At 46.9% G+C, this 57,671-nt stretch carries 42 protein-coding genes (2 of these 42 running past the window's edge); 31 read left to right on the forward strand and 11 right to left on the reverse strand.

Annotated features, from left to right (window positions below):
* The 5 genes from LZG94_RS00455 to LZG94_RS26500 all read left to right on the forward strand — a co-directional run.
* Nucleotides 1-365: the final stretch of an arylsulfatase gene (locus LZG94_RS00455; RefSeq protein ID WP_233789891.1), read on the forward strand. 1,078 nt of this gene lie to the left of the window's left edge; the window shows 365 of its 1,443 coding nt (coding positions 1,079-1,443); its start codon lies off the left edge, out of view; its stop codon occupies nt 363-365.
* Nucleotides 366-461: 96 nt separating this feature from the next.
* A complete protein-coding gene (locus LZG94_RS00460; protein WP_233789892.1) occupies nt 462-656 on the forward strand; it encodes a hypothetical protein in 195 nt (64 codons plus the stop codon).
* Nucleotides 657-660: 4 nt separating this feature from the next.
* Entirely contained in the window at nt 661-966 is a 306-nt protein-coding gene (locus tag LZG94_RS00465; protein WP_233789893.1) for a hypothetical protein, read from the forward strand.
* 164 nt (nt 967-1,130) lie between these two features.
* On the forward strand, nt 1,131-1,292 hold the full coding sequence (locus LZG94_RS00470; protein WP_233789894.1) for a hypothetical protein: 162 nt from the start codon (nt 1,131-1,133) through the stop codon (nt 1,290-1,292).
* A gap of 7 nt (nt 1,293-1,299) precedes the next feature.
* Nucleotides 1,300-1,833 carry a GNAT family N-acetyltransferase gene (locus LZG94_RS26500; RefSeq protein ID WP_409013231.1) on the forward strand — a complete coding sequence of 178 codons (534 nt, stop codon included), beginning with the start codon at nt 1,300-1,302 and terminating at the stop codon, nt 1,831-1,833.
* Nucleotides 1,834-1,846: 13 nt separating this feature from the next.
* Here LZG94_RS26500 and LZG94_RS00475 read toward each other — a convergent pair whose 3' ends face one another.
* Both LZG94_RS00475 and LZG94_RS00480 read right to left on the reverse strand, forming a co-directional pair.
* Nucleotides 1,847-2,464 carry a response regulator transcription factor gene (locus LZG94_RS00475; RefSeq protein WP_233789895.1) on the reverse strand — a complete coding sequence of 206 codons (618 nt, stop codon included), beginning with the start codon at nt 2,462-2,464 and terminating at the stop codon, nt 1,847-1,849.
* Between the two features lie 21 nt (nt 2,465-2,485).
* Nucleotides 2,486-4,414, reverse strand: coding sequence for a sensor histidine kinase (locus LZG94_RS00480; protein ID WP_233789897.1), 1,929 nt, complete (start codon nt 4,412-4,414; stop codon nt 2,486-2,488).
* Nucleotides 4,415-4,606: 192 nt separating this feature from the next.
* Here LZG94_RS00480 and LZG94_RS00485 point away from each other — a divergent pair, with 192 nt between their 5' ends.
* A complete protein-coding gene (locus tag LZG94_RS00485; RefSeq protein ID WP_233789898.1) occupies nt 4,607-5,020 on the forward strand; it encodes a hypothetical protein in 414 nt (137 codons plus the stop codon).
* Between the two features lie 3 nt (nt 5,021-5,023).
* On the opposite strand, the gene LZG94_RS00490 is transcribed toward LZG94_RS00485, so the two are convergent.
* On the reverse strand, nt 5,024-6,220 hold the full coding sequence (locus LZG94_RS00490) for a M23 family metallopeptidase (protein WP_233789899.1): 1,197 nt from the start codon (nt 6,218-6,220) through the stop codon (nt 5,024-5,026).
* Between the two features lie 110 nt (nt 6,221-6,330).
* On the opposite strand from LZG94_RS00490, the gene LZG94_RS00495 reads away from it, so the two are divergent.
* Complete coding sequence (locus tag LZG94_RS00495) at nt 6,331-7,458, forward strand: YhcG family protein (RefSeq protein WP_233789901.1); 1,128 nt, start codon at nt 6,331-6,333, stop codon at nt 7,456-7,458.
* A 77-nt stretch (nt 7,459-7,535) separates the two neighbouring features.
* Nucleotides 7,536-8,549, forward strand: coding sequence for a GlxA family transcriptional regulator (locus LZG94_RS00500; protein ID WP_233789903.1), 1,014 nt, complete (start codon nt 7,536-7,538; stop codon nt 8,547-8,549).
* Between the two features lie 33 nt (nt 8,550-8,582).
* On the opposite strand, the gene LZG94_RS00505 is transcribed toward LZG94_RS00500, so the two are convergent.
* Together LZG94_RS00505 and LZG94_RS00510 are read right to left on the reverse strand one after the other, a co-directional pair.
* Nucleotides 8,583-12,359 carry a carbohydrate-binding protein gene (locus LZG94_RS00505; protein WP_233789905.1) on the reverse strand — a complete coding sequence of 1,259 codons (3,777 nt, stop codon included), beginning with the start codon at nt 12,357-12,359 and terminating at the stop codon, nt 8,583-8,585.
* A gap of 250 nt (nt 12,360-12,609) precedes the next feature.
* Nucleotides 12,610-12,879: a filamentous hemagglutinin gene (locus tag LZG94_RS00510; protein ID WP_233789906.1), complete on the reverse strand. Its 270-nt coding sequence runs from the start codon at nt 12,877-12,879 to the stop codon at nt 12,610-12,612.
* Nucleotides 12,880-13,028: 149 nt separating this feature from the next.
* Between LZG94_RS00510 and LZG94_RS00515 the strand changes: the two genes are divergently transcribed.
* On the forward strand, nt 13,029-14,108 hold the full coding sequence (locus tag LZG94_RS00515; RefSeq protein ID WP_233789909.1) for a M48 family metallopeptidase: 1,080 nt from the start codon (nt 13,029-13,031) through the stop codon (nt 14,106-14,108).
* A 51-nt stretch (nt 14,109-14,159) separates the two neighbouring features.
* On the forward strand, nt 14,160-14,972 hold the full coding sequence (locus LZG94_RS00520; protein ID WP_233789911.1) for an SHOCT domain-containing protein: 813 nt from the start codon (nt 14,160-14,162) through the stop codon (nt 14,970-14,972).
* Nucleotides 14,973-15,134: 162 nt separating this feature from the next.
* Here the strand turns inward: LZG94_RS00520 and LZG94_RS00525 are convergent, their stop codons facing one another.
* From LZG94_RS00525 to LZG94_RS00535, 3 genes are all read right to left on the reverse strand, one after another.
* Nucleotides 15,135-19,166, reverse strand: a complete 4,032-nt coding sequence (locus tag LZG94_RS00525) for an FG-GAP-like repeat-containing protein (protein WP_233789913.1) — start codon at nt 19,164-19,166, stop codon at nt 15,135-15,137.
* Between the two features lie 190 nt (nt 19,167-19,356).
* A complete protein-coding gene (ahcY, locus tag LZG94_RS00530; protein WP_233789915.1) occupies nt 19,357-20,673 on the reverse strand; it encodes an adenosylhomocysteinase in 1,317 nt (438 codons plus the stop codon).
* 226 nt (nt 20,674-20,899) lie between these two features.
* The gene (locus LZG94_RS00535; RefSeq protein ID WP_233789917.1) at nt 20,900-21,850 is read right to left on the reverse strand and encodes a phytanoyl-CoA dioxygenase family protein; all 951 of its coding nucleotides are present in this window, start codon (nt 21,848-21,850) and stop codon (nt 20,900-20,902) included.
* Between the two features lie 271 nt (nt 21,851-22,121).
* Here LZG94_RS00535 and LZG94_RS00540 point away from each other — a divergent pair, with 271 nt between their 5' ends.
* From LZG94_RS00540 to LZG94_RS00570, 7 genes are all read left to right on the forward strand, one after another.
* Nucleotides 22,122-23,219 (forward strand): sensor histidine kinase, encoded by a 1,098-nt coding sequence (locus LZG94_RS00540; RefSeq protein ID WP_233789919.1) that lies wholly within the window; start codon nt 22,122-22,124, stop codon nt 23,217-23,219.
* A gap of 6 nt (nt 23,220-23,225) precedes the next feature.
* Nucleotides 23,226-23,948, forward strand: coding sequence for a LytTR family DNA-binding domain-containing protein (locus LZG94_RS00545; protein ID WP_233789920.1), 723 nt, complete (start codon nt 23,226-23,228; stop codon nt 23,946-23,948).
* 238 nt (nt 23,949-24,186) lie between these two features.
* Nucleotides 24,187-25,656 (forward strand): PKD domain-containing protein, encoded by a 1,470-nt coding sequence (locus LZG94_RS00550; protein ID WP_233789922.1) that lies wholly within the window; start codon nt 24,187-24,189, stop codon nt 25,654-25,656.
* A gap of 69 nt (nt 25,657-25,725) precedes the next feature.
* Nucleotides 25,726-26,043, forward strand: a complete 318-nt coding sequence (locus LZG94_RS00555; RefSeq protein WP_233789923.1) for a hypothetical protein — start codon at nt 25,726-25,728, stop codon at nt 26,041-26,043.
* Nucleotides 26,030-26,509, forward strand: coding sequence for a hypothetical protein (locus LZG94_RS00560; RefSeq protein ID WP_233789925.1), 480 nt, complete (start codon nt 26,030-26,032; stop codon nt 26,507-26,509). Before LZG94_RS00555 ends, LZG94_RS00560 begins: the two co-directional genes overlap by 14 nt.
* Before the next feature lie 66 nt (nt 26,510-26,575).
* Complete coding sequence (locus tag LZG94_RS00565) at nt 26,576-27,397, forward strand: hypothetical protein (RefSeq protein WP_233789927.1); 822 nt, start codon at nt 26,576-26,578, stop codon at nt 27,395-27,397.
* 13 nt (nt 27,398-27,410) lie between these two features.
* Nucleotides 27,411-28,166 (forward strand): carboxypeptidase-like regulatory domain-containing protein, encoded by a 756-nt coding sequence (locus tag LZG94_RS00570; protein ID WP_233789928.1) that lies wholly within the window; start codon nt 27,411-27,413, stop codon nt 28,164-28,166.
* Nucleotides 28,167-28,471: 305 nt separating this feature from the next.
* Here LZG94_RS00570 and LZG94_RS00575 read toward each other — a convergent pair whose 3' ends face one another.
* The 3 genes from LZG94_RS00575 to murF form a co-directional block, all read right to left on the reverse strand.
* Nucleotides 28,472-29,062 (reverse strand): carboxymuconolactone decarboxylase family protein, encoded by a 591-nt coding sequence (locus LZG94_RS00575; RefSeq protein WP_233789930.1) that lies wholly within the window; start codon nt 29,060-29,062, stop codon nt 28,472-28,474.
* 126 nt (nt 29,063-29,188) lie between these two features.
* Nucleotides 29,189-29,740: a peroxiredoxin gene (locus LZG94_RS00580; RefSeq protein ID WP_215234055.1), complete on the reverse strand. Its 552-nt coding sequence runs from the start codon at nt 29,738-29,740 to the stop codon at nt 29,189-29,191.
* Between the two features lie 218 nt (nt 29,741-29,958).
* The gene (gene murF / locus LZG94_RS00585; RefSeq protein WP_233789932.1) at nt 29,959-31,263 is read right to left on the reverse strand and encodes a UDP-N-acetylmuramoyl-tripeptide--D-alanyl-D-alanine ligase; all 1,305 of its coding nucleotides are present in this window, start codon (nt 31,261-31,263) and stop codon (nt 29,959-29,961) included.
* Between the two features lie 120 nt (nt 31,264-31,383).
* Between murF and LZG94_RS00590 the strand changes: the two genes are divergently transcribed.
* The 14 genes from LZG94_RS00590 to LZG94_RS00655 form a co-directional block, all read left to right on the forward strand.
* Nucleotides 31,384-33,630: an FG-GAP-like repeat-containing protein gene (locus tag LZG94_RS00590; protein WP_233789934.1), complete on the forward strand. Its 2,247-nt coding sequence runs from the start codon at nt 31,384-31,386 to the stop codon at nt 33,628-33,630.
* A 41-nt stretch (nt 33,631-33,671) separates the two neighbouring features.
* Complete coding sequence (rhaT, locus tag LZG94_RS00595) at nt 33,672-34,754, forward strand: L-rhamnose/proton symporter RhaT (protein WP_233789935.1); 1,083 nt, start codon at nt 33,672-33,674, stop codon at nt 34,752-34,754.
* A 2-nt stretch (nt 34,755-34,756) separates the two neighbouring features.
* Entirely contained in the window at nt 34,757-35,992 is a 1,236-nt protein-coding gene (locus tag LZG94_RS00600) for a DUF6786 family protein (RefSeq protein ID WP_233789937.1), read from the forward strand.
* 120 nt (nt 35,993-36,112) lie between these two features.
* Complete coding sequence (locus LZG94_RS00605) at nt 36,113-36,712, forward strand: RNA polymerase sigma factor (protein ID WP_233789939.1); 600 nt, start codon at nt 36,113-36,115, stop codon at nt 36,710-36,712.
* Between the two features lie 86 nt (nt 36,713-36,798).
* Nucleotides 36,799-37,881 (forward strand): FecR family protein, encoded by a 1,083-nt coding sequence (locus LZG94_RS00610; RefSeq protein ID WP_233789940.1) that lies wholly within the window; start codon nt 36,799-36,801, stop codon nt 37,879-37,881.
* 21 nt (nt 37,882-37,902) lie between these two features.
* A complete protein-coding gene (locus LZG94_RS00615; RefSeq protein WP_233789942.1) occupies nt 37,903-41,421 on the forward strand; it encodes a TonB-dependent receptor in 3,519 nt (1,172 codons plus the stop codon).
* Between the two features lie 13 nt (nt 41,422-41,434).
* Complete coding sequence (locus LZG94_RS00620; RefSeq protein ID WP_233789943.1) at nt 41,435-43,324, forward strand: RagB/SusD family nutrient uptake outer membrane protein; 1,890 nt, start codon at nt 41,435-41,437, stop codon at nt 43,322-43,324.
* Nucleotides 43,325-43,360: 36 nt separating this feature from the next.
* Nucleotides 43,361-46,474 (forward strand): SusC/RagA family TonB-linked outer membrane protein, encoded by a 3,114-nt coding sequence (locus tag LZG94_RS00625; RefSeq protein WP_233789944.1) that lies wholly within the window; start codon nt 43,361-43,363, stop codon nt 46,472-46,474.
* An 18-nt stretch (nt 46,475-46,492) separates the two neighbouring features.
* Complete coding sequence (locus LZG94_RS00630) at nt 46,493-48,262, forward strand: RagB/SusD family nutrient uptake outer membrane protein (RefSeq protein WP_233789946.1); 1,770 nt, start codon at nt 46,493-46,495, stop codon at nt 48,260-48,262.
* A gap of 62 nt (nt 48,263-48,324) precedes the next feature.
* Nucleotides 48,325-50,046, forward strand: coding sequence for a hypothetical protein (locus tag LZG94_RS00635; RefSeq protein ID WP_233789947.1), 1,722 nt, complete (start codon nt 48,325-48,327; stop codon nt 50,044-50,046).
* 297 nt (nt 50,047-50,343) lie between these two features.
* Nucleotides 50,344-52,119, forward strand: a complete 1,776-nt coding sequence (locus tag LZG94_RS00640; RefSeq protein WP_233789949.1) for a hypothetical protein — start codon at nt 50,344-50,346, stop codon at nt 52,117-52,119.
* Nucleotides 52,120-52,284: 165 nt separating this feature from the next.
* Nucleotides 52,285-55,869, forward strand: coding sequence for a PVC-type heme-binding CxxCH protein (locus LZG94_RS00645; RefSeq protein WP_233789951.1), 3,585 nt, complete (start codon nt 52,285-52,287; stop codon nt 55,867-55,869).
* Nucleotides 55,870-56,019: 150 nt separating this feature from the next.
* Nucleotides 56,020-57,216, forward strand: coding sequence for a VCBS repeat-containing protein (locus LZG94_RS00650; RefSeq protein WP_233789953.1), 1,197 nt, complete (start codon nt 56,020-56,022; stop codon nt 57,214-57,216).
* 6 nt (nt 57,217-57,222) lie between these two features.
* Nucleotides 57,223-57,671, forward strand: partial view of a sugar phosphate isomerase/epimerase gene (locus LZG94_RS00655; RefSeq protein WP_233789955.1) — the 5' portion only. Its footprint extends 397 nt past the window's final position; only the first 449 of its 846 coding nucleotides appear in the window; the start codon lies at nt 57,223-57,225; the stop codon falls past the right edge of the window.

The raw sequence follows: 57,671 nt of genomic DNA on the forward strand, positions 1-57,671 counted from the left end.
GGGATATACTACCCACTTTCGCTGAGCTTGCACAGGCCAGATCGCCGCAAGGTATCGACGGGATTTCATTTACCGATGCATTAAAAGGCAAACCGACCCAGAAGAAGCATGATTACCTATACTGGGAATTCCACGAACAAGGCGGGCGGCAGGCTGTGCGGCAGGGTAACTGGAAGGCTGTCAGGCTAAAAGCAGCTGGAAATCCCGACGCGTTGGTTGAGCTCTACGATCTTGCCAAGGACCCGGCAGAAACAACCAACCTCACCCCGCAATTCCCCGAAAAAGCCAAAGAACTCGGCCAGATCATGAACCGCGCCCACGTCACGTCGGCGATTTTTCCGTTTGGGAGTTTGGCGACGAATTGAAAAATTTAGCTACCGCAGGATAATTCGAGGAAGCCTATGTTATTTGATTTATGTAAATCGAATTTCGTAAATTTCATATAAGCATTCGAAAACCTGATGAAAGCTATCACACATATAAATTGGGCATCGGTAATTACCGCAGCGCTTTCAGGGATTGGAGGAGGAGCAATGCTGGGCGGCTCATTGTTCGGCTTTTCCGGAGCCGTAACCGGCGGCCTGGTCGGGGCGATCGTTTGTGGCCTGGCGGAGGTCAATAGCGAAAAGCGGATCCGTGGCGAGCAAAATATGTGATACGATGGAAGTAACTCCATTTTTCACTGCCTGCTGGACCGGTTTCGGCGGGATAGTGTATGTAGCGGTCCTGGTGGTTCAATGCCGAAGAGAGCAAATTAACTCCTTAGATTTCGGCGCTTCGTGCTTTCAATTCTTATCTCTTCTAAATGGTGCAAAGCAGATCATAGGTGTTTATCAATACTATTATTTCTATGCAAAAATCTTTGAGCTAGATCGGCTATATCTCGCCTATGGTGGTCTTTGTGTGATGTGGATTGCCTACATCGGTTTGAAGAAAAGATTTGCATTCGCGGCGGCTAGGCATTAAGGAAGTTACGATTTTCCCGTTTGGGAGTTTGGCGACGAATTGAGCCTTTTTACCGTTGATTGCAATTATCAACCTTAGAATAAAGCGCTAAGCAGAAAATGGTTACGCATACATATTTGGCTAAATTTGTAGGAGATATTTTATTTCCAATCAACAAAAAAGCAATGGCACGTCCTATAAAAGATACCCCGGTTTTGCGTGGAAAAGCTGCTGTAAAGTTTCATAACCAGCTTTACAGTAATAGGAATATAAAAGCGTCTGCTGCCGATTTCGCTAAAATCAAAAGTGACTTTGACTTCATTACTTTGTTGTCGGACAAAAAATAAGTCATAAATGATTCCTGGCCTTATCAGACTGACAGATGATTACAATTTTAAATACTTCAATTGTGAGGATAGCGATCTCAATGACTTTTTCCTGAATGAGGCAAAATCTTATCAAAAATCGCTTCTTGCTGTAACTTATATTCTTGAAACCAATGGAGAAATCGTTGGTTTTTTTTGTGTGTCCAATGACCGGATTTGCGCGGAAGACGCAAGTGTGAAAAGTAGATGGAGAAGAGTAAAGGACAGTTTGCCGTTTCCCAAACGGAGGTCAAGCTACCCTGCTGTCAAAATCGGTCGGTTTGCAATCAATAAAAAATTTCAGACGGGAGGGTTTGGCAGTAGGTTAATGAATACGATCAAATATTCGTTCGTGATAGGCAACAAAACGGGATGCAGATTTATTATTGTAGACGCTTACACCAGATCTATAAATTTTTATGAAAAGAACGGCTTCATTGAATTGCCGACAGATGGTTCCTCTCGAAACAGCAAAACGAAATTAATGTATTTTGATTTAGGAGTGTTTAGTCAAATGAATTAATACATTTACCTAGTCAAATCAACCCCAACCCAGCCGCCAGCTTGATCAGCGACGCGGTATTGGATACTTCGAACTTCATTAACAGGTTCTGGCGGTGGGTATTGACTGTGGTGACGCTGACGAAAAGCTGCTCGGCGATCTGGGGGTTAGTAAGTCCTTCTGCGATCAATATTAATACCTCCTTTTCGCGTCTGGTTAAAAATGGGACGGTTTTCGGAGGGGCGGAGGAAGTAGCCTGATCAAAATTGACATTCATAAAATATCCCCCGGCCTGCACCTGCCGGATCGCTTCCAGGATATCTTCTTTTCCCGAACTTTTGATCAAATACCCCGACGCGCCGTTCTGGATCATTCTCGACACATAAGCACGCTCGTTAAATGTGCTCAGCGCCAGCGTTTTTACATTTGGATATTGCTCTTTAATTTTTTTACAAAGGTCTATTCCGCTGATGTCGGGCAGGTTAATATCCAGAAAAGCAATATCTACTTCGTTGGTTTTGAGAAATGAAATAGCGTCGATCGCATTGGAAGCGGTTCCAACTACTTCAATACCTTCACAATCAGTCAGTAATGATTTCAAACCTTCCAGTACCAGCGGATGGTCGTCTACGATCAGGATCTTGATACTCATGATAAAAGTTTAATAATCATTTCAGACTTCAATTTCGACCAATACGGAAGTGCCCTCGTCCGGCGCGGACTGAATATCAAGCCGCCCGTTCAGATAATCTACCCTGGCCTGCACATTCCGGAAACCGGCTCCTTTATTCTGTTCCAGCGCAGCCACGTCAAATCCTTTGCCATTATCTTCAACAGTAAGGCTCACAATATGATCGACTTTGGTGAGCTGCACCTGCACTTCGGTGGCTTCCGCATATTTCAAAACATTGTTCAAAAGCTCCTGAACAATCCGGTAGAGGACAATCTCCACCGAAGAATCCAGACGTTTTTCCAACCCGAAATGCTGCATGGTCACTTTCAGTGTCCCCGAAGTACTGATACCGTCGCAAAAATCTGTGAGCGCGTCAATCAGTCCGAAGCGGACGAGCGTTTCGGGCATCATACTGTGTGCCACGCGGCGCATTTCACCAATCGCGCCGTCGAGCTGGTTGAGCGCCCGCGTAAACGTCAGCGCGCTTTCCTCGGGCAGAATTACATTTCCTTTCACAGAATTGAGCGTTAATTTAATACCTGACAATAACCCGCCCAGTCCGTCGTGCAGATCGCGGGCCACGCGCGTTCGTTCCTCTTCCTGACCTTTCAGAATAGAATTGGTAGCGACAAGCTGCTTTTCCTGCTGCAGCTGCGTGACCTCGTTTTCCGCAATCCGCTTCCTGATCACAATGTTCCTGTAAATGAGCATTGCGATTACGAGAATTACGATCAGACCGCCGATCAGACCATATATCAGCGTATTTCGCGTTTGCTTTTCATTTTCAAGAATGACGATCTGCTTTTCCTTCTGGGCCGTTTCGTATTTAGTATCCAGCTCCTGAAGTTGCTTTTGAACATCGGCTCCCTGTATGGAATCATTTAGCAGCACATATTTCAATAAATAATCATAAGCCGATCGATGCCTGTTTTGCCGGTAGAGGTCGGTCGCATAATCCTCATAAAGTTCGATCAGATGATCTGTCATACCATTTTCCTCGGCGATTTTCAGTGCCTGCTCGGTATATTCGGCGGATAAGTCAGTCTGGTTACTGTCCTCGGCTACAAACATCAATGCCCGTAAAGCTTCCATTTCCAGGAACACATTGCCTGATTTTCTGGCCAGTGTCAGCGCTTTTTCACCATAATTCCTGGCATCATCAAGCTTTTTTCGTGCGCGATTGGTTCGGCACAATCCTGTATATCCCTGAATCACAAACATATCCGCGCCAATTTTTTCTGCTATCACAAGTCCTTCCTTGAAGTTTGTTTCGGCTTCCTTATACCTTTTCAGATTGAAGTAAGTGTTGCCGATATTGGTGATCAGATCGGCAAGTTGCAGACTATCTTTCTGCTGCCTGGCAAGCGCAACTGCCTTTTGCTTGTAAGTCAGCGATTTCTCAAACAGGTTGGCGTGTTCAAAAGCCGAGCCGATATTCACATACAAGCGCGGGAGATATTGTTTTGATCCAAGCTTTTCGAGGATGCCGGCCGATTGCTGGTAGTATTTTATCGCCTCTGTGAAATTGCCGAGATAGGTATAGCTTGCCGCAATATTGGCCTGGCTTTTTGCCATATTGAGCTGGCTTTTCATTTCACGCGCGATCACCAGACTTTCCTTATTCAGTTTCAGTGCCTGCTCAAATTTCCCTTTCATGTTAAGAACGTAGGTGTAATAGGTAATGTACTTGAAGCTCCCCGCCGGATAGTCCAGCTTTTTGCTCAATTGCCCCGCGAGCAGGTAATATTTGGCTGCGCTGTCCAGATTTTCATTTTCCAGCAACTGACCGTAGTCAATATAAGCGAGGACACGGTTGGTATCCTGCCTGCTGGACTGAATACGTTTCAAAATAGCTTTTGCGTCACTGTTTTGCGCGGTTGCATCCAGGCATAGCAGGACGAAAAATGCTGCTTTCAAAACTGATTTCATAGATTATCGGAGGAGTTGAGCTGAAATTGACATTTGCAAAATTCCTAAATAAATCATTTCAATAATATCCTATAAAAGCATGATTTTTCAAATCTCCTGCTTTTATACGATTGATTGACAAAAAGATGCGGGGCTACCTTTGCATCATCGGATTGGGAACATTTGCATTCTTTATCCGAAATCTAGTTAGCCATGAAAAAGTTTTTTGCATTCGTACTCTCAGTCAACCTATTTTTTTCTTGCGTAAATGAAAAGAACAAAGACAAGCCGCCCGCTCCCGAGCCAGCCGCACAGATCGCCGGCAGCTACAGAGTGACTTTGTTGAAATTCAATGGCAAAAATGTGCCGCTGAATGATACCGACGTGTTATTTCAGCTGGACCGGCTTTCTGACAAAGTAGTAACGGGAAAAATGAAGGTGGTACTGGGAGGAAAATCGGTGCCGGACGAAGACCTGTGTAACCTGTATCTCACCCGTGCAGGTTATGCAGGTATTGATCTCTTCGACCAGACTGAAAAGATCGGCCATATTGATAAAACCAACCGGCTGCACATTTTGGTTATTTTTGAAGGCAGAAAGGTGGAAATAGTGGCTGTGAAAAAATAAGAGTTACCGGCTGCTACCCGAGATCGCCGCCGTACTTTCACTAATTTTTCTTTGATAGGTTTGCAACGGGACTGTCTGAATATAGCCTTTTGTACCATCTTCGAGCTGCACCCGATATCCTTTCGACATTTCACCAATAACCCGAAAAACAGTGTTTTGAGGCAGCGACCGGATCAATTCCGTTTTTTGAAATTGGGCGGATGTAAACAGGTTCGCCTTTCTTTTTAGCGTAACAGTATCTCCCAGCCATTTGGACATTTCGGGCAGGCCGGGCACTTTCTCAGGCCTGTCATTAATAAATGGCAGAGGGTTAACCGCGCCCTGGCCGCGCTGGTATATTCCGAAATGCAGGTGAGGTGCAGTAGTGATCGCATTGCCCGTATTTCCGACGAGCCCCAAAGTATCTCCCAACATGACCCGCTGGCCGGTTGATACCAGCTGACTATCCAGATGCGCATAATACAACGAATAGGGGCTGGAAAGAGACGAGAGGAAAACTACTTTTCCGCCTAGATTATTCGTGCCTGTCTGTGTGATAAAGCCGCTTTCAGAAGCCACGACGGGCGTACCTCTTTTGGCGCGGATATCGATTCCCTCATGGGAGCGTACTCCACCATCGCGGTCGGCGCCCCAGAAGCTCATCACGTCGCCCATGCCGCGGCTCGCGACGGGGAATGCGAGTGAGGGTAAGGTGGTGAGAGAGAGCGTCACCGTAATCTGCTCACTCAAACCTGTTTGCAGGCGCAATAGCAAAGTGTCCTTGTCGTAGTTCGTGTAAGTGAGGGACTGTCCATCCTGGCGCAGGTAGTCCATCCGCTGCGTTTTACCATTTTGTTTCACTTTATATAACTCCACAAAAAGGCGGCTGCTGGAATCGCTATCGGCGCGATTTGGTGTAATAATCAGTCTTCTTCCCTCGGGAATATGAAGGCGGATCGCCTGCGCCGGTACCGAATCACCCAGGAAAAAACGCTCCTGATACGGCGCGACCGAGAATATCGAATCACGCAATACCGTTTCACCGACGCGAAACCAGGTCTGTCCGGCCTGGGTTTTTTCCATCTTATCCTTCAACAAATCCCGCTCATAATGCTCCTGCGGCGTAACCGGAAACCAATGCGAAACCGGCACCGGCTTACAACCCGCCAGCACAGCCAACACCAACAAAATCAGGAAACTGCTATTTAATATCTTCATCATTTCAAGCTCACGTTTCAGCCGTCTGCTAACAAATCCATGCCATAGGGAAGGCGGATTCGAGGGAAGAAAACCATTTGAATACTTTGCGGAATTCATTCTGCAAATCTTTTATGATAGCGTATCCGGAATTGGTTAATATCATCCACGAGACACATCAGCTCATGCAGGATAGTACTGCGAAAGCGATCAATAAATACCTTACTATACGGAATTGGCTGATTGGTTTTTATATAGTAGAGTTTGAGCAGAATGGGCGGGACAGAGCAGCGTATGGTGAGGGGCTTCTTCAAAAGCTTGCAGAGTCTCTAAGTCAAAATTCACTTTCCTACCGGAATCTGAAACTATTCCGGCAGTTCTACTTTTCATATCCGGAAATAGCTCCGGTTGTTTTCTCTCAAATTGAAACGCTGAATTCAGGTATGATACCTGGGCAAATTAGAAATCTACCATTATCAAATCTGCGAGACTCAATTGGGCAATTGCCGATTGCCCAATTGAACCATACTTCTAAGATCAATCCCGAACTGCTAATTTCAAGATTGTCTTATACACATTTGGTGCAACTCTTTCCTATTGATAATCCGGTAAAACGGTCATTTTATGAAATTGAATGCATGAAGAGTAACTGGACCGTCAGTGAGTTGCGGAGGCAGATCAACACGCTTTATTTTGAGAGATCGGGAATGAGTTTAAGACCAGATAAAATGGAATTCGCTACAAAGGAATTGAAAGAGAAGCCACAGATTGCTGACCTCATCAAATCTCCTTTTACATTCGAATTTTTAGGATTTAAGTCAAAAGATGTGGTCTATGAAAATGATTTGGAGCAGGCGCTTGTCGATAATCTGGGAGAATTCTTGATCGAATTAGGGCATGGTTTCTGTTTTGAGGCTAAACAAAAGCGCATTATAATCGGGGATGAATATTTTTTCGTCGACCTTGTGTTTTATCACAGGATATTGAAGTGTCACGTCTTGATTGAATTGAAGACCAATGAATTAAAACATGAGCACATCGGCCAGCTGAAAACGTATATTAACTATTATAAAAAAGAAGTAATGGCCACGGATGATAATCCTCCTGTTGGCCTTTTGCTTGTTACTGATAGGAATAAGGCGCTGGTTGAATACGCGGTTGCAGATAGTGATTTGCCGCTATTTGTAAGTAAATATCTCGTTGAATTGCCTACGAAAGAGCAGCTGGCCATTTTTATTCAAAAGGAACTACTAAAATCATAAAAAGGGGTATTTAGGACAAAAAATTTCTATATTGGCAGACGCTTCAATTCTTTTCTTACCAAGAATATCTCGCAGCCATGGTACAACTAGGTCTTTTGATTACGAATAGGCACCGCTTGCTCAGCGTGGCGGCTATTCTGGATGTTTTTGAATCAGTTAACGGGTTTTGTGAAGAGGCGGGGCAGGAGCCGGCGTTTAACATTACGCTGCTTTCCCCCGACAAAGAACCGGTTCAATTTTATGGATCGTATTCCATGCAACCTATTGGTGGTGCTCCAAAGCAAGATCTGATACTGGTGCCTGCATTTGGCGCTGGTGATTTGAAAACGTCGATTTCAGCTAATCTGGCGTGCATTTCGTGGCTTAGCGAGCAGCATAAGAACGGCGCTGAACTTGCGAGCTTTTGTACCGGCGCATTCCTGTTAGCTGCGGGTGGTTTGCTGAATGGCCGCGAAGCCACAACGCATATCGATTCAGCCCAGGCGCTGGCGACGAATTTTCCGGATGTGATCATGAAAAGCGACGCCGTGGTGACCGACGACAGAGGTATATACACAAGCGGCGGGGCAACCAGCAGCTTTCATCTGATGCTTTATCTCATTCAGCATTACTGCGGGAAAGAACTCACTTTGCGGACTGCCAAAATGTTCGCGATCGATATGGATCGCGAGCAGCAGACATATTTCGGGACTTTCAGCCCGTCTCTCAACCACGGCGACGGATTGGTAAACCTTGCCCAGCAGAAAATTGAAAAGGAATACCAGGAAGGAAGTACCATCGAGACTCTTATCCAGGATATTCCAGCGAGCCGCCGCAATGTGGTGAGAAGATTCAAACAGGCGATTGGCGTAACTCCGATCGAATATTTGCAGCGTACGAGAATAGAGGCGGCTAAAAAGTTGCTCGCACAAACAGACCAAAGTGTATTGGAAGTAATGCTGAATTCGGGTTATAATGATCTGAAATCGTTCAGACAACTCTTCAAGAAAAGCACCGGCGTGACCCCCAAAGAATATCGTGATAAATTCAATATCGCCCGGCTTGAAAGCAGCGCGCGACTTGAAAGGCGCATTGCCGGAACAGCATATTAACAAAAATGGCCTGATTCGTCAGGCCATTTTTGTTTAGTTTAGTTTCGCCACTTTTCGGAACGCGTGTTCCTGTTCCTGGCTTACTTCTACAATGTACATGCTCGCCGGAAAGTGTGCGATATCGATCCGGTGTGAAAATTTGTTACCCGGCTTATTCACCTTCGAAGTGTGGTGCAGGCGGCCTGTCGCCGCTTCGAATATCTTGATCTCTACCTGTGTGTTCTTTTCGTTTGCCAGATCAATGCTAATAAAGTCAGTGGTAGGGTTGGGGAAGATAGTAACTTCGGCGTGCAGCACTTCTTCAAGCACAGGCGCTGCAATTTCGGTCGCTGCTACTCTTGCATTTGAATTGTCGGCTATTACAAAAATCGGCGTTTCGCCAGCTGTAACGGTAACTTGTCCATCAACGATCGGCAGTTGCTGTGAGCTCATATTGTTACTACCAACCTGCGGCGTGAAGACTTTCGCTACGCCCGCTTCATTCAGATTCAGGGTATACTCCGCTGTGCGGCCAATTTCATCCGGCACGGTCAGAACGTACATCGATTTTCCGTCCAACTCGTAACGATCAACGATAGGATCTGCGTTCAGCGTTTCCTTGTAGCGGTAGTTTCCAAATTGTTTATTGACCTGAAAAAGATAATCCGCAGCGGGGCGACGTGTCTGGTCGGAATTGAGCAGGCCGGAAGTCCCGAACATGCCTGAACCGTTGTTGTCGTCATACATTTGATAGTAAAATACTTTTTCAATCCCCGATCTTGCCGAAACAAGAGAAGTTCTCAATATCCAGTCAGCCTGGGTAACCAGTTCCGATTTGCTACCGATCGCGATCGCTTTCAAGGGACTTCCCTGATTGATATCATAACCCGTTTCGGTGATCCAAACCGGCATATCCTGAGAAAATTCGTGGGCTGTTTTTACATAATCATCAATAATTTTCTTTGCATTGATATTCTCTGGCGCGGTACCACGCGTGGAAGTACCGCTCTGGGTCATAGTCGAATTGTCGATATACAAATGGAAATTGACAATATCCCAGCACAGATTCACGCTTCCGTCGGACTTGTAACCGCGGAATTCCCTGCACCAATCCACCATTCCTTTGATATAATCTGACCCGGTTACCAGTCCCGCGATCACCACTTTCATATTCGGATCAGCATTTTTTACACCAACACCAGCTCCCATTGTGTTTTTATGACCATCATAAAATGCAGATAAATTAGCGGCATATTCCCGCGCAGTCTGGTACGCTTTGCGGCCCTTCCACCATTTGTCACGCTCGTTGTCACATTCAATGTATTTGACAAGATTCAAACCAATCTTAACCGAATTTGGAACGTCGTTATACCACCTCGGCGTACTGTGCGTACTCAGTAATGCAGGATCCACAGCTGTGTTACTTCCATACCTGGCCGCATATTGAAAGCCCATTTTTGCCTGCTCAATATAAGATGCAGGCGCAGCAAAGTCCATTCCGAAACGAACAGGCGTATTTTCATTGTCACGCTCGCCTGCCGGGTAGCTGTCCAGCATCCAGCCGGGAAGTGTTTTAAGGCAAGCCAATACTTCTATATTTTCAGCCTTACAACGCTCGTAGATCGCATCGTAATTCCAGCCGCCGGATATAGTCGGGTTGTAGGAATAAACGCCTTCCTGCGATTCCAGTTTTTCCCAGTCCATATAATGCCGGAAGCCGGAAAAGCTTTTTGCCGCATTCATCAACGGCTCGTTGATCACCTGTGGGTTGTTACCTACCTCGAAATTCCACTCATAACCATTTACACCAAAAGTATCCCCCAACCGAACCGATTTATGAGGAACCGGCGAAGCGCCTTGTGTCGGTGGCGTATACGTGCCGTAAAATTCTATTTCCGTAGGCATTACACCCTGGATCCTCAGTACCAGGTATTTGATATTGCCGACAACTGCATTGAGCTTAAACTTTTCTTCGTCCGAAAGCTGCGCATCCGGGTAAGGTCCAACCCAGCTATTGTATTCATATCCTTTAAAAGAAGCGATTTCAATGCGTTCCCAATTGCTGGTGATCACTGATAAAGTCATCGGGGCCTGTGCCGCCGAGCCTTCGTGATCGAAGAATTTAATGCTTTGCAAACTCATTTGCTCACCTTCCAGTAATGGGTAATAGGCTTCATAATCGTTCACTACTTTCCCCCAGCCGGTATTCACACTTACTTGTGTATTGCCGTCAAAAAGCGGTTCCAGTGAACTGGCCGCATTCGTAAGCTGGTACCACCTTTTGCCGTCGATCGTGATCTTGTTAGAAGGAGTAGAGGGTGAATCGGGATGAACCTCTTGCGTACGCGAAACGGGAGAGGCAGCGGAAAAGGAAGTACTCTCAGTTTGTGAAGCAGTAATAAGCGCGCTACCCTCGCCAACAACGCTGGCCTGCCAGTTTGATCCCGCATTTGAAACAGTGATCACAGCAGTATTGGAAGAAGAAAATGTGATCGGAACCTCGGTATTGGTACTTGTGGCTGTTAATGTAAATGGCCCGCTGGTAACGCTTTTGGCAGGCAGCGCTTCAAACGAAATCACGCCGGCTGGTTTCTGCACATTTACAGTTTGCACATCAAACCAATTAAAGTTAAAACCGCCCCTGTTTGCATATAAACGCAGCACCTGATGTCCCGCCGGCAGGTTCAGTGTGTCGCTGAACGTCGCATAACTTTGCCAGCCACCGGTCCAGGGTATATTAACCGCCCCCAGCACATTGCCCGACTCATTTTTAATCTCAAATAATCCATTACCCTGCGCACTTGCCACACGAAGATTAAATGCATACGGTCCGGCGGCAGGAACGTTTACGTGGTAATCCATCCAGTCACCATTATCAATACCGCTCACATTCATCGTACCGTCCGAATCATTAGAATTTTCGGTCTGTACATTATAAATGTTGTGAAATTCTTCCGCCTGTATTTTTCCTGGGATATTGTGGGTCAAAAGGGGCACGGTACCCGCTACTTCAAACCAGTCAAAATTGAATGCGCCTCTTGTAGCTTGCAGTCTGATAATGTTGCTTCCGGCTGTGAGCGTGGCGGTTGTGCTTACTGTAATATAGTTTTGCCAGCCGCCTGTCCTGGGTATGCTCACTTGTCCGAGCGAAGGCCCGCTGCCGTCTTTAACCTCGATCAGTCCGTCGCCCCACGCATTGGCCACCCGAAAGAAAAACGAGTACGTACCCGCAACGGTCACATTTACATTGTAATCCAGCCAGTCATTATCGTCAATATCAGTAACATTCGCTCCGCCACTGGCACCCTGCGCAGACTCATTTCTCACATTACTTGCCAGCTCAAAATTCTCACTTTCCACTTTACCAGGCAGGGATATAGCTGACGGAGTTGCCTCAAACCAGTTGAGTGCAAAAACGCCGCGCTCTGCATAAAAACGAATGGTTTGATCTCCGGCAGGCAGTAATGCGAACATATTCACAGTTGTCCAACCCTGCATGCCACCGGTCCGCGGAAGTATTCTCTGGCCTAAAACAGTACCGTTTGCTCCTTTGATCTGCAAAGACGCATTGTCACTGAAACCGTTGGCAATACGAACTTTGAAAGTATAAAATCCTGCGGAAGAAGTGTTTACGTGGTAATCCACATAGCTGCTGTCGTTCATCCAGCCCACATCCAGTCCGCCGCCAGCATCTTCTGTGGCTTCTGTTCCTACACCGGAAATCGCGTCATAATTTTCAGCTTCGATTTTCCCCGAGAGGGCACGGTAAGTTTGTGAGAAGCCATTGACGCCCGTCACAAGCATGACGATGATAAGTAAAAGATGTTTCATATGGAGGAGAGGTAAAACTTACTGTGAATATAGTATTTGTTCGTAATGATAGCTAGGTGAGATTTACAAATAAATGAACGATCGGTCTGAATAGGGTTGCAGATATTCCTTTGCGCTCAATAGTAAGCCTAATACCCAGTTTTAATTGTCGCAGGTATTACTGTATATGTAGAATTTTTTCTGGAGGTGATAATAGACCCTGTGTATTTTGTGAAGAAGTAAGGCCAAAAAAATGACCTTCGTTGGAAGGTCAGTTGAATGCTGGAATATCTGGTTCGCCGCCTGGCTCTCTAATAGGTTCCACTTCTGGTATCCCCGGCTCGACCGGCGGAATCCCAGGATTTGGTTCGATAGGCGGCGTTTCTGGCTCTCTCTCGAAAGGCGGGGTTTCTTCCGGAACGTCGGGAGAAGGCACCTCGGGTCTCGGGTCAAAAGGCGGGGTCTCTGGCAGGCCCGCAGGGTCACCGCCCCCGTTGCTCGGAGCGTCCCAATAGTTAGCTGCCATTTGATAAATATCCATGATCTTGTTGTTGAAGTGTAACTTGACGAAGAGGTTTTTAAAACAATTGTGCCTGATTTATTGATCCGCGAAAATTAAACAGACTTAATTCCGGATTTTTTGCGGATATACTCGATATTAGAATGGTACACTGACGAATCGACACAACTATGCAAAATTTCAATGTACGGTACCACGATGGAAAAACTGCGATTGTAAACGATGCGACACTCACATTGATGCCCGACCACTGGCTGATCCGGTTTACCGGGCCGAAAGGAGAGTCGCGGACAGTTCGATGGGAGGTAAATCGCATTGTTACTGAGCAGGGTTTTACCAATCTGTGTATTTTCAGGTACCACGATTTTTCTGAACAAACCGTTGAATGCAAGGAGGAAAAGCTTCCTCAGATTCTGAGGGAGGAATATCCGGGAACCACGTTTTTTAGAAAAAAGGTCTCCAATACGATCTTGAAAAGTCCGCTGACACTTGTCGGATTTTTTATTCTGCTGATTGGACTACTGGTCGGAATATACTTTATTATCCTGCCTTTTGCAGCGGAGAAAATCGCTGCACGTATTCCTCGGTCGATGGAAATCAAGCTGGGTGAAACGTTATATCAAAATGTCATTTCGGGCTATAAAAAGGATGAGCTGCTTTCAAAAAAGGTAAACGATTTTGCCAAAGCCATCGATTTTCAAACTACCTACCCGATCCGGATCTCGGTGGTTAATAAGAAAGAAATAAATGCATTTGCGCTTCCGGGAGGTCGTATTGTGGTTTTTGATGAGATTATTAAAAAAATGAAAACAAAAGAGGAACTGGCAGCACTGCTTGCCCACGAAGTTTCTCACGTCCACTATCAGCATTCACTTAAAAGTATATTCCGCAGTATGGGCGGCTATTTGTTCATATCACTCCTATTCAGCGACGTTTCGGCGATCGTTGCGATGGTGGCCGAAAACTCGAATATGCTGCTCAACCTTACTTACTCCCGCGCATTGGAAATCGAAGCTGATAGGAATGCCGGTAAAATTTTCAAGGCACAGGGTATTGGGATGAAAGGATTGGTCGATCTTTTTAAAGTGCTGCAAACCGGCGGGCAGGAGGAGACCAACCGCCTGCTCAGCACACACCCGCTCACCGACGAGCGGATACGAAATGCACTGGCACTGGCGCGGGAGCAAACCGATATTCGCGACCAGTCGGAACTGCAAAATCGCTGGATAGAACTGAAAGCCACCAAATAAACCGCCCAATGGCACTGTTTTTGTGGTTATCGTTAAAAGAAATGACTAACTATGAAAGCGTTAACCAAAGAAGGACAGCAACACATTTCGGAGATTGCTGAAAAATATAATTTAAAAACGGAGTCTGTGGAAAGCCTGCTGAAAGCAGTTATCAATGGCGGCGGGGCAATGGCGCAATTCGATATTGCCGAGCTCGGCGGACAGGGACAATGGATGCGGGGCGGCATGACGATGGTAGGGGATATGTTCAATACTTCGCTGCGTACTACCGTCGACAAGGTTTGCAACGAGGTTTCTAATCTGGTTACTTCCAAGGTTTTGTTCGAAGAATCAGCCGATCTATCTAACGGATCACATGCTTCGCGTGAAGGTTACCAATCACACGCAAGCGGCACGTGGCCGTCGGTTTTCGGGAACCCAACTTCCAGCGGATCGCAGAACAACTTCCGATATGCTTACTTCTCGCCGGTGCACAGACTGGTGATCGATGAGAATGGGAAAAGGACGATTTATGATACCAAGCATCATCTGATCACGGGCATATCCCAGCAGCAGGGTCCAGGCAATTCGCACAGATTCACAAGCCAGGACGGTCCCGTCGATTTGTCAAGTTTGCCTGTAATCTCAGATCGCGGGGACGAATCCTCACCTGGCAGTTCTTTGCAGGATAAACCATCACAACCGACCCCTGAAATCGCCTACGACGTTACTTCTACGGCCGATTTACGATCGGAACAATCGGCAGGCAGCCCGCAGGATATTATAATCGCTACGATCGAAAGGATCAATGTGTTGTTTGAAAGAGGGCAGATTACGGAAGAGGAATTCAAGGCGAAGAAGCAGGAATTGCTGGCGCGATTGTAAAAGGTTTTTCTTGTTCAAAAGGCAGTAGCGGCCGGGAGTTTTCCTGGCCGCTGTTGTTTTGGCTACTGCTAAACTAAGGGAGTGGACTGCTTTTGTCATCAAAATACTAATATTCAATGACAAACCTTTGGTTCAATCAAAGCAGGGATCTCTTTTATGAACCTAGCGGTTTACAATAACCTTTCGTGAGGTTTGTTGATCATTTTTATAAGTAATGACGAGAATATACATTCCTGGAGCAAGGTTGCTCACATCCACAATATTCTGGGTTGTTGTTAAAACTAACATCCCAACCGTTGTCAAAAGTCTAGCATTTTTCATCTCATTTTCATCATTGATGTCAATGATTAGTTTGTCGGACACTGGATTGGGATAAATACCAATCTCCTGTTCATCTGAGATCGAACTAAGCCGTTTTTCGGTCATTTGTAAATGACGAGCTGTTACATCCTCGGGCACAGGTGCAATGGAGGCCCCGGCAAGATAGGCTGGTATGTATCGCCAGGGGCCGAAAACTTGTCCAGTCAGCGCAGTTGTTGGATTGTACTTCACCCGCACCCTGACTTTGGTAGACGAGCCTTGCTTATTGATCAGGCTTTTAAGCTCTGTTCCCATTGTTCCAAGATCAGCAAATAATCCTTTTCCAGAGAACTGCGTGCTGGTAGTAATGGAATTGTCAGTACCCCTGGAAAATCCCTGATTTTTAGGTTTTGTCTCCCAGAAAAGGCAGCCTTTACTTCGTCCGATGAAAGATTTGATAAAAAGTCCAGCCCCAAAATTGTTTTTGGCGAGTTGGGCTTGGTTGATTGAGGTGGTTAGGTTGGTGTTATAGAGGCGGGGATTGTTGCGGAGGTTGGTACCGTTGCTATTTCCATAATGGATGTAAACCATCCCTTCATTGATTTGACCATTGTCATATTGGTGAGCTCCCATCATAATATCGCTAAATCCATCCCCATTGATATCTCCACCTCCTGATACTGAGTTGCCTAGAAACGCACTCTCCTGATTTCCCTCTTGTTTCGCAGAATAGCCTAAATTCAACCCAGATTCGGAGCCTTGATAAATAAATACCGCGCCTTCATTAGGCTGACCATTAGAATATCCTACTGCGCCAACCAAAATGTCTGAGTAACCATCGCCATTAATATCTCCTGCTGCTGACACGGATGAACCAAAATAGCTATTTTCGATATTGCTTTCAATTATAGTTGGAGTAGCATTAAGCCCTAATGTCGATCCATAGTATACATATAGTGCTCCTTCTACATACTGACCTGAGGCGAAATGACTGGCGCCTGCAATTAAATCCATATATCCGTCTCCGTTAATGTCACCTGCTTCTGAAACGCTGCTGCCAAGACGAACCTCAGTCTTATTTGCTTGAAGAATTAGGTCTGGATTAGCGCTAATTCCGGTCGATGAACCATAATGGATCATAATTGCACCTTCGTAAGCTTCTTCCTTCGAATAAAAAGGACTACCAATAGCGACGTCATCAAAGCTATCTCCATTTACATCACCGAGTCCAGTGACGACACCCATCAAAAAGCCGTCAGTGCTACCATCAATTTCAGTTATCATATTTGTGATTATGCCATTTGAAGAACCAAGATATACGAATGCCATTCCCTCTTCAAATTCCGGAGCTCCTACAACAACATCCCCATAGCCATCACCATTAACGTCACCAGCGCTCGCTACTGAATTTCCAAAGCGTCCGTCCTCGATCTGTTGTTGTTCTATTTTATATTCCACGTTACTAATTATGCCCTGAGACGAACCGTGGTAGATAAAAACAGCACCAGCGTTGTTTTCCCCGTAAAGCGGAACTCCAATAATTATATCTCCATAACCATCACCATTCACATCTCCAGCGGAAGCAATGCTTCCCATGCGCGCATATTTCTGATTGCCTTCGATAGTAGTAACCGGCATAGGATTGAGCCCGAGCTGCGATCCGTGATAGATAAAAACTGCTCCCTCGCTAGTTTGTCCATTATCATATCCGTCTGCCGCAATACCAACATCATCATAACCATCACCATTAACATCTCCAACGTGCGCAATCGACCAGCCCATTTGGGCAAACGGATTACTTCCTTCCAATTTAAAAGGAATTGATGAAATGCCACCAGCCTCCCCATACCAAATAAACGCTGCCCCTTCATCAACTTGCCCCTTGTCATATGCAATTGATCCCATCAGCACGTCGCTATATCCGTCTCCATTGATGTCTCCTGCACTGGCTACACTGTTTCCAAGTTGGGCATTGGCCTGCTCGCTTTCGAATTTGGAAACAGGAATGGTAGATAAACCGATTGCGGAACCTTGATAAACGAATGCGGCCCCTTCATTACTCTGTCCATTGTCATAAAACATGGCGCCCACAATTACGTCTGCATATCCATCACCGTTTGCGTCGCCTGCACTTGCCACCGAAGATCCTAATTGGGCCTCTGCCTGATTTTTCTCTAAAACGACGGCAGCCTGTGCACCAATACCTGCCGCCGAACCATAATGCACAAACGCAGCACCTTCGTTGAGCTGCCCTTTGTCATACATATTGGCGCCTGCGATGACATCGCTGTACCCGTCACCGTTCACATCTCCGGCCGTGTTGACTGTGTGGCCCAGATAAGCATTGGCCTGATTACTTTCCAATGTAGCCGCTGGTGAATTTGAATTGATACCTGCTGCCGAGCCGTGGTAAACAAACACAGCCCCTTCATCGGTTTCTCCTTTATCATAGAGCCGCGCCCCGACCACTATATCGCTATAACCATCCCCATTTACATCGCCCGCTCCGCTTGCAGCAAAGCCAAACATCGACTCGGATTGGTTTTGTTCGATGAGCACCGGATTTGCACTCAACCCGGCAGAAGATCCGTGATATAGGAAAACAATACCTTCATTGGTTTGTCCATTATCATAAGCTCGGGCGCAAACCAACACGTCACTATAACCGTCTCCATTCACATCTCCTGCCAGTCCGACGGTATTGCCCATATTAGCCTCTGCCTGGTTACTTTCTAGAATCTGCGAAGCCACTTTATTGATTCCCTGCGCTGAACCCAGGTAAATAAATGCCGCTCCTTCATTGCTTTGGCCCTTATCATACATGTGCGCACCAATGACAATGTCGCTGAAACCATCTTTATTAATATCCCCGGCGGAAGAAACAAATGCACCGAACCGGGCCTCTTTCTGATCACATTCCAGCATTACCGGCGTAGCGACATTTATGCCTGATGCGTTGCCATAATACAGAAAAACAATCCCTTCATCGACTTGACCATTATCAAATTTAGAGGCGGCCACCAGCACGTCGCTATAACCGTCGCCATTTACGTCGCCTGCACTTCCCCCCGAACTTCCCATCCATGCGCCAGCCTGGTCGCCCTCAAGTGTCGCTTTCGCATTGGAAGGATTGCCCTGTGTCACAAGTGGATCGATCGTTATCGGATAGGTCGCATCGTCTACAATCACGTTGATGACGATCAAGTCGTTTTCCAGACTCATCGAGGATTCAAGAATAGCTCCATTCGCATCCCAGCATTTAAGGTCTTTGTAGCTAAGTTCTTTTACAGTTTGCCCGTTTTCGTTTTTGGTGAAAAAGTTGAGTTCGTTATTTTCCAAATCTTTAACCTGCATACCCTGAGCCGATAGCTTTACAGTAAGCTCCTTGCTATCAGCTGGTGCATTTTCGATAATGAAATTTTGGCGGATACCTTCTTCATTATTGATGAATTCTTCCTGGAAACCTGAATGCTTTATCAAAAGCTTATTGTCCAGAGTTTCGGTTTCTGCGTTCATCTGGGCCTTGTACATCAATTTTCCATCCGCAAAAACACCTTCGTTTGCAAGTCTCAGTTCAAAATTTTGTCTGGCCGAATCAATGCGGTTCTTGATAGTCAATGTTCCAGGCTTATAATAAGCCCGCAGGTTATGCTGTCGGTTTGGACTTTGCAGTGACTTTTTCAGATCATCGAAAGAAATGTTGTATTCGCGCTGTGAAATGCTTTGCTGAATACTGGCAATAGTTTGCTGTGAGGGACCTTGCTTTTCCGCTTCATTATGGTGGCTTGGCTTTGTTTCCGGAAACTCAATATTAAAGTCCCATAAACATGTAAGCGCTATCATTGCGGCAAGTGAAAGTGCTGCAATAATGGGGTAGAGATAGTTTTTTTGCATCGGATTCTGATCTAAGATTTAAGCTAATAGCTAGCCGTATTCAAAATTTAAAATTCAGAGATGAGATGCAGCAATTAATGATTGAACGGTTGGTATAATTATCAGACGTAGAGAATATTAGGTATTTAAACAAAACAAAAGCCCCCGCTACAAATGCAGCGAGGGCTTTTAAATTGAACCTTAACTAATATTAATATCTGTAAGTCTCTGCTTTGTACGGACCTTCCAGAGAAACGCCGATGTAGGCAGCTTGTTCGTCTGAAAGCTTTTCCAGTTTCGCACCTACGTGGGCAAGGTGGAATGCAGCTACTTTTTCGTCCAATGCTTTTGGAAGTACGTATACTTTTTTCTCGTAAGCAGCTGTGTTCGTCCAAAGTTCGATCTGAGCCAAAGTCTGGTTAGAGAATGAGCAGGACATTACAAACGAAGGGTGTCCCATTGCGCAGCCCAGGTTAACCAAACGGCCTTCCGCAAGGATGATGATGTCTTTTCCTTCAACAGAATAGATATCAACCTGTGGTTTGATCTGAGATTTTGTATGACCGTAAGAGCTGTTCAACCAAGCCATATCGATTTCATTATCGAAGTGACCGATGTTACAAACTACGGCTTTGTCACGCATTGCAAGGAAGTGACGATCTGTAATGATCTTGTAGTTTCCGGTTGCAGTAACGAAAATGTTCGCACGGGTTGCAGCTTCGTCCATTGTTACCACTTCAAAACCGTCCATTGCAGCTTGCAGCGCACAAATTGGATCGATTTCAGTAACCAATACACGGCAGCCAGCGCCACGAAGCGACTCCGCAGAACCTTTACCTACATCACCGTAACCAGCTACAACAGCTACTTTACCAGCAAGCATCAGGTCAGTTGCGCGACGGATTGAATCTACCAATGATTCGCGGCAACCGTATTTGTTATCGAATTTTGATTTCGTAACTGAGTCATTTACATTGATTGCAGGCAAATGAAGCGTTCCGTTTTTCAGGCGGTCGTACAAACGAAGTACACCTGTTGTAGTTTCTTCTGAAAGTCCTTTGATACCGGCGATCAGCTCAGGATATTCGTCGAAAACCATATTGGTAAGGTCGCCACCGTCGTCCAGGATCATATTCAAAGGCTTACGATCTTCGCCGAAGAATAACGTTTGCTCAATACACCAGTTGAATTCTTCTTCGTTCATGCCTTTCCACGCGTAAACCGGGATACCTGCTGCTGCGATTGCCGCTGCTGCGTGATCCTGCGTAGAGAAGATGTTACATGAAGACCAGGTAACTTCTGCACCCAAAGCCGTCAAAGTTTCGATCAGAACCGCAGTCTGGATCGTCATGTGCAGACAGCCTGCCACGCGGGCACCTGCCAATGGTTGTGACGGGCCGTATTCTGCGCGGATCGACATTAAACCTGGCATTTCAGCTTCTGCCAATGTAATTTCTTTGCGTCCCCACTCAGCCAGTGAGATGTCTTTCACCTTGTAAGGAATGTACGTTTCTGTTGACGTTGCCATTATCTGGTTATGTTAATTGAAAATCTATTGGAAGCCACAAAATTAAATATAAATACCACCGGAATGAACTTTGGTAGATGATAATTGTCGTTTTGAGTCGGAATTTGGATTTTTTATCTGTTTGAAGCTCTTATAGTTGTGCATCGTGGAAATATCAGCCGCGTTGGGCAGGTCAGAAAGATATTTTGTCTTTCAAGTTTTCAGATCACTTGATTCGAAAAACAGATTATCTGAATAACAGCGATTTAACCCTTTTTCGCAGCGATTCTGGAACAACCGTGCGCAAAATGTGTGTAGGCAAATACACCTTGTAAGAATAGCCCGTATTTGAAATCGGCCTGTGATTGTAGCTGCTCTTCACCTTTTGGCCTGTTTGAATATCAGTAATCTCCCGGATATTAATGCGTTCGATCGCCATATCTGTGAGCAGGGGCGCATAGTACACGCAATCTTCGAAGTAATAATGGGTTACCTGGCTGTGCCGTGTCGCACCTGGTCTTTCAATCTTGTTCCCGCCATGCAACAAATTGGCCGACCAGATAATCGCCTGCCCTTTTTTAATATGCAGCGTCTCGGGCGTCAGTTTCTTTACTTTTACAAACTCCTCTATAAAATCTTCATAAGACTGGTAATTCCTGGAAAGTGAATCCTCCATCGACTTGCTGGCCGAGCCCATGATTCCCATATCCAAGAGATTATAAATAGGATATTTGTGGCTTCCGGGGTAATAATGCAGTGGCCCGTTATCCTGTTTGACATCTTCCAGAGCGACCCAAACCCCGCACATAAACCGCTGCGGAATGCAGTCGAAATGTATCGTGTCGCTGTGCGTGCGTTGCTGGGTACCTACATTGAAGTTGAGCGTTTGAAAAGGAATAGGCTTCTTCCTGTAAAGTACTTGCAGGAGGTCCAGGATCTTTGGAGCGATCGCAATCTGGCGGACTTTTTCATTTTCCTTCCAGATATCCTGAATGCGGGTCGATTTCCTATTACTGAATTCACTCAATAAGCCTTCCCGCGCCTCATCCAGCAGCGTTTCCGGAATTTCGGGGTCAATGATCAGGTAACCATTTTCTGAGTAAAAGCGAACTTTCTCTTTCATTTCGGGAGATAAGTCGGATTTCTCAAGTTCACTTTCAAAAAACGGGGATTCGGTCCATGGAGAGTTGTGATGCATAGCTGTAAGTTTGGTGGTAAATGTTTGAATGTTAAATCATTATATTATCTAATAATTGTAAAAATATAGAGACGAATTGTTATTATGTTGATCTCGTAAAAGAATTAACCATGTTTTTATTTAGCGCAGAAACTCTTTGGTTGTACTTATATTTTCGCACGGATTGTTGCTATTATGCATGAAATCAATGCCGTTTGTCGATAATTCCTCTATGTATGTCTACCCACGTTTTCGTGCAGATCTTCGGACGTTGAATTAATTATATTTGTACATGCGCCCAAACGTCCCGATACTTTCTGATCCGGTCAATAAAAGAATTCTTTTGCACGTAATGTTCTGGCTGGCTATTCTGATAGTCCTGACATTTATTTACGGGGCGGGAATGCCGGATTACTGGTTGACGATAGGTATCGTGGGGATGTTTCTGCCTATTCACATCCTATATTTTTACTGCATTGCCTACGTACTGATCCCCCGATTTTTTAACCGAAAGAAATACCTCGCTTTCAGTTTGTGTATGATTTTGTGCGTCATCGTTTCGACGCTCCTTTTCCGGCTCATGGAAATTCTCGTCGCCGACCCGATCATATTCGCGGTAGTGAAAAAGAATGACCCGACTTTCGACTGGATCAAATTGCACGGCACGTTTACCGAGCAGCTTTTCAAGCCGGTATATCTGATCAGCGCATTTGAGCAAACCAATATTTTCGTCTGGATAGCCTTATCCATTAAATTTTTCAAGATGTGGTTCGAAAGAAGGCAGGCTGCCATGGAAGCAGAGCTTAACTTTCTCAAAGGGCAATTGCACCCCCATTTTCTTTTTAATACCCTTAATAATCTTTACGCACTGACCCTTACCCAATCCCCTCAATCGCCTGCTGTGGTGATGGGGCTCGCGGAGATATTGCGTTATATGTTGTACGAGGCAAATACCGATGTGGTAGAACTGGAAAGGGATATTCGCATCGTGGAGAGTTACATCAAGCTTGAAAAGATCAGGTACGAGGAGCGCCTGGATATTAATTTCAGTATCAACGGACTTGTGCCCGGACAGAAAATAGCACCATTACTGATACTTCCGCTGGTCGAAAACGCATTCAAGCACGGAGCGAGTGAGCAGGTAGGGCAGGCGTGGATCAATATCGACCTGCGGATTAAAAACAATATCCTTAAATTTAAAATCTCGAACAGCAAACCGGAGGATACTATTAAGGAAGACAAAAAACACCACGTGAGCATCGGTCTGGCCAATGTGAGGAAACGAATGGATATTTTGTATCCATCTGCTTATCAGCTGCGTATCCTGGAAGAGGAAGATGTATTCGCCGTCATTCTCGAAATTGAACTCGACAAGCGTCTTGAACTCTGAACCGCCATGAAGATAACCACAATCCTGGTAGACGATGAGCCGCACGCGATTGAAGTGCTGGATAATTATCTGGCTAATTTCAATGAAATAGATGTTGTTGCGCGCTGCCAGGATGCTATTCAGGCTTTCCAGGTTTTGCAGCAGCAGAAAATCGATCTGATGTTTCTGGATGTAAAAATGCCGGGGCTGAAAGGTACCGATTTGCTAAGAAGTCTTAAAAACCCACCCAAAGTCATTTTTACCACTGCCTATCAGGATTACGCGGTGGAAGGTTTTGACCTGAATGCGGTCGATTACCTGCTCAAACCTATTCCTTTCGAGCGGTTCCTGCGCGCGATCGATAAGGTTTTTACGGGCATGAATATAAGTAACCAATCTGTGTCAGTTGCGGAGAAAAATCTCGTCAGCAATAAGGATATTTACCTCTACCTGAAAGTCGACCGGAAAATGGTGAAGGTGAATGTGAACGACATTTACTGGATCGAAAGTCTGCGCGATTATATTAAGGTTGTTTTAAAAGATAAAGTGCTGATCTCCAAGCAAAAGATCAGTTTGCTGGAAGAGCTGCTTCCCGAAGATAGCTTCATTCGCATCCACCGTTCCTTCATTGTTTCGGTGGAAAAAGTAGAAAGCTATCATTCCCACAAGATCGAGATCGAAGGCAAAGAACTCCCCATCGGCCGCAATTTCAGAAATGACTGCCAGCGCCGCTTCAAATTAATTTTCTAATTATTATCTATTTTTCTATATCTATTTATCTATATCTATTTATCCCCGGGCTGAAGCCCAGGGCAATTGATTTTTCTTTCTTCTTCCTCCCTTCTCCCTTACAAACGCCATTCGTCGATAAACGAAGTCGTTGATCGACAGTCACTAGCTAACCCTCTTTTTCGCCGCTTTTTCAACTTAAAATTGCAGCGCCATTAGAAAATGGTTGAAACAATTTCAAGTTAATAGCCAGTTAGCCATGTTAAAAAGTAAAAGAATCCTGCTCGCAGTCCTTTCTGTGGGACTGCTGATTGCGGGATGTAAAGACAAGGAAGATGTGAAGCCTGCCGCATCCCTCACCGCCCGCGCAGGTGCCGATCAGAATGTGAAAGTCGGAGATGTAGTGACACTCGACGGAAGCGGTTCTACGGATTCGGAAAACAAGACGTTTACGTACAGCTGGACATTTTCCAAAAAGCCGGCAGGAAGTACGGTAGCGCTGGCCAAACCAGCCGAAAGCAAAACAACCTTCACGGCCGACTTGCCCGGGGACTACGAGGTTGAAATCAAGATCAGCAACGAGCATGGACAAAGTACCGACAAGGTGCTTGTGACCGCTACCATGATCGAACCGATCGTTCTCGAAGTGAATATCAAGGACAAAAAAGTGCTGGAAGACCGGGTCGCCAATCCGGACATACCAGATTATATTGTCAATGCAAACGTTCAGGTGAATTCTGAACTGACGATCAAACCAGGGGTGGTAATCGCTTTTGCCCGGGATACAAGGCTAGAAGTGAATGATACGGGAGGTGTCCTGCTGGCAAAAGGCGATTCGACCAAACCGATCAGGCTGATTGGTAAAGAAACAAGCAAGGGATTCTGGGGTGGAGTTGTTTTCAGGTCTGCCAACGGGGCCAATGCACTGGAATATGTAGAGGTTTCCCACGCAGGCAGCAAGCCGCTGATCAATACCATAAAAGCAGGTATGGCGATAATAGGATCGTCCCGGGCGAATATCAGCATCAAGCACTGTTTGTTCCAGAAGAATGACGGCTACGGACTGTTTATTGAGGAAAGGGTCGTATTGACGGGCTTTGAAAAAAACACATTCAGTGAAAATACAGAGGCAGGGATCCGGCTTAATGCGGACAATGTCGCCGAGCTTGATGCCAACTCCATATTTTCAAAAGCAAATGGCCGGAATATTGTCGAGATCTATGCTTCCACACTTTCGAAAAACCTGAATACCGAAATAATCTGGGCCGGTTTTAAAGACAAAACTCCTTACCGGATCCTGGAAGGACTGGGTTCGGACGCCAACTGGAAACTGATGCCGGGCGTGATATTGGAAATGGGCCGCGGTGCAAGGTTGTCGATCGACGATGGTTACTTTAATGCCAAAGGCACTGCTGATTCCAAGATTATCATCAAGCCAGCCGAAAATGAACGCGCATATTGGAGGGGAATGATCTGCTATTCTCAAAACACAAAAAACCTGATGGAGCACGTGGATTTTTACGGCGGAGGAAGTATTGCACTTGTTTCGGGTAAAAAGACCAATATCGCAATCTATGGAGGCGGTGCGCGGATGGAGATCCGGAATTCCCGGATCGCGGGCAGCGGCGGCTACGGCATTTACGTGAATTACCAGGCGACTGTGAATGAAGATATTGAAACTGCAAATGTGTTTGCAGACAATGTAGAGGCGAAGTTGTTGCAGGAATAGCCGGAAATGGACGATCTTTTGATCCTCCTTATCTACCAAAATAACTCATAATCAAGACTTTATCAAGCAATGCAAAACACAGGAATTAAGCTTCTTGCAGTGATTTTAGCTATTGCAAGTTTGCAAATAGACAACAGCAGACAAAGGTCTTCAAGTCACCCGCTACCAGAAAAAGGATTTTGGGTAACTGAAACATCTCCGGAAAGGGACGTAACGATTGTGCGCTATTATGCGACGAGTATTGATCTCGTATCAGAAAAAACAGAGAAGGGCAAACTGAATATTAAAAAACGGTCGACCCGAAGATACCTTAACAAAAAACTGGGCGAGGAACTTGGAAAAGACTCGCTCAGTCAATCCATACCAAAACTTTATGAAATCAACTGAGCTGGTTCCTTTTATCAGGGTCATCGGAATAGTGCTCTATTTTTTCATTGCAGCGCAGGGCGCGTTCTACCATTTCGGGTTTGGTAAGGCGCTTTACCAGATCCCGTCGGAACATTTCATTGAGCTTCGTAAAGTGGTCGATCCGGTGGTCAGAAGCAAGTTCAAAGTGCTTTACCTCTCGGCGCTTGCGGTGATGTTTTTATGGTTTTTGCTTTCGGATAAAACGGCGGGGTTTTGGTCTTACGGCTTTGTACTGATCGCATTTGTGCTGTTGATCGCCGATATGGTGCTGATACTGAAATTCAGTGAGCCGGTCAACGAGCTGATCAACAGTGACCTTTTGAATACCGAAAAAGAGTACAGTAATGCAAGGTCCGAGTGGCTGAAATTTATCTTCATCCGAGGATACCTGTCACTGGCAGGCTTCTCAATGCTAATCGTCCACCTGGCATTCAAGCCGCGCTGACAATCCGAATTCTCGGGCGTATAGTAGTCAGGGTTAAAGTTTGTTTTCACTCAAAGTCCACAAGTCATGAAACAAGTAATCGATTCACTATCAAACCTATACAAGATCAAAGGTTTGTACTTGCTTCTTTTCGCAGCGATGTTACTGGTTGCGTGTGATACTGAAAAAGCAGTGCTTCCGAATGAGAATAACGACGTGCCCGACCTGTCGGCTATTATCCCTGCCAAAGACCAGCGTTTCACGTATAAACTTGTGGATAGCGACGGTGCAGAGACGCGGCTGGTAACGCGCGTAACCGCAGTCAACGATTCAGCTGGGATCAATGTGTTTAGTATAGAAAATAACTTTCAGTACGAAGAAGGCCCGCTGGTTTTGAAATACAAAGCTTTCAGCAAAGGCGGATTGACGACGAACGAAATCTCTACCTCGACCGGTCTCAATGCGATGATTGAATTCGTTAAAGGGTTTGCGACCATCAAAAGCTCGGAACTGACTGGTTTCCCGCAACGGCAGATTTTTGACAACAAAGGCACGGTAGATAGCAAAGTGACTTTCAGTAAAGACCCTATCCGGCAATATATGAAGCTCGAAATCCCTACTGAGGATGGGATCGTTGCTGCCGGGATCCGGAATGTAGTTACCTATCACGACGGAGAGGTGATTAAAGAAGAAAGCATTACTACGCCCGCCGGAACGTTCAAATGCAGCAAATGGGAATATAGCTACGATCTGGAAACTACCCTTACCTCTGAGCATTTCCCTCCTGAGGAAACGGCAGTTGTGTACACGGTGCACCTGTGGACAGCCCCGGGTATCGGTATCGTGAAATCAATTGAGGCCTCAGGGAAAGATGTGACGAAAACAGAACTACAAAAAATAGACAAGTAACATCGCCAGTCAAATGAAAAAGTCCAAACTGATTTTATACCTGGCAGGATTGATCTTGCTTGGGAATGCGTGTACAGACGATAAAAATCCGTCCCCCGACGAAGTGCGTCCTGAGGAAGGTTACATCACCGGGAAAGTCACCAATACCGACGGGACTCCGTTGAAAGGCGCCAAGATCGTTGCAGATAACACGATGATCTACGCTTCTTACTCGCTCGGTACTTCGGATGAAAATGGGAGTTACAAGATCCAGCTTCCCAAAGTAGGCACTTTTATGACTTCTGCTCAGATTGTAAAGGAGTATAACGGTCAGCGGTACGAGCTGGACCTGGATCCGGACAAGTACGAAGAGCTAAGTATTGATGGAGGTGTGAGGAATTTTAAATTCAAACTGACCGGCCCGCGTCCCGAAGGAGTAGGTCATTACGGCGCGACAATCGAAGTTAATAAGGCGATCATGACCGCGATCCAGGATTCGGAAAATATTGAATTCACACTGGAACCTGTCGGTAACCTGATCGATGGTTCGAAGGGAAAAACGCTAAAACTGAAACACGGGGCGCCTTACAGTCAGGATTACGGCCGTATTGTGGATGTGCCACTCGGCCGATATGTGATGACAGCCTATTATAATGGAGATGAGGGAAAAATGCCGCTCAAACTGCGGAAGCATTTTTCGGAAGATGATTATCTAAGTGAGCTCACCATCGATTTTGAGCCCTCGAATATGTGGGGGAAGAATATTGCTATTATCAGCTATTCAGAATGAGATCGATTGAAACTGATTAATAACTGATCAGATATTTAATGAATCAGACAACTAAATCAATCAAATATCTGATCAATATCAACAACCAAATAGCTCAAAGGTCCCCGGGCTGAAGCCCGGGGCAATTGATTTTTCTTTTTGGCTTCGCCAAAATGTGATTTGAAGAGACTGAAAGTCTCCAAAAATCAATTGCCGGCGGCTTCAGCCCCCGGAACCTTAGATTTATTAGATGGATTTATTAATCAGCTTAGCTAAGATTAATCGAACAGATTTAAGATCAATTAATGGATTAACAAATTATCCTATCAAAGCAGAACAGAGAAGCTTTTGAAGATGGCGCCGACTCTTACTGCATCGAATATGCGGGCTTGGGTGCCGCCGTGGTTCAATACAGATTGTTCGTGAGAGGTTACACACATTTCGCAACCATTCAAGGCAGAAACAACCAGACTCAGCAATTCAAAAAACTCTTTGCCCAAAACCGGATTCACCATGATGCTCATCTTGATTCCGGCAGGTGCATTGTCATAAAATTCCTTGTGCATGAAGTGCCTGAAACGGTAGAATACATTATTTGCATTCATCAAAGAAACACAGGCTGTAACTTCTGCAATCTCTTTGTCCTCAGCCCCTTCGGTTTTCAGCAGTTCTTCCAAAGCAGAGATCAGGGCAGCATTTTTCTCATTAACTGCAACCGAAAGAGCGATCAGAAGCGCTTCTTTACGGCTCAACGTGCCGGATTTCAATGCATTACTCACATTTACTTTCAGGTCTTTCAAATAGCGGTGATCCAGCGCGGCTAGTTTGCTGATCAGCACGCTGTCAAACTCTGCGGGCAAGTTGACTTCTTTATACAGGGTATCTTTCGTGTTACCTGTTGCTGCAAATGGATACATGTAGGAAAGTTTGAGTGAAGAGTAGTAATAAGTTAGAAGTTCATGAGTTCAAAAGTTTATGAGTTCATGAGTTGTCCTTGGGGAGCCACTCATAAACTCATAGACTCATAACTTTAAACACTTCAATTAAGCAAGCGTAGCCTCGCCTTTTTGCCAGTTGCAAGGGCAAAGTTCGTCAGTTTGCAAAGCATCCAAAACGCGGATCACTTCACCAACGTTACGGCCAACTGAAAGGTCGTTAACACTTACCCAACGAATAATTCCTTGTGGATCAACGATGTAAGTTACACGGTAAGCGATCTTTTCGTTTTCTTCCAGGATACCAAGTTCTTCTGCAAGAGACTTGGAAGTGTCCGCCAGCATAGGGAATTGCAGATCACGCAGATCGTCGTGATTTTTTCTCCATGCAAGGTGAACATACTCGCTGTCTGTAGAAGCGCCGATTAGGATCGTGTCGCGATCAGCGAAATCGCCTACGTGCTTTCCAAACTCAGCGATCTCGGTTGGACATACAAAAGTGAAGTCTTTTGGCCACCAGAACATCACCATCCACTTGTCAGCGTTTTTGTGATCTTCTGAGGTAATATCGTAGAATTCATTTCCTTTTTCAAGAGATACTACCGAAGTCTTTTTGAATTCAGGGAATGCAGATCCCACTGATAACAGTCTATTTGCCATAATTAATTGCGTGATTGTAAATTGTATTTTTTAGTGTTACAAACTTACAAACGCCCGCCCGGCAAGTCAAGAATCGGCCTGGTACTATCTCAGGAAAGAGTTGTCAGAATCAAATGAATTTGATTTTATTGATGGAAAACAGAATGTAATAGATTTTGCCAATGATATCATTGATGTCGCCAATATAATTTTACCGATATGGAGTTTCAATATCTCGGCTAGCCGGGCAGCAGATTTAGCACGGTTTCCAGTGACATTCCCCTCGATCCCTTAATCAGAATATATGTATTTTCCTGCGGGTTGTCCATCACCCAGTTGTGTAGCGAAAACTTGTCCGGGAAGTAGTAGGCTTTTGGTAAAGCGGGCAATGCGTGCTGCATTAATGCGCCGGCCAGGATCACGATATCGAAGTTCTCACCTGCAATCTGTTTACCCAATGCAAGGTGCTCGTCAGCAGCGGCGTCGCCCAGTTCAAACATATCGCCCAGGATCAGCATTTTACGCGGTGCGTCCAGCCTGGAAAAGTTGGCGATCGCAGCCGACATTGACGATGGATTTGCATTGTAAGCGTCCATGATCACCGTATTTGAGCCTTTTTTCACGATCTGCGAGCGGTTATTGTCCGGCTGGTAAGTAGCCACAGCTTCCAATGCATCTGCATCTTCCACGCCAAAGTGCTTCCCGACAGCCAGCGCGGCATTTATGTTATCAAAATTGTAACTGCCTGGCAAATGCGTCGACACTGTTTTGCCTGCATATTGAAACGTAACAACCGGATTATTAGACAATAGGGTCGGATTTACAGCGCTGCTCTCAGAACCATAAAAAACAATTTCCCCAAAAGCGCGCCGCTTGCTGACCATCTCCATGATCACATCATTTTGAGAGTTTACAAATACGATCCCCTTTTTCTTTGACAGAAAATCAAAAAGCTCGCCTTTTCCTTTTTTCACGCCTTCCGGTCCGCCGAAACCTTCCAGATGTGCCTTGCCGATATTCGTGATCAATCCGTGCGTGGGCAGCGCGATCGAACACAGTAGCGCAATTTCCTGCTGGTGATTCGCACCCATTTCTATAACCGCCATTTCGTTTTTAGCAGGGTCGACAGCCAGTAAGGTGAGCGGAACCCCGATGTGGTTATTGAGGTTTCCCCAAGTGGCATAGGTGTTGTATTTCATTGACAATACCTTGGCGATCAGTTCCTTGGTAGTCGTTTTTCCGTTTGAACCGGTTAATGCGATCACGGGAAATGCAAATGTCTTACGATGAAATCTGGCCAGATCTTGCAAAGCCAGAAGCGTATCCTCCACGAGCAGAAAACGCGGGTCCGTTACCACCGTTTCGTCGCTGACCACTGCGTAAGCTGCCCCTTTTTTCAAAGCTTCGGCAGCATATTGGTTACCGTCAAATTTATCTCCCTTTAAAGCAAAGAATATACAACCTTCGCTGACCTGCCGGGTGTCAGTTGAAATACGCGCACTTTTTTTGAAATGTTGATAAAGCGTTTCGGTGGTAGTAAACATGGAAAAATATGGTCGTTATAAAGTTATGAGGCCTTATTTCGTTAGGTTTGAGAAGCCTGAAACATGAGCTCAGCGGGGCGGCCGCGGAAAGCTGCAAAACTAATAGAATATTCGTCAACGATGCGAACCAAATATACCTCCCTCATACTTCTGATCTTCACTTTTTGCCTGCCGCCTGCCGCATTTTCGCAGCAGGTCTGGTTTAAAATGGATACGGTCACCTCGGTTACTTCAAAGGGAGCGAAACTTGCAAATCCGTGGGCTGGCGGGATCAATGCCCCGCAGTTCCTGAAAATGCATTTGAATGACGATTCAGAAGAAGATCTGGTCATATTTGATCGCACAAACAGCAAAGTCACTACGTTCATAGCGGGCACTCATCCCGCTAATCCTGCACAAAAAGCATTCATTCACGCACCCTATTACGAAACACTTTTTCCGAAAGCCGACAACTGGATGATTTTAGCCGACTACAATGGCGACGGGAACAAGGATCTTTTTGCAAGTACTTCTCTGGGAATCAGTGTTTACCAACAAATAAAATCGGGTAATGCATGGTCGTGGAAATTGATGCAGGAAGTGCTTTTTACCAAAGGTTTTTCAGGAAATATCAATTTACAGGTCTCAGGAACGGATATTCCCGGCATTACGGATATTGACGATGACGGCGACCTCGACTTGCTGACATTCGATTTTTCGGGTACTTATATTGAGCTGCACCAAAACCTGAGTATGGAAAAATTCGGTGTGCCCGATAGTTTGGGTAACTCCAAAAATCCCGTTTTCCAGCGGAATGGCGACTGTTGGGGCAATTTCAGCAAAGGAGAAACGGAAGGTTTTGATTTCGGTCTGGACTGCGGCGTGGTAAAGATCGAGGCGGGGCGGATCATGCATGCGGGTAACTCTATCCTGTTGCAGGATTTGAATGGGGATGGTAAAAAAGATCTGCTGGTGGGTCACGTCAGTAACGAGCACATTTCCTTTTTAACTAACTCGGCCAGTGGATTGATCGGCAATTTTACAGCCTATTCAAATGCGTATCCCACCAAAGATCCGGTATTGATGCACATTTTTCCTGCGGCATTCTACGAGGATATGGATTTCGACGGAACGCCCGATTTATTGATCGCGCCGAACTTACCCTCCAATGATCTAAACTTAACCGATTTCAAATCGTCGGGTTGGCTGTACCACAATGCAGGCACCGCTTCAAAACCGGATTTTCAACTCAAACAAAAGAATCTCCTGCAAGACCAAATGCTCGATGTAGGCGAGAATGCGGCGCCGGCGTTTTTTGATATGGACGGCGACGGGGACCAGGATATGCTGATCGGAACTGGCGGCGTGCCTGGCACCAACGGTTTTCGTGGAGGTTTCTGGTTGTTGAAAAATGAAGGGACAGCGGCCGAGCCGGCATTTGTGGTCGAGTCCGAAAATTATCTTAACCTGCCAGCCACACTCGGATTGTTCAATATCAAGCCGCAGTGGGCCGATTTTAATGGCGACGGTGTGGCTGATCTCGGTTTTTCGGGCGTTTCGCTCAGTAACCTCCGGATTGAATACCGGTACATTGCGAACAAAGCCGTGGCTGGCGCGCCGGTTCAGCTTAACCTTGCCGAGGCAGTCACAATCGCATTGCCCGCGGAACTGTCGAGCAGCGACTCGCCTTACTTTTTCGATGCGGATGGAGACGGAGACCTTGATTTGCTGGCCGGAAAAGGGCAGGGAAATTTGTTTTATTTCACCAATACAGGCAATAGCAAACAGTTCGCATTCAGACTGGAAACCGACGCATTTGCCGGAGTAGGGATCAATTTTGCAGGCCGCTCGCTTCAGGTAGCCGCAGCAGATTTCGATCTCGACGGATTCATGGACCTCGCGACAGTTGATCACACCGGTAACCTCCGCATTTTCCACGGCGCCGAGTGGGGCAAATGGACAGAGCGCGAAAACCAGCTCATCAGCATTAACAATAAGCCCGGCACCCCGAATTTCGGCTCCTACCTTTCGCTTTCCGTAGCCGATTTGAACGGAGACAAAAAGCCAGATCTCGCGATAGGGAATAATGCGGGAGGTATCTGGTTGCTTGTCAATGTGTTACCAGTTGAAATTACATCGGTCGAGCCCGGATTTTTACCGGAAATATCGGTATTTCCCAATCCGGCCACGGCGTATCTTAAAATCTCTTCAAACCAAACCGGAACCCTCAATATCCTCACTTCCGGCGGCCGGCAAATCCTGCGGGACGTACCTGTACGGGCAAATGCAGAACGAGAAATTTCCACCCAAAACTGGCCTGCCGGGCTCTATTTGGTGGAATTGAAAAGCGGTGACAAACGCGTTGTAAAAAAGGTAATCGTTGAGTAGATACCCGCTGGACAGCTCTTACATGATAAAATCCTAAATTCATGCAGGCTCTTCTTGGTGTTATCTTTCACTTTATCGGAGGCTTCGCTTCCGGCAGTTTTTATATTCCATACAAACAAGTCAAAGGCTGGGCCTGGGAATCCTATTGGATCGTCGGCGGCCTTTTTTCATGGATGATCGTCCCGCCGGTCGCGGCTTACCTGACCATCCCCGGCTTCTCCGAAATCATCGCACATACCGATAGCAGTACGTTGATGTACACTTACATTTTCGGGTTGCTTTGGGGAATCGGCGGACTTACCTACGGGCTGGGCGTACGATACCTAGGCGTGTCGCTGGGCAGCTCGATCATTCTCGGACTTACCGCCGTTTTCGGAGCACTGATACCTTCCATTTACTATCAATTTCAACCAACACCCGGGAAAGACACCATTTCTGATCTCTTCTCAAACACCTGGGGGCAAATGGTTTTGCTGGGCTTGCTGATATGCATCATCGGAATTATCCTTTGTGGCAAAGCCGGTTCCATGAAAGATAAAGACCTTGTAAGAAGCGGGTTTGTGCCCGACGCGAAAAATGAATTCAAAATCGGTCTTGGATTAACAGTTTCTATCATTTCCGGTGTATTAAGCGCGTGTTTTGCATTCGGTATCGATGCCGGGAAGATCATGGCAGAAGAGGCCAATGCGATCTGGAAAGCGGCAAATCCGGGTGAAGGAGAGTTTTTGTTCCAAAACAATGTGACCTACGTCGTGATCCTCTGGGGCGGGCTTACTACCAATTTTATCTGGTGTATGATCCTGAATGCGCGTAACCGGACCTTTGGCGACTACACCAATTCGGCTACTCCGCTGGTTTCCAACTACATATTCTCTGCCCTGGCCGGCGCTACGTGGTTTATGCAGTTCTTTTTTTACGGAATGGGCGAAAGCAAGCTCGGTAACGGACCGAGTTCCTGGATCCTGCACATGGCATTCATTATCCTGGTCGCCAACTCGTGGGGACTTGCTTTGAAGGAGTGGAAAGGAGTGAGCAAAAAGACGATCACAACCGTCATAGCGGGTATTTTAGTGATCATACTTTCCGTGCTGGTTGTAGGTTATGGCAATTATTTGAGAGAATAGCCATGAAAAAGCTTTTCGCAGTAATTCTGGTGGCGGTGGCGGCAACGGTATCCTGCCAGAATAAAACCAATAGCAGCGAAAACGAAAAAATGGAAACACCAGCAGCAGGGACCTTTGGTTACGATCAGGAGTTTTTAAAAAAATACAAAGAGATTGTCGTACTCACTGCGCCTGACAATCCCGATTCAAAAGCGATCATTATCCCGGCTTACCAGGGTCGGGTGATGACGAGTACTGCTAGCGGAAGCAATGGAAACAGCTATGGCTGGATTAACTATAAACTCATCGAAAGTGGCGTTTACCAGCCACACATCAATGCATTTGGTGGCGAGGAACGATTCTGGCTTTCGCCGGAAGGCGGGCAGTTTTCGGTGTATTTCAAAAAAGGGGCGAAGTTTGACTTTCAAAACTGGCAGACTCCGCCGCTGATCGACACAGTCGCTTATCCTGTTACCGGATCGGACAGTTCGTCCGTCACATTTCAGGTGAATGCATTTATCGAAAATTATTCAGGGCAGGTATTTGTGGTTGAGATTAATAGAAAAGTCACGATGCTCAGCCAGCGGGATATTGTTGAAAACCTCGATCTGAAAACGCTCGGACAATGCAAAAGTGTAGCTTATGAATCTGTCAACTCGATCGTAAACAAAGATTCTGAATGGAAACCGGAGACTGGAATGCTGGGAATCTGGCTGCTCGGTATGTTCAAACCCTCGGACCAAACGGTAATTATCACACCTTTTTTATCAAAAGATCCTGAAAAACCTGCGATTACCGATAACTATTTTGGAGCAATTCCTGCTGACAGATTCGTAGTTAAAGATTCGGTCGCTTTCCTGAAAGCCGACGGGAAATTCAGAAGCAAAATAGGTATTGCACCCAGATCGGCCAGGAATATTGCAGGAAGTTACGACGCAGCAAATGGCATTCTGACGATCATACAATTCAACCTGGATCGTGAAGGTAAGTACCTGAAATCGACCTGGGAGATCCATAAAGACCCTTTTGACGGTGATGCGCTGAATGCATACAACGATGGAAAGCTGGAAGACGGGACACAAATGGGGCCATTTTACGAGCTTGAATCGAATTCACCGGCAAGAGCCTTGAAGGAAGGTGAAAAAGTGACGCACCGCCAGCGTACTTACCATTTTGAAGGGGACAAAATAGCGCTGAATGCAATCTCCGAGAAAGTGCTCGGTGTAAGTATTGACCAAATCGGAGAAATTTTTAAATAAAAGCATGATAGCGCAGGATAGTTGAGGCAGAGTCATCATTGATATTTACATACCGATTACAAGATTTAGTTGGATGTATTGAAGTGGAAGGTTTATCAATGAATTTTGTCCCTGATTCCTGTGAAGCATTCAGAAATTTTACCCGAAGCCTATCTGGTCACGCGCTGGCGACAATTCTGTACCGGAGACAAAAGTGCGTTTGCCGAGATTACCGAGCTTAATTATGCTTCACTGTATCATTACGGCACGCGTTTCACGGCAGATCGTGATTTGATCAAGGATTGTTTGCAGGATCTTTTTCTGGCGATCTGGGAAAAGCGCGAGTCTCTGTCTGACGTCGCGGCAATCCGGCCTTACCTTTTTCAGTCCCTGCGGAATAATCTGGTAAGAAGAAACCGGAGGCAATCGGTGTTTTCTGAAATCAGCGGGAATGAACCTTTCGACGATATTTCGCCTGAATCTGACTGGATCATTAATGAGACGGACCAGCTCACCAGCAGCCGGTTACGCCAGGCAATAGATTCTCTTCCAAAAAGGCAGAAAGAAGCGCTATACCTCAAATACTACGAAAATCTTTCTTACGATGAGATAGCCGTGGTAATGGGCCTGCAACGTCAGGCTGTGGCTAACTACCTGCAATATGGTATTCAAAAATTAAGAGAGCAGTGGCACCACGCGGCCGTTTTCCTGACATTTCTTTCCAGTTTTTTCTGCTTCTGAAAATAATTAAAATAAATACGAGCTCACATGGGTACTATTTGCTGACCCGATACTCATCGTAGTATAGCAAATAATTTCATTAATCCATGAATAACTATAAGGACTTTGAGGTCAAAGACTGGCTGGAAGATCTGAAATTCCGGCGGTGGGTTTACCAGGGCGAGTCCGATTTGTTCTTTAAAAATATAATAGAAAACAACCCGCACCAGATTCCGGTGATGGACCAGGCGAGGGAAATACTTCTGTCGATGCGGGGCGAGCTTGATATACTCACAGAAACGGAAGTCGGGGCCAGGGTTAGTGAGATCATGGAATCGCTTCCCGGAGCCGATCTGCCGCATTTTCAATGGTGGAAAGGCAACTGGCTCAGGATCGCCGCCATGCTGATCCTCGCCCTGGGTATTGGGTTTGGTTTGTATAAAAAACGTGGTGCGTTCGAAGATATCAGGTTCAGTCTCGCCGAAAAAGTGAAGCCGAGAAAGGTGAAACACATGCGGATCACCAATCAAACGGACGGGATCCAGTTAGTGAATTTGCCCGACGGCAGTTCGGTAGTGCTTAAACCCAATGCGCGCATTACTTATCCTGATCGATTTGAAAATAACAAAAGGGAAGTTACCATGGCAGGAGAAGCTTTTTTTGAAGTTGTCAAAAATCCATCCCGGCCATTTTTTGTGTATGCGGGATCTATGGTAACAAAAGTGAAAGGAACCAGTTTCAGTATCCGCGCCAATGAAGGGGACGATGAGGTGAAGCTGGTTGTAAAAAGCGGGATCGTGGAAGTCTCGGCAATTGAAACAAAAGATATTCAAACAGGGCGGGAGCCGAAAAAGCTTTTGCTGAAACGAAACGAGCAGGTCACATTCAATCAGAAAAACAAAAGTATGACGGCCCGCATATTGTCCAAACCTGTATTGCTCGACCTGCCTGTCGAAAAGCAGGATTTCGAGTTCAAGCGCACGCCACTTTCCGATGTATTTATATTGCTTGAACAAACTTACGGCGTAGTGATCCGATTTGACATAAACGCGATTTCCAATTGTACCCTCACCGCCAAGCTGGGCGACGAGCCGGTGGCTGAGAAAATGGATATGATCTGTTCGGTTGTCAATGCAAAATATGTACTCAGAGACGGAGCAATTACCGTCATATCCCAGGGATGCGACTAAAATCTTTAAACCCAATCACCTATGAGAAGACTTCGACTTTTAAATGAGATCATATCGCCGGTTATGAGATTTACCGTCGGCCAGTGCATCCTGCTGCTGCTGTTTATGCAGATCACATCTGCCGACGACCTCCGTGCGCAGGAGATTTTGAATCAACGTATATCCATAACAGTTAATGATATGGATATCGAAAGAGTGCTTGAAAAAATTGAGACGCAGACCAAGATCCGGTTCGTATATAGTGCCGAGGTAATAGGCGCAGAGCGTAAAGTTACCTTTGAAGGTGCAAACCAGCGGTTGGATGCAGTACTTGAATCGCTGCTGGTTCCGCTGGGAATTGAATACAAGGTTTCCAAGAAAACGATTCTGTTAAAGAGGATTTCAGACAAAAAAACCTCTGAACTGCAACCTGCGAAAGCTACGGAAAGCAGCGCAATTATGGACCGTGACGTCACCGGTAAGGTAACCGACGAGAAAGGCGCGGGCATTCCGGGGGTAAGCGTAGTAGTGAAAGGTACAACACAAGGTACCTCCACCAATATCGATGGAGAATACCAGATTCTGGTTCCGGAGGTTAATACGGTATTGATATTCAGTTTTGTAGGGTATATCAGCCAGGAAATTCCGCTCGGGTCGGCTACTACGCTGAATGTGAGCCTGAAAGTAGATGAGAAAGCGCTGGAAGAAGTCGTGATCGTAGGTTTCGGAGAACAAAAGAAAGTGTCAGTTACGGGCGCGGTTTCTACCGTGAGCTCAGAGATATTGCAGCAAAGTTCATCAGCAAGTTTAGCGAATTCCTTGTCGGGGCGCTTACCGGGCCTGACCTCCATTCAATCGGGTGGGGGCCAGCCGGGACGCGATGATGCGACAATGTACCTGCGCGGCGCGGCCACTACAAATGGTAAAAGCCCGCTGATCCTGATCGACGGCGTGCCCAGGGACAACATCAGAACACTGGACGCCAATGAAGTAGCTTCCGTTTCCATTCTGAAAGACGCCTCCGCGACAGCGGTTTTTGGTGTTCGTGGTGCAAACGGGGTTATTCTGATCACTACCAAACGTGGTAGCGCAGGCAAAACGGAGCTGACGATCAATACGGAGCAAAGCTATTCTTCATTTACCCGCGAGCCGGAGCGCCTGCATTCGCTGGAATATATGAACCTGCGCAATGAGGCTTCTAAAAATGACGGCATTACAACCCTGCCTTTTTCGCAGGAACAAATGGATAAATATGCCAACCCACTGGCGGGCCTCGATCCAAGCGACCCTGAATACGCTCAAAAAGCGATGGTAAGAAACTACATGTACCCTGATCACGATTATTACCGGGAGTACATTTCGCGGTATGCGCCGCAAACGAGGGTAAATATGAACGTAACAGGAGGAACCGACAAGGTTTCTTATTTCGTAAACGGCGCTTACCTGCACCAGGGCGGTAACCTGAATACAGAGCCAAAATCGGTGCTGGGTTACGATCCTTCCTCTAAAATGGACCGGTACAACTTTCGCGCCAACCTAGACTATAAGGTGACCAACTCACTTAAAGCCTTCCTGAATATCGGTACCTACATTGAGCAGGTGAATATGCCGGCCGCTTGGCTTTACGGCGACGATACAAACTGGATGATGCGCGATCTGCTCTATCAGGCACAAACCATTTTACCTATTACACCCGGCCCGACTACGATAGACGGTTTTGGCGTGGCACCGGGGCAGATCGTCGATCCGGGGTATATGGACCGGTCTGCTTATGAAATTATGAACAGAATGGGTTACCGCAATGAAATTCGCTCGAACCTCAATGCTTCTTTCGGGATGGAATGGGATCTGGGCAATACGGTTACCAAAGGTTTGAGCATCAAAGGAATGGTTTCCTACGATTCAAAAGCGACGACTGCGATGCAGGGCGATAAATCAGAAAGGCTGTTTCTTGCAGAAGTGAACCCCACAACAAATGAGCTGACCTACGCGATCAAAAGAAATGATGAACGCCTTTTATCACTTCGCAAAGGTGCCGATTCCCGCTACAATATCAACATGCAGGGCTCGATCAACTACCAGCGGCTGTTTGGCGAAAAGCATGATATCGGCGGGATGGTCCTGGCGCAGCGCGATACCTGGGAGACCGCCGGCGGCGAAATTCCTTATAATGTATTAGGTGTTGCGGCAAGAGCTACTTATGGTTACGACGACAGGTATCTGGCTGAATTCAATATGGGATACAATGGATCGGAGCAGTTTGCACCCGGCAAGCGTTTCGGTTTCTTCCCGGCGGCTTCTGTTGGTTGGGTTTTGAGTAATGAGAATTTCCTGAAAAATAACCGGTATATCACCAACCTTAAATTCAGGGCTTCTTATGGTAAGGTAGGTAACGACATTCTGGGCGCATCACGCGAGGTGAGCCCGCGGTTTTTGTACCAAAGCAATATAGTAGTTGGTGGCGGTGGCCCGATGAGCAGCCTCGGATTAGGGCAGCAGATCAATCTGGGATTACTGGGAAACCCGGGCATTACCTGGGAAGTGGCTGAAAAACAGAACTACGGTATGGATTTCCAGTTGCTGGGTGACCTGAGCCTTACAGTCGATTATTTCAAAGAAAAGAGAAGCAATATCCTGATCACCAGAGGTACTGTTCCTGAATTTCAGGGTGTCCCGCTGGGGAATATCCCGAAGGTAAATATGGGTTTGGTAGATAATAAAGGCTACGAGATCGAGCTGACTTACAACAAAGCTTTTTCCAAGGATTTCAATATCATGGTATCAGGTAATTATGGATATAACCACAATACCGTGAAGTTCATGGACGAATCGATCCGGGATGAAAGCTACGCGCACAGGTACCGCTCGGCAGGATATTCATTGAACCAGTCGTGGGGATATAAGATCGATTACGCCAATGGAAACGGGTTTTTTAATTCAAAAGAAGAACTGGACAGCTACCTCGCAAAGACCAAATACGGATTTGGAGAGCCGCGGGTCGGCGACTTCAAATATGTGGACCTGAACGGCGACGGCACGATCGATGATAAAGATCAGGCGCCTATTGGCTATTCCAGTATTCCAAGGGTCACTTACGGACTTTCGCTGACCTTGAATTACAAAGGATTTGATTTCACCACATTCTTTCAGGGTGTAGGAAAATATACCAGCAACTATTCACAACAGGGTGTTTATGAATACATTATCCGCGGTACTTATTTCGATTACCACAAATCGGCGTGGACACCGGAGCGCTACGCAGCAGGAGAAGAGATCACTTACCCTGCGTTGAGCACGCACAGTACTACTAACCACGTGGCGAACGACTTCTTCATTATGAACAGGTCATTTACCCGTCTGAAAAATCTCACACTGGGTTACACGCTGCCGTCGGGTTCGTTGAAAGCGATCGGGATCAGCAAGTTCCGGTTGTACGTGAGCGCGCAAAACTACTTCACCTGGTCGAAGCTGAGAATGAACCACCTGGATCCTGAAAACGACGATTCGCTGGGGTATCCGGTAACAAAAATGGCTAACCTTGGTCTGAACGTAACCTTCTAATTGGAGAAAAAATATGAAAAAGATATTTCGCTTTTTACTTCTTACACTCGCATTTACTTCCTGTAAAGGTGTCCTCGATATGGCGCCGGATGGGAAGCTGACCATGGACGAAATCTTCGCGGATAACGACAAGGTAGGCGCTTTTCTGAATACCTGTTATGTCAATATCCCTGCCAAAGGTACCCGCTACTTCTTCTGGAGCCGCGGACCGGTAAACTGGAGTGACGAATCGTGGGATACCGATGCCGAGGCTGAATCCTGGATTATGTCGGGCAGAATGTACAATGGAGACGCTTCCGCGGGAAATCATCCGATCACCAATATCAGTACCGAAGCTGGAAACGGAGAATACTGGGGACGCTACTGGACCTCGATCCGTAACTGTACCGAGTTTATCAGCCGCATTGACGAAGCGACCGTCCGCGTTCCTTCCGACCGCGCACGCTGGAAAGCAGAGGCGCATTTGCTGCGGGCCTATTATTATTCCGAACTTTTGAAATGGTTTGGACCTGCATTGCCGATCGAAAGAGAACCTTACGATTTTCAGCAGGATTTCTCTACGGTGACGAAAGCGAGCTATTATGAAGTGGTCAAATTCATCATTGAAGATTGCGACATAGCATTAGCTACTGCTGAACTTCCGTGGCGCGTGACCACAGGCAGCGAAGGCGGCCGGGTACACAAAGGATTGGCCGAGGCTATTAAATCTAAAATGATCCTTTTCGCAGCAAGCCCGCTGAATAATGGCGGACAAAATATCTGGCAGGAAGCTTACGAGATCAATAAAAAGTCGCTCGAAAACTTGCGGACAAACGGCTACGAACTGTACAACCGGGTAAACCTGCCGCAAACCTACCTGTCGGACGTAGCATTTCTCGGCCCGAACAAAAATGAAAAAACAGCGATTTATAACGAATATTTCACCCAAACCATGAACTACTCGGCTGCGCCGGTCGACCGTGAAACGATATACCAAAGCCGGGACGGGCAGGGTAATATCTGGAATATCGACGGAATCGGCTCGCAGGACGGATACAAGTCAGGCACTTGCCCAACCCAGGAACTGGTGGATGCATATGAAACAATAGACGGAGAGCCGATTTTGGATCTGGATAAACCCTATCTCGACGATCAGCATTTGCAGCCGAACTATAATAAGGCCAACAAATTGTATGATCCGGCCAATCCGTACGCCAATCGTGACCCGCGCTTTTATGCCTCCATTTATTATAATGGTTCAAAAAGAAAGGCAATGTGGAATTTTGCAGAAGCGCCGGAATCCGTAGAAAACTATCCGGCGCCGATCGGAAACCGCACGCGGATCATCGCTACTTATGCCGGCGAGCCGCAGACGGGTATTCACCCAACCACCCGCCGGGCAACGCGCACCGGGTATTACGAACGCAAATTTCTACATCCGAATTCTGGTGGCGATAACCCGATTGCCGGTGCAAACTGGAAGCTTTTCAGATTGGGAGAAATCATTCTGAACTATGCAGAAGCAGCCGCAGAAGCCGGGCAAGTGGCCGAAGCTGCCAAAGCTGTGAACGAAATCCGCGCGCGTGCAGGAATGCCCGCATTGCCCGCCGGCCTCGCCAAAGAAGCGTTGATCAAAAGGATCAGGGCGGAGCGGCGCGTGGAGCTGGCGATGGAGGAAAACAGGTATTTCGATTTGCGCCGCTGGTCTAAACCCACCGACGATCTGGCCAAAACCGACCGCTGGATCACAGCGATGGAGATCACCCGTAATGCAAACGGCACTTTCACCTACAAGCGCAGGAATGTACGAGGTACGGAGCGGAAAAATTATACTAATAAGTTCCTGTGGGTGCCGATACCGCTTAACGAAGCGAATAGGTTGAGATCGATCACAGGCACGGATTGGCAGAATGCAGGCTGGTAGTATTCATAGTTTTTAAAGATTTAGACGATCATTTTTATGATAACATATATAAAATCCGGCATTGCGTCAACCCTTGCATTCCTACTGTTTTGTACGGTGGCAATTGCCCAGGACCTGACCGAAACGATCAACGGGCTTGTGCTTGATGAATTTGGAAAACCGCTGGGAGGCGTAGCAATACAGTCCGAAAACGGTAGGAACGGTACTGCAACCAATAGCAAAGGCGAGTTTGCAATGAGCATTGACGACGGCAGCGAGGCTATCGTATTCTCACTTTACGGGTATGCCAACCAGAAAGTGGCGGTGGCCGACAAGCAGGAACTCGAAGTAAGGCTTAAATGGGACGCGCATAAAAAGGATGAAGTGATCCAGCTGGGTTACACAGCCCAGTACAGAAATGACATATCCGGCTCTGTGGCGACCGTGAAAGGCGAAGAACTGGAAAAAGCGCCGGTAGCAAACCTGACGCAGACTTTGGCAGGCCGGTTGCCAGGACTTACTACCCAGGAAACGTTTTCAGAGCTGTCGAGGGCTAATACAAATCTGTATATCAGAGGTTTAGCTGCCGGAAGGGACGGTGGGCCGCTGGTGATCATCGACGGTATTATTTGCGCTTACAATAGCAACCAGACGCTCGAATACATTACAGCCAACGAAATTGAGAATATTACCATATTAAGGGACGCATCGACCCAGGCGCTTTACGGGATCCAGGGAGCAAACGGATTATTGGTAATCAATACAAAAAGAGGCAGAAAAGGCCCGTTGCAGATCAAAACGCGTTTCGACCAATCTGTGCAGCAGGTGACAACAAAACCGCCTTTCTACAACTCCGCAGATTATGCCGAAATGCGCAACCAGGCCGCATTCAATGATGGGCTGGGCGCAAATTACCTATTTACTCCGCAGCAGATCGAAGGTTATCGCTCAGGTCAGGATCCTGTGAAATACCCGAATAACAACTGGTATAAGCATTATGTAAAAGACCTGGCGAACATGCAGCGCGCGAGCGTCAATGTGACCGGAGGAAATGATAAAGTGCAGTTCTTCTCGAACATCAACTTTATGCACCAGGGTGGTTATTTCAAAACAGACCAAACCAATTACAATTCGAATGCGAACAATATCTGGGTCAATTACCGCTCCAATATTGATATGAACCTGAACCGCTACCTGAAAGCATTTGTGCGCCTGAGCGGCAATGTGAAAAGAGAGCGTACACCCGGTGTGGGCAATTCAGAAGTGTATTCAAGCATATTCCAGATCCCGTCGACCATGTACGGACCTGTGACGCAGCCGGTGGTGGATGCTTCGGGAGAAGTGATCAGCGAAGGCGGACAGGTAATTACAACCGAGCGGGTGGAGTCGCCGACTTATGGAATGCTGAACCGTACCGGCTACGTGCGACACACGGTAACCAATATCACCTCGCAGTTCGGCCTCGACCTGGATATGGGATTTCTTACAAAAGGATTAAACCTGACTGGCAAACTAGCTTACCAGACCAATTCAGTTGGGAGCCTGGCAACGCGGCAGGATTACGAGCGCTGGGTACAGGCAAGTGATTCTCTGGGAGGAGGTTATATTAAAAAAGGCGCGCAAAATAATACGCCGCTCGGCTATTCAAAAGGGCATTCATATTACTACCACCTGACCTACAATGTGGCGATGAACTACCAGCGTGACTTTGGAAGACACCGGGTGGGCGCAATGGCGTATATGTTCTATCAGAATTTAACAAGAGCTGAAAACGACTCTGCGCGCATGTTACCTTACAATAGGGTGAGTTCAGGGTTTGAGGTGAACTATGGCTTTGATAACAGGTACCTGCTGAAACTAGACCTGGGATATTCAGGATCAGAACAATATGCAAGAAGTGTGCGCTACACGACTACGCCGGCTATCTCAGCTGCGTGGGTAATCTCGAATGAAGCCTTTCTGAAAGACAATACATTTTTGACCTACCTGAAACTGCGCGCATCCTATGGTAAAACCGCCAACGATGAGAGCGGACTTGCGAGGTATGCTTATCTTGACAATGTAACTGTGGCAGGCGGCGGCCCGATCGGATCGCTGCAATATGTGGTGAACGAAGGCCAGGTGGGTAACCCGAATATTGCCGCAGAAGTCTCTAAAAAGCAGAACTTTGGCATCGACCTCGGATTTTTGAATGCATTTAACCTGTCGGTAGATGTATTCCAGGAAAAGATGGACAATATGATCGTCAGCGCGCTTTCGACCATTCCGCTTTACCAGGGTGTGCAGCTTGTAAATTATCCCAAATTGAATTCGGGTAGTTTTGAAAATAAAGGTGCAGATATCAATCTTGGCTACCACAAAGCATTGAGCCGTGATTTTTCTGTTTTCGGAAATCTGATATTAAGCTATGCTAAGAACAAAATCATCAACCAGAACGAGGCGCTGAAAACAGCGGATTACGCCTACCGGAAATGGCAGGAAGGTTATTCTTTTGGTCAAAAGTTTGGGTACCTGGTTGATTACAGCAACGGAAACGGATTTTTTAACTCCCAAACAGAAATTGACCAGAGCAATTTAGAATATGGTTTTGGAACACCCCGCTTAGGCGATTTGAAATACCAGGATTTGAATGGGGATTCTAAAATCGATGAAAGGGACAAAGCGCCGATCGGAACGGGAATGCTGCCCAGCACAATCTATTCACTTTCGGCAGGACTTACCTATAAAAACTTTGACCTGAGCTTTCTCTTCCAGGGTGTAGGTGATTATTCAAGCATTGAAACGGGAAGCTCTTTCGGATTGTGGGAAACCGATTTTGACGGGGTATTCGGCTCTCTGCACCGCAATGCCTGGACCCCGGAAAGATATGCGAGTGGTCAGGAAATCACTTCCCCCGCTTTATCTCTTGGTAAAAGTGTGAACCACGAATCCAGCGATTACTACGTGAACAACCGCTCTTACCTGCGCCTGAAAAATGTGGAGATCGGCTATAATCTGCCTGCCACTTTATCCCGCGCCATTATGGCGGATAAAATCCGGATCCTGGTGAGCGGCCAAAACCTGATTACCTGGGATAAAATGAGGTCCAAGGACTTCGGGCCCGAAGGCGGCGGCTTTGCAGGTTTCCCAGTTTACCGCGTGTTCAATGCAGGTATCAGCGTCATTTTCTAAGTCAATCCATTTATTGAGATGAAAAAATATAAAATACTTCTGCTAACAATGTCCGTGGTGACCATGCTGGTTTCGTGCAACGAAAAGCTGGACCTGCCCACCGACGGCCGCATTACAATGGACCAGGTTTTCAGCGACTATAACCGGACAAGAGGGTACCTCAACTCCTGCTACGGTTTCACTCCAAAACCTTATATGGACCGGGCTTCCTTCACCGACGAAGCGCAGGATGCCGACGATATCACGCCGGGATCGAGATACATTGTGTGGTACGGCGGGAATGTAACTTCGCTCACTTATCCGGGCAATTCTGCGGATGGAAGTCCTTGGGGAAAGCTTTACGAGGGAATCAGGAAATGCAATGTTTTTATTGAAAATATCAAAACTGCGACCGTCTACGCGAGTGAGGGTGAGAAAAATTCATGGACGGCCCAGGCGCACACTTTGCGCGCATTGTACTATCTGCAACTGATCAAACGCTACGGCGGAGTACCTATTTTCGACAAGCCGCTGGCCATCGACCACGATTTTTCGCAGGATAAAAGGGCGACTTTCGCAGAGGTAGTCACATTTATCCTGGCTGATTGTGATAAAGCATTGTCTTACCCGGCCACGAGGGAAGGTTTGTCCTGGGATGTTTTTGATAATCAATATGGTATCATGACGAGAGCGGTTGCCTATGCGATCAAATCGCAGGCTGTGACCTACGCAGCGAGCCCGCTCTGGACAGACGGAACTTACACCTGGCAAACGGCTACTACCATTACAGCCGAGGCCTTGGGACAATGTCTGGCAAACGGATACCGCCTTTTTGACGAAAAACCGGCTGCAAACATTGCGCAAAATCCTTATGCACTGTATTTCTTCACGAGCTCAAACGATCAGCGCGCGACCGACAAGGAAACGATCTACCACGCAGGTGACGCCATGCAGGTTTGGCGCTACGCAGGTATGCCAACGAACCCCGGTATGGAAAGAACAGGCCCATGCCCGACGCAAGATCTGGTCGACAGTTATGAAATGGCGAACGGACAAGCGCCCGTAACCGGATATTCCGATGCCAACCGCACAACACCGATCATCAATGCGGCTTCGGGTTACAAGGAAACGGACCCTTACACAGGTCGCGACCCGCGTTTTTATGCCTCGATTTACTACAACGGAGCAGTGAGAAACCTGGATCAGCCGGCTGGTAAAAAGGTAGAAACTTTCGTGGGCGGCGCAGAGGAAATCTCTGATATCAACCGCAAGCATACGCGCACGGGCTATTATTTGCGAAAGTTCAACAATTACAGATCCGGGCAGAACAACGATGCCGACGGGGCGATACGCCTTTTCAGGCTTGCTGAACTGTACCTGAACTTTGCGGAAGCGGCTAACCAATCGGTGGGCCCGGAAGCGGCGGTGAATGTAGGTACGCAAAGTATGTCTGCGCGGCAGGCAGTGAATGTGGTGCGGACACGGGCAGGAATGCCTGGTTTTCCGGCCGGACTGACGAAAGATGCTTTTGATAAAAAATACAGAAACGAGCGCCGCGTCGAACTTGCATTTGAAGAACACCGCTTTTTCGACGTACGCCGCTGGAAGATACTGGCTGAAACAGACCGATTTGTGACCGGAATGCGGATCACAAGAAACGGTACCAACCTTGTTTACCGCAGGTTCAAATTCACCAATCGCAATGCATTTTCTGATAAATACCTGATGTACCCAATTGATCAGCAGGAGGTCGATAAAATAATCGGTCTGTCCGGCGTCGACTGGCAGAACCCGGGCTGGCTGGATTAACCAGCAATGAATACCCGGCGTTGATCGACTATATCAATGCCGGCTCCACTAAACCCATAAAAATGAAAAAAGCGATTTTAGTATTAATGCTGGCCGGGGCGAAAGTCCTGGCGCAGCCGCTGGCCGGTACCGATGATCTCGGCCGCACGATCCCGCAGAACAACACGGTCGGCGATCCCAAAAGCAACCGGCAGGTAGGTATGTTTTACTTTCTGTGGCACGATGTAGCGCCGGCCCGGCACTGGGATTTGAATGAGATTGTTTCAAAAAATCCGGCTGTCCTGGAAGATTTCGATCACCCCGACTGGGGCGGCGACCCGAAAAACGGGACCGGCATGTATTACTGGGGACAGCCTATTTATGGATATTACAAAGGTGATGATTACTGGGTGCATTTGCGGAGCGTCCAGCTTTTAACAGACGCAGGAGTCGATTTTCTGGTGATGGATGCAACAAACCGACTTACTTACGCCAAGCAGGCCGATGCATTGATGAAAGCAATGGACGCGGTTCGGGCGCAGGGAAGAAAGGCGCCGAAAATTGTTTTTTATACCAATACCCTCTCCGGCGAAACGATGCAGGAAGCGTATGATCTCTTTTACAAAGAAGGAGCTCCCTACCGCCACCCCGACTGCTGGTACATGCTCGACGGGAAGCCGCTGATCATCGGGATCAGCAAAGAAGCCGACGGTAAAAATTTCAAATCATTCTTCACATTCCGCGAATCGCAGTGGCCGACCGAGGCGCAGAAATCGAACGGCTGGCCATGGATCTCATTTACCAGACCTCAAAAAGTACATTATAACAATGCTGGGGAAGCAGAAATTATCAATGTATCAGTCGCGCAGCATCCCAACCCGACTGCCGGAATGGGCGGTTCTGCATTTTACGGGAACAAAGATAACTGGGGCAGAAGCTACCGGAACGGTTCTCCCGGAGATCCGAAAAAGGATATTGCTTATGGTTATAATGTACAGGAGCAATGGGATTTCGCGATCAAACAAAATACACCCTTCGTATATGTGACCGGCTGGAATGAGTGGATTGCGGGCAAATTTCCGAGCCACGACAACAATCCTGAACATTCGTGGTTTTGCGATCAGGCCAGTCCGGAATATAGCCGGGATATCGAACCTTCGCTTACCGCTGGTCTGAAAGATCATTATTATATGCAGCTGGTCGCGAATGTGCGCAGATACAAAGGTGTGGAGGCAAATCCTATATTGGGTCCTGAAAAAAGTATCAGCAAGTTTGATGACTGGAAAGGCGTAGAGACGGTTTACAAAGACTACACCGGGGATACCCAGGCGCGCAATCATCCAGGTGCCCAAACGGAGCCCGCGATGGTTTACGTGAATAAAACAGGCAGAAATGATTTTGATGAAATGAAGGTGGCGACAGATGAAAAGAACCTTTATTTCTACGTAAAAACGGTAGCTGAGATCACGCCCAACTCCGGTGACAACTGGATGCGCCTCTACCTCGATATTGACCGAAAAGCAGCCACTGGCTGGAAGGGTTACGAGTACCGCATTGTTTCGGGGAATACTTTGCAGCAGTACAAAGCCGGAAATTGGCACGATGTGAAGAAAGTGACTTACCAGACGAGCGGTAATCAAATGATGGTAACTATTCCTAAATCCTTTTTAACTAATCTGAAATCGCCGCTGAATATGGAATTCAAATGGTCGGACAACATGCAGGAAGACGGCAACCCGCTCGACTGGTATGTAAACGGCGACGCGGCCCCCGGCGGGAGATTCAATTTTATCATCAGCCAATAATCTGATCAATTAATAGATCATTCTATCAATCTAATCAATGTCCCGTCGGCTGAAGCCGACGGCAATTGATGCTGATGTGATTGATCTTTTTTTGAAATCAATCAATACCCGCCGGCTTAAGCCGACGGAATCTACCCCCAATCCGCTGAGAGGGGGGCTATTTCTCTAAAAGTGCCTCGGATGTATTCCTAATAATTAATCTGAATCCCACTCCCGGCCCAAGTGTGCTTTCCCTATGCAAGTAAGCACAGGTAACCCCCTCCAGGGTCGGGGGTAAAACCAGCTTATCCTAACCCTATGAAAATCAAACTCCAAGTCCTGTTATTACTTCTTGCATCATCTGCATTCGCACAGAATTATAGTCCGCTGGTTACCGCTACTGATGCCGTCGGGCGGAGGCTGCCTGACCAGAAGGAAGCGGGCGATTTTAAGAAGGAGAAGTTTGTGGGGTTGTTTTACTGGACCTGGCACACGCAGCAGGCGAAAAACAATCCTGCATTGAATGTGACTGAATACCTCTCGCGCAACCCGAAAGCGATCCACGACTACAACGATCCGATCTGGCCGAAACGAAAAAGTCCGTGGTTTTGGGCGGAGCCGCTTTTTGGGTACTATGTGGATACCGACGCGTGGCTGCTGCGCAAACATGCTGAAATGCTCGCCGACGCAGGTGTGGATATGATCATTTTTGATTGTACCAATGGAAACCTGACCTGGAAAGAATCCTATATGAAGCTATGCGAGGTATTCACGCAGGCGCGAAAAGACGGAGTCAAAACGCCGCAGATATGCTTTATGCTGCCGTTTTGGACAACCGACGGCGGAAAAGAGATCATCAGGGAAATTTACACAGATCTTTACAAACCGGGAAAGTACAAAGACCTGTGGTTCATGTGGAAGGGAAAGCCTTTCATTATGGCTTCCCCTGAATTTACAGAAACTATTAAAGGAAAAACCGCGGAACCTGCGCTTGAAAAGGAATTGCGTGAGTTTTTTACATTCCGTCCCGGTCAGCCCGTGTATAATAAAGGTCCTGAAAAAACAGATCACTGGGGCTGGCTGGAAATATTCCCACAGCACGGATATAAGAAAAATGCAGACGGGACCTTCGAACAGGCGACGGTGGGTGTAGCGCAAAACTGGACCAAAGCACGCGGCCTGACCGCATTGAATGCAACCGGCTCTTTCGGAAGAAGTTATACGCATACAAACGGGCAGATCACGACACGAGATGCGGTGAATTACGGTTTTAATTTCCAGGAGCAGTTTGACAGGGCGCTGGAAATCAATCCTGAGCTGATATTCATTACCGGCTGGAATGAATGGATCGCGGGCCGCTACGATGTATGGCAGGAGCAAACAAACGCATTCCCGGACGAATTCGACCAGGAAGGCAGCCGTGATATTGAACCTATGAAAGGCGGGCACGGAGATAATTACTATTACCAAATGGCTGCGAATATCAGGAAATTCAAAGGTTTACCTGCCCGTGAGCCGGTTTCCGCAGCTTTTACAGTGGCGATAGACGGGAAGTTTACCGAGTGGGATAAAGTAACCCCTTCATTTACTGCCCACAAAGGCAATACGATTCACCGGGATAGTCCGGGGTGGGGGAGTTTAGTTTATAAAAATATAACCGGCCGGAATGATATTGTGCTTTCGAAGGTAACTCGTGATCAGGAGTTTGTGTATTTCTATGTGGAAACCGCGCAGCCACTTTCTCCCAAAGAAGATCCCGGCTGGATGCGGCTTTTTATTAATATTGATAAAGACAAAAACACGGGCTGGGAGGGATATGATGTTGTGATCAATCGCATTAATCCCGATAAAAAAGCTATTGTAGAGAAAACAGACGCAGCCTGGAACTGGACGAAAGCCGGGGAAGTCGATTTTGTTGTCAGTAAAAACAAAATGGAGATTAAAGTCCCGAAATCGATGCTCGGCATAACTGGCGAGCCGGCTTTTGAGTTCAAATGGAGCGATAATATGCAGGAACAAGGCAATGTAATGGATTTCTGGATAAATGGCGACGCAGCTCCGTCGGGCAGGGCTAATTACATTTATCAGCCCTAGTTCTCTACCCCCTAACCCCCTAAAAGGGGGCTTCGCTCGATAAGTACCCCCAACCCCCTCAAGGGGGCTTAATAGAAAATGAAAGGCCCGCTTTTAGGGGGTTGGGGGTAATTTTTCGACCCAATGCCCTTTATCCTAAACTCAACCTTCAAACAGCATTCCGGAATGAATGATCGATTCAAGAAGTCCCGGCTTGGCAGCACTATTGTTTTATCCGCGGTACTTATTTTTTACGCGCAAAGTTGCAGCACCCCCAAAAGCAAGTCTGGCCCAAGCGCCAAAGTTTCCCAAAACGGACAACCTTCGTCGGAGCTTTTCGCCGAGCATATTCGTACTACCAAATTCCAGACGCCGGAAGAGGAACGCAAAAGTTTCGTCCTGCCGCCAGGGTTTGAAATAACACTTTTCGCTTCCGAGCCCGATATTACCAAGCCTATAAATATGGAGTTCGATGACCGGGGCCGGCTTTGGGTTACGCAAAGTTCCGAATATCCGGTTGCTGCCGGGCAGAGTGACGGGAAAGATCGAATCACCATTCTGGAAGACAAAAACGGCGACGGAAAGGCAGATACCTTTACCAATTTTGACAATAACCTGAATATCCCCATCGGCATTATGCCCGTAGCCGACGGTGCTATTGCTTACAGCATTCCCAATTTGTATTATTTCAAAGACGAAAACAATGACGGGAAAGCGGACAGTAAAAAGGTATTACTGGGTCCGTTTGGCCACAAAGACACGCATGGAATGGTGAATAACCTCATGCGCGGCTACGACGGCTGGCTGCACGTTTGTCACGGTTTTTCAAATACCTCCCATGTAGCCGGCAGCGATGGGGATACTATTAAAATGACTTCTGGAAATACATTCCGTGTGAAACTGGACGGCAGTCACGTGGAGCAAACCACTTTCGGTCGGGTAAATCCGTTTGGTTACGCTTATGATGAAAAAGGCTATTTATATTCGGTGGATTGTCACACGAAGCCGATTACGCAGCTGATTGCCGGCGGAGAATATCCGCATTTTGGCAAGAAAGCCCCGGCGGGACTTGGGTTCGCGCCGGCTATGATGGACTACGATCTGGGCTCTACTGCATTGGCTGGGCTGGTTTACTACACAGGTACACAATTTCCCGAACAGTACCGAAACAGTTTTTATACGGGCGATGTGGTTACGTGCCGCATTGACCGAAATAAGATCACTTACAAAGGTTCCACGCCGGTTTCCAAAAAAGAGGAGCCGCTTTTAGTAAGTAAAGATCCGTGGTTCCGGCCGGTGGATGTGAAGCTGGGGCCCGACGGCGCGATCTATATTGCTGACTTTTATAACCGCATTATCGGACATTATGAAGTGGCATTGAACCACCCGGGCCGCGACAGGCTGAGCGGGCGCATCTGGAAAATTACTTATAAGGGCAGCGAGCCACACCAGGATATGAAGGTGACGGATTGGTCGAAAGCGACGCTGGATCAGTTGATTGAGGGATTGAAACATCCGCAGTTGAATACGCGGTTGAAAGTTGCGGATCGGATTGTGGATACCTGGGGGGAGCAGGCAATGAAGCCTTTGGAAAAGTTAATTTACGCAAGCGAAAAAGCAACTGATAAAGCCGCAGCTGTACATGCATTGTGGATTTTGAACCGGCTAGGTGTTCTCAAAGCCGAATTACTGATGGATGCGATGAAAAGCACGGATGCCAATCTCCGCATACATGCCCTGCGAATTGCGCAGGAGGATGTGGGTGTGTTTCATGATGTTAATAATCTTGTAGTTGATGCATTAAAATCAGATACTGATCCTTCTGTCCGTAGGGTTGCGGCAGAGGTTGCGGGTAAATTTCCGCGTATTGATAACCTGCAACTTTTGCTTGCATTGCACGACCAGACTGATGCGGAAGACACGCATTTGAAATATACTGCCATGCTCGCGATCCGGGATAACTTAAAGGACAAAAGCATTATGTGGCGCATTCCCGGCATGAAATGGACGGACAGCCAAGCTGCGCTGCTGACTAAAGCCATGCTCGATGTGCCTTCGAGCGGAGCGGCTGCATTTGTGTTGGATTATACATTAACACACGATCTTCCAACTGATGATCTCATTAAAAATCTGGAATATATCGCCAGGTACGTATCTCCCTACCAGCTGGAAAAAGCGATTGATCTGATCAATAAAAGGTTTGCAAACGATCCGGAATCGCAGCTTTCTCTATACAATACCATCCAGGCAGGGGTGAAACAGAGCGGCCTGGCGCCGGGGGAGAAGATGGAGGCTTGGGGTAATAGTCTGGCTACAACATTTCTTGGCGGCATTTCAGAAAACTCGGAAACGTGGAAGAGCAAACCGGTACTGAAAACAGCTGAGCCGGGTAATCCGTGGGTGGTCACTGAGCAGTTTCTCACTGATATCACGCCTGCTTTTCGTATTATTTTGAGTGAAAAAAATGGCTATATCCCAACGGCTGCGTTGTATTCGGTTCCTTTCAAATTGCCGGCCACGCTGAAAATGAATGTATTTGACAACGATATTCACAACCTGCCTGATAAAAAAGGTATTTCACGGAATGCAGTTCGGGTAAGACTGGCAGCAAGCGGAAAAGTGATTTCGGAATATAGATTGAACCAGAAAGAAACGAGTCAATGGAAAGATTTGATCAAAAACACAACTTTTGATCTGAGTGCCTACGCCGGACAAATGGGTTATATCGAGGCGGTTGACAGTTCGCAAACCGGCTCCATCGGCTTTGGGAAACTGGAACCTGCCGTACTCAAAATTCCCGCGAAGGCACCCGGTATTGTATCTGACCAGCGGGTAGCAGCCGCTGACATTGCGGGCGAGTTCAGGCTCAAATCGCTGGAACCGAAGTTGCAGGAAATGTTGAAAGCGAAATGGCTGGATTACCCGGTGCGCAGCGCGGCGGCGAATGCATTGATGAATATTGATCCAAAGGCGAATGTAAATGTGCTTGCGGAGGTATTCGATGATCCTGCGGAGCTACCTGTATTGCGCGAGAAGCTAGCGGCTTCGATGGGCCAGGCGCCTTCTTTTTCTATTTATGAAATGCTGAAAAAGCAGCTGGCCGGTGGTGCACGGAATTTACAGGTTGCGATCGCTACGGTACTTGCCAATACTTCGCAGGGTATTGATTATCTGCTGAGTGCATTTAAAGAGGAGGCTGCAAGTCCGGATATCGCCAATGAAATTCCGGTAAAAGAGCGATTGGATTTGAATGCGAATGCAGGTCAGCGGGAGCAAATGCAAAAATTCCTCGCGGCAGGAGCGAACGAGCGGGAAGAAAGACAAAAATTGATAGATACACGCATAGCTAATTTTAAACCGTCAACCGGCCTTACCGATGCAGGAAAGGCTATTTTCGTTCAGAATTGCAGCGCCTGTCACCAGGTCTTAGGCCAGGGCGGAATGGTGGGCCCGCAGCTGGACGGTATCGGAAACTGGGGACACAAAGCATTGACCCAAAAGATTCTTGACCCCAACAGGAATATAACCGAGGCATTTCGTACTTATAATATCACATTGAAAAATGACCAGACGCTGACGGGCCTTTATCGCAGAACAGAAGGTGAAACGATGGTATTCGCAGATATGACCGGAAAAGAATTTGCGGTAGCCAAAAACGATATGAAAGAATACCGCGCTTCCAAGTACACATTAATGCCCGATCAGTTTAAAAATATAATCCCGGAAAAGGATTTTTATGCTTTGATGGATTATTTATTGAGTGTGAAGTAATTGTCACCCTGAGCGCAGTCGAAGGGAAGTGTGCATAAAGTCCATTCCACCGCCGGGCGCCTAGGTAGCGTGCTGCACGTTCCTTCGACTTCGCTCAGGGTGACAGGGGTTTCTGAAAAAAAAGGAGTTTTAACATTAAAAACGATAGAAATGCATCATAAACTTATCTATATCTGCCTGCTGGTTCTTCTGATGCCGGGTCTTGCTCACGCCCAAGCCAAAGGGAAAAAAGGGGCGGATGTTAAGTTTAAAAAAACAGAGCTGACCAAAAGGTTCATTTCCGAAGGAGCCGCAATGGGCGATGTGAATAAGGATGGAAAAAAGGATGTGCTGGCTGGGGCATACTGGTTTGAGGCACCCTCCTGGAAAGCGCACGAAATCATGAAGCCGGATACTTTTCAGGTAAATGGCGGGTACAGCAATTCATTTCTGGACTATGCGATGGACGTGAACCAGGACGGTTGGATCGATCTGGTCCGGATAGACTGGCCGGGAAAAGCGGCATATTGGCACGAAAACCCCAAAGGGAAAACGGGACACTGGCCCGCGCATGAAATACATGGATCGGTTGGAAACGAGTCGCCGATGATGGTGGATATTGACGGCGACGGCAGATTGGACCTGCTTTGCAACGATCCCACTGCTAAAAAAGTGATCTGGCTAAAATCTCCTTCCAAAAAAGGGGATGTTGCCTGGGAGAAATTCGTGATCAGCAACGATCCGAATAATTCTACGCACATGTATACCCACGGAATTGGTTATGGGGATATTAATGGCGACGGAAGAAAGGATGTGCTTGTGAAAGCAGGCTGGTGGGAAGGCCCGGCAGAGGGGCCGGCCAAGCATGGAAAAGAGGAAGACTGGAAATTTCATCCGGCCGATCTGGGCAAAGATTGTTCGCAAATGTATGTGCTCGACCTGAATGGCGACGGGTTGAATGATGTGCTGAGCGCCTCGGCCCACGATTATGGTGTGTGGTGGCACGAACAACAGAAAGATACCCAGGGTAATGCAATATGGCGGCACCATACGATCGACGATACGTTTTCTCAAACGCATGGTCTGGAAATGAAGGATATCAACGGCGATGGAAATATCGATTTTATTACTGGTAAGAGGTATTTTGCACACCACGGAAACGATCCGGGCGAATTTGAGCCTGCCGTAGTGTATTGGTTTGAATATAAACCCGGCAAAACGCCAACCTGGACCCGGCACGAAGTGGATAACAATTCAGGAGTAGGATTGCACGTAACAGTTGAAGATATTAATAACGACGGGCTGCTTGATATTGTGACGGGTAACAAGAAAGGGGTAAGGGTTTTTACGCAGCAAAAGGGTAAATAAAATCGAATGAAATTCGGGATCAACACATATTTGTTTGCTTCGCCTTTTACAAATGACGGTGTTTCCTGGTTTCCGAAATTTAAGGAATGGGGCTTTGACTTTGTCGAAATAGCGGTTGAAGATCCGGCTAATATCGATCCGGTATTTGTAAAAATGGCATTGGACGCTGCTGGGCTGGAATGTCGCTCGGTATGCGCGGCAACTGGTCCTGGTCGCGATTTGAGGGGGAATCGGAAGGAGCAGGTTACATCCATGGAATATGTGCAGGCGCTTGTTGATCTTGCGCCGATACTCGGGAGTAAGCTGGTGGCCGGGCCGATCTATTCCTCCGTAGGTCGGGCTGACCTTGTTGATGAAGGAGAAAAGGTACAGCAGTGGCAGACTGCGGTTTCAAACCTTCGGAAGCTCGCAGCCTATGCGGCGGAGAAAGACGTGAAGCTGGCAATCGAACCGCT

This window comes from Dyadobacter sp. CY343, assembly GCF_021390335.1.
In the GTDB taxonomy this organism is placed as follows: Bacteria; Bacteroidota; Bacteroidia; order Cytophagales; family Spirosomataceae; genus Dyadobacter.

What these genes read in the sequence shown, in the direction of transcription:
- rhaT (WP_233789935.1), top strand. Translation starts at nt 33,672, where the DNA reads ATGCAGGCTCTTCTTGGTGTTATCTTTCACTTTATCGGAGGCTTCGCT.
- LZG94_RS00560 (WP_233789925.1), top strand. Translation starts at nt 26,030, where the DNA reads ATGAAATCAACTGAGCTGGTTCCTTTTATCAGGGTCATCGGAATAGTG.
- LZG94_RS00505 (WP_233789905.1), bottom strand. Translation starts at nt 12,359, where the DNA reads ATGAAACATCTTTTACTTATCATCGTCATGCTTGTGACGGGCGTCAAT.
- LZG94_RS00635 (WP_233789947.1), top strand. Translation starts at nt 48,325, where the DNA reads ATGAAAAAAGCGATTTTAGTATTAATGCTGGCCGGGGCGAAAGTCCTG.
- LZG94_RS00535 (WP_233789917.1), bottom strand. Translation starts at nt 21,850, where the DNA reads ATGCATCACAACTCTCCATGGACCGAATCCCCGTTTTTTGAAAGTGAA.
- LZG94_RS00525 (WP_233789913.1), bottom strand. Translation starts at nt 19,166, where the DNA reads ATGCAAAAAAACTATCTCTACCCCATTATTGCAGCACTTTCACTTGCC.
- LZG94_RS00610 (WP_233789940.1), top strand. Translation starts at nt 36,799, where the DNA reads ATGAATAACTATAAGGACTTTGAGGTCAAAGACTGGCTGGAAGATCTG.
- LZG94_RS00575 (WP_233789930.1), bottom strand. Translation starts at nt 29,062, where the DNA reads ATGTATCCATTTGCAGCAACAGGTAACACGAAAGATACCCTGTATAAA.
- murF (WP_233789932.1), bottom strand. Translation starts at nt 31,263, where the DNA reads ATGTTTACTACCACCGAAACGCTTTATCAACATTTCAAAAAAAGTGCG.
- LZG94_RS00640 (WP_233789949.1), top strand. Translation starts at nt 50,344, where the DNA reads ATGAAAATCAAACTCCAAGTCCTGTTATTACTTCTTGCATCATCTGCA.
- LZG94_RS00650 (WP_233789953.1), top strand. Translation starts at nt 56,020, where the DNA reads ATGCATCATAAACTTATCTATATCTGCCTGCTGGTTCTTCTGATGCCG.
- LZG94_RS00630 (WP_233789946.1), top strand. Translation starts at nt 46,493, where the DNA reads ATGAAAAAATATAAAATACTTCTGCTAACAATGTCCGTGGTGACCATG.
- LZG94_RS00555 (WP_233789923.1), top strand. Translation starts at nt 25,726, where the DNA reads ATGCAAAACACAGGAATTAAGCTTCTTGCAGTGATTTTAGCTATTGCA.
- LZG94_RS00545 (WP_233789920.1), top strand. Translation starts at nt 23,226, where the DNA reads ATGAAGATAACCACAATCCTGGTAGACGATGAGCCGCACGCGATTGAA.
- LZG94_RS00485 (WP_233789898.1), top strand. Translation starts at nt 4,607, where the DNA reads ATGAAAAAGTTTTTTGCATTCGTACTCTCAGTCAACCTATTTTTTTCT.
- LZG94_RS00520 (WP_233789911.1), top strand. Translation starts at nt 14,160, where the DNA reads ATGAAAGCGTTAACCAAAGAAGGACAGCAACACATTTCGGAGATTGCT.
- LZG94_RS00460 (WP_233789892.1), top strand. Translation starts at nt 462, where the DNA reads ATGAAAGCTATCACACATATAAATTGGGCATCGGTAATTACCGCAGCG.
- LZG94_RS26500 (WP_409013231.1), top strand. Translation starts at nt 1,300, where the DNA reads ATGATTCCTGGCCTTATCAGACTGACAGATGATTACAATTTTAAATAC.
- ahcY (WP_233789915.1), bottom strand. Translation starts at nt 20,673, where the DNA reads ATGGCAACGTCAACAGAAACGTACATTCCTTACAAGGTGAAAGACATC.
- LZG94_RS00600 (WP_233789937.1), top strand. Translation starts at nt 34,757, where the DNA reads ATGAAAAAGCTTTTCGCAGTAATTCTGGTGGCGGTGGCGGCAACGGTA.
- LZG94_RS00615 (WP_233789942.1), top strand. Translation starts at nt 37,903, where the DNA reads ATGAGAAGACTTCGACTTTTAAATGAGATCATATCGCCGGTTATGAGA.
- LZG94_RS00470 (WP_233789894.1), top strand. Translation starts at nt 1,131, where the DNA reads ATGGCACGTCCTATAAAAGATACCCCGGTTTTGCGTGGAAAAGCTGCT.
- LZG94_RS00645 (WP_233789951.1), top strand. Translation starts at nt 52,285, where the DNA reads ATGAATGATCGATTCAAGAAGTCCCGGCTTGGCAGCACTATTGTTTTA.
- LZG94_RS00565 (WP_233789927.1), top strand. Translation starts at nt 26,576, where the DNA reads ATGAAACAAGTAATCGATTCACTATCAAACCTATACAAGATCAAAGGT.
- LZG94_RS00515 (WP_233789909.1), top strand. Translation starts at nt 13,029, where the DNA reads ATGCAAAATTTCAATGTACGGTACCACGATGGAAAAACTGCGATTGTA.
- LZG94_RS00510 (WP_233789906.1), bottom strand. Translation starts at nt 12,879, where the DNA reads ATGGATATTTATCAAATGGCAGCTAACTATTGGGACGCTCCGAGCAAC.
- LZG94_RS00540 (WP_233789919.1), top strand. Translation starts at nt 22,122, where the DNA reads ATGCGCCCAAACGTCCCGATACTTTCTGATCCGGTCAATAAAAGAATT.
- LZG94_RS00465 (WP_233789893.1), top strand. Translation starts at nt 661, where the DNA reads ATGGAAGTAACTCCATTTTTCACTGCCTGCTGGACCGGTTTCGGCGGG.
- LZG94_RS00620 (WP_233789943.1), top strand. Translation starts at nt 41,435, where the DNA reads ATGAAAAAGATATTTCGCTTTTTACTTCTTACACTCGCATTTACTTCC.
- LZG94_RS00490 (WP_233789899.1), bottom strand. Translation starts at nt 6,220, where the DNA reads ATGATGAAGATATTAAATAGCAGTTTCCTGATTTTGTTGGTGTTGGCT.
- LZG94_RS00500 (WP_233789903.1), top strand. Translation starts at nt 7,536, where the DNA reads ATGGTACAACTAGGTCTTTTGATTACGAATAGGCACCGCTTGCTCAGC.
- LZG94_RS00495 (WP_233789901.1), top strand. Translation starts at nt 6,331, where the DNA reads ATGATAGCGTATCCGGAATTGGTTAATATCATCCACGAGACACATCAG.
- LZG94_RS00590 (WP_233789934.1), top strand. Translation starts at nt 31,384, where the DNA reads ATGCGAACCAAATATACCTCCCTCATACTTCTGATCTTCACTTTTTGC.
- LZG94_RS00480 (WP_233789897.1), bottom strand. Translation starts at nt 4,414, where the DNA reads ATGAAATCAGTTTTGAAAGCAGCATTTTTCGTCCTGCTATGCCTGGAT.
- LZG94_RS00550 (WP_233789922.1), top strand. Translation starts at nt 24,187, where the DNA reads ATGTTAAAAAGTAAAAGAATCCTGCTCGCAGTCCTTTCTGTGGGACTG.
- LZG94_RS00580 (WP_215234055.1), bottom strand. Translation starts at nt 29,740, where the DNA reads ATGGCAAATAGACTGTTATCAGTGGGATCTGCATTCCCTGAATTCAAA.
- LZG94_RS00570 (WP_233789928.1), top strand. Translation starts at nt 27,411, where the DNA reads ATGAAAAAGTCCAAACTGATTTTATACCTGGCAGGATTGATCTTGCTT.
- LZG94_RS00475 (WP_233789895.1), bottom strand. Translation starts at nt 2,464, where the DNA reads ATGAGTATCAAGATCCTGATCGTAGACGACCATCCGCTGGTACTGGAA.
- LZG94_RS00625 (WP_233789944.1), top strand. Translation starts at nt 43,361, where the DNA reads ATGATAACATATATAAAATCCGGCATTGCGTCAACCCTTGCATTCCTA.